56 protein-coding genes, 1 tRNA gene and 1 pseudogene (1 of these 58 running past the window's edge) are annotated in these 57671 nt (G+C 34.1%); 33 read left to right on the top strand and 25 right to left on the bottom strand.

The annotated features are described in order from the left end of the window. The 4 genes from EOD40_RS15945 to EOD40_RS15930 all read left to right on the top strand — a co-directional run. On the top strand, positions 1 to 673 hold the 3' end of the coding sequence (locus EOD40_RS15945) for an alpha/beta hydrolase family protein (protein WP_128197224.1). Its footprint begins 737 nt before the window's first position; the window shows 673 of its 1410 coding nt (coding positions 738-1410); the start codon falls outside the window, past its left edge; its stop codon occupies positions 671 to 673. Positions 674 to 972: 299 nt separating this feature from the next. Beyond that, entirely contained in the window at positions 973 to 3309 is a 2337-nt protein-coding gene (locus tag EOD40_RS15940; protein ID WP_128197222.1) for a TonB-dependent siderophore receptor, read from the top strand. A 213-nt stretch (positions 3310 to 3522) separates the two neighbouring features. Then, a complete protein-coding gene (locus EOD40_RS15935) occupies positions 3523 to 4410 on the top strand; it encodes a dienelactone hydrolase family protein (RefSeq protein WP_128197220.1) in 888 nt (295 codons plus the stop codon). 246 nt (positions 4411 to 4656) lie between these two features. Then, complete coding sequence (locus EOD40_RS15930; RefSeq protein ID WP_128197218.1) at positions 4657 to 5871, top strand: RsmB/NOP family class I SAM-dependent RNA methyltransferase; 1215 nt, start codon at positions 4657 to 4659, stop codon at positions 5869 to 5871. A 147-nt stretch (positions 5872 to 6018) separates the two neighbouring features. Here EOD40_RS15930 and rho read toward each other — a convergent pair whose 3' ends face one another. Further along, on the bottom strand, positions 6019 to 7797 hold the full coding sequence (rho, locus tag EOD40_RS15925) for a transcription termination factor Rho (protein WP_128197216.1): 1779 nt from the start codon (positions 7795 to 7797) through the stop codon (positions 6019 to 6021). A gap of 181 nt (positions 7798 to 7978) precedes the next feature. On the opposite strand from rho, the gene EOD40_RS15920 reads away from it, so the two are divergent. The 3 genes from EOD40_RS15920 to EOD40_RS15910 all read left to right on the top strand — a co-directional run bounded on the left by EOD40_RS15920 (position 7979) and on the right by EOD40_RS15910 (position 10884). Next, positions 7979 to 8392, top strand: a complete 414-nt coding sequence (locus EOD40_RS15920) for a DUF4293 domain-containing protein (protein WP_128197215.1) — start codon at positions 7979 to 7981, stop codon at positions 8390 to 8392. A gap of 101 nt (positions 8393 to 8493) precedes the next feature. Further along, positions 8494 to 9156 carry a response regulator gene (locus tag EOD40_RS15915; RefSeq protein WP_128197213.1) on the top strand — a complete coding sequence of 221 codons (663 nt, stop codon included), beginning with the start codon at positions 8494 to 8496 and terminating at the stop codon, positions 9154 to 9156. Positions 9157 to 9198: 42 nt separating this feature from the next. Further along, positions 9199 to 10884 carry an ATP-binding protein gene (locus EOD40_RS15910; RefSeq protein ID WP_231129644.1) on the top strand — a complete coding sequence of 562 codons (1686 nt, stop codon included), beginning with the start codon at positions 9199 to 9201 and terminating at the stop codon, positions 10882 to 10884. Here EOD40_RS15910 and EOD40_RS15905 read toward each other — a convergent pair whose 3' ends face one another. Next, positions 10885 to 11382, bottom strand: coding sequence for a metallophosphoesterase family protein (locus tag EOD40_RS15905; RefSeq protein ID WP_128197209.1), 498 nt, complete (start codon positions 11380 to 11382; stop codon positions 10885 to 10887). It lies immediately after the preceding gene. Between the two features lie 214 nt (positions 11383 to 11596). On the opposite strand from EOD40_RS15905, the gene truA reads away from it, so the two are divergent. From truA to EOD40_RS15890, 3 genes are all read left to right on the top strand, one after another. Then, positions 11597 to 12367 (top strand): tRNA pseudouridine(38-40) synthase TruA, encoded by a 771-nt coding sequence (gene truA, locus EOD40_RS15900; RefSeq protein WP_128197207.1) that lies wholly within the window; start codon positions 11597 to 11599, stop codon positions 12365 to 12367. Between the two features lie 87 nt (positions 12368 to 12454). Next, positions 12455 to 14209, top strand: coding sequence for an ABC transporter ATP-binding protein (locus EOD40_RS15895; protein ID WP_128197205.1), 1755 nt, complete (start codon positions 12455 to 12457; stop codon positions 14207 to 14209). A gap of 6 nt (positions 14210 to 14215) precedes the next feature. Beyond that, on the top strand, positions 14216 to 15001 hold the full coding sequence (locus EOD40_RS15890) for an ABC transporter ATP-binding protein (RefSeq protein ID WP_128197203.1): 786 nt from the start codon (positions 14216 to 14218) through the stop codon (positions 14999 to 15001). Positions 15002 to 15086: 85 nt separating this feature from the next. Here the strand turns inward: EOD40_RS15890 and EOD40_RS15885 are convergent, their stop codons facing one another. From EOD40_RS15885 to EOD40_RS15865, 5 genes are all read right to left on the bottom strand, one after another. Then, the gene (locus EOD40_RS15885; protein WP_128197201.1) at positions 15087 to 15554 is read right to left on the bottom strand and encodes a tRNA (cytidine(34)-2'-O)-methyltransferase; all 468 of its coding nucleotides are present in this window, start codon (positions 15552 to 15554) and stop codon (positions 15087 to 15089) included. Positions 15555 to 15576: 22 nt separating this feature from the next. Further along, on the bottom strand, positions 15577 to 16167 hold the full coding sequence (locus EOD40_RS15880; protein ID WP_128197199.1) for a pseudouridine synthase: 591 nt from the start codon (positions 16165 to 16167) through the stop codon (positions 15577 to 15579). Between the two features lie 65 nt (positions 16168 to 16232). Next, positions 16233 to 17684, bottom strand: coding sequence for an outer membrane beta-barrel protein (locus EOD40_RS18180; RefSeq protein WP_128197197.1), 1452 nt, complete (start codon positions 17682 to 17684; stop codon positions 16233 to 16235). 9 nt (positions 17685 to 17693) lie between these two features. Next, positions 17694 to 18245 (bottom strand): RNA polymerase sigma factor, encoded by a 552-nt coding sequence (locus EOD40_RS15870; RefSeq protein WP_128197195.1) that lies wholly within the window; start codon positions 18243 to 18245, stop codon positions 17694 to 17696. A gap of 57 nt (positions 18246 to 18302) precedes the next feature. Further along, positions 18303 to 18713 carry a hypothetical protein gene (locus EOD40_RS15865; RefSeq protein WP_128197193.1) on the bottom strand — a complete coding sequence of 137 codons (411 nt, stop codon included), beginning with the start codon at positions 18711 to 18713 and terminating at the stop codon, positions 18303 to 18305. Between the two features lie 147 nt (positions 18714 to 18860). Between EOD40_RS15865 and rmuC the strand changes: the two genes are divergently transcribed. Both rmuC and EOD40_RS15855 read left to right on the top strand, forming a co-directional pair. Continuing rightward, a complete protein-coding gene (rmuC, locus tag EOD40_RS15860) occupies positions 18861 to 20234 on the top strand; it encodes a DNA recombination protein RmuC (protein ID WP_128197191.1) in 1374 nt (457 codons plus the stop codon). Between the two features lie 206 nt (positions 20235 to 20440). Further along, the gene (locus EOD40_RS15855) at positions 20441 to 20983 is read left to right on the top strand and encodes a YceI family protein (RefSeq protein WP_128197189.1); all 543 of its coding nucleotides are present in this window, start codon (positions 20441 to 20443) and stop codon (positions 20981 to 20983) included. A gap of 43 nt (positions 20984 to 21026) precedes the next feature. On the opposite strand, the gene EOD40_RS15850 is transcribed toward EOD40_RS15855, so the two are convergent. Both EOD40_RS15850 and EOD40_RS15845 read right to left on the bottom strand, forming a co-directional pair. Further along, entirely contained in the window at positions 21027 to 21908 is an 882-nt protein-coding gene (locus EOD40_RS15850; protein ID WP_164905496.1) for a DUF5777 family beta-barrel protein, read from the bottom strand. Between the two features lie 6 nt (positions 21909 to 21914). Beyond that, positions 21915 to 22298, bottom strand: a complete 384-nt coding sequence (locus tag EOD40_RS15845; protein ID WP_128197188.1) for an OB-fold protein — start codon at positions 22296 to 22298, stop codon at positions 21915 to 21917. 95 nt (positions 22299 to 22393) lie between these two features. Between EOD40_RS15845 and EOD40_RS15840 the strand changes: the two genes are divergently transcribed. Then, entirely contained in the window at positions 22394 to 22780 is a 387-nt protein-coding gene (locus tag EOD40_RS15840) for a hypothetical protein (RefSeq protein ID WP_128197186.1), read from the top strand. A 5-nt stretch (positions 22781 to 22785) separates the two neighbouring features. Beyond that, positions 22786 to 23331, top strand: a complete 546-nt coding sequence (locus EOD40_RS15835) for a YceI family protein (protein WP_128197184.1) — start codon at positions 22786 to 22788, stop codon at positions 23329 to 23331. A gap of 7 nt (positions 23332 to 23338) precedes the next feature. Here the strand turns inward: EOD40_RS15835 and EOD40_RS15830 are convergent, their stop codons facing one another. After that, positions 23339 to 24256, bottom strand: a complete 918-nt coding sequence (locus EOD40_RS15830) for a TIGR01777 family oxidoreductase (protein WP_128197183.1) — start codon at positions 24254 to 24256, stop codon at positions 23339 to 23341. A 109-nt stretch (positions 24257 to 24365) separates the two neighbouring features. On the opposite strand from EOD40_RS15830, the gene EOD40_RS15825 reads away from it, so the two are divergent. The 7 genes and pseudogenes from EOD40_RS15825 (at position 24366) to EOD40_RS15795 (ending at position 30394) form a co-directional block, all read left to right on the top strand. Continuing rightward, positions 24366 to 25025: a TetR family transcriptional regulator C-terminal domain-containing protein gene (locus EOD40_RS15825; RefSeq protein ID WP_128197181.1), complete on the top strand. Its 660-nt coding sequence runs from the start codon at positions 24366 to 24368 to the stop codon at positions 25023 to 25025. After that, a complete protein-coding gene (locus EOD40_RS15820; protein ID WP_128197179.1) occupies positions 25025 to 26326 on the top strand; it encodes an ABC1 kinase family protein in 1302 nt (433 codons plus the stop codon). The genes EOD40_RS15825 and EOD40_RS15820 overlap by 1 nt, the downstream gene beginning before the upstream one ends. Continuing rightward, on the top strand, positions 26326 to 26454 hold the full coding sequence (locus tag EOD40_RS15815) for a DUF2256 domain-containing protein (RefSeq protein ID WP_071183626.1): 129 nt from the start codon (positions 26326 to 26328) through the stop codon (positions 26452 to 26454). The genes EOD40_RS15820 and EOD40_RS15815 overlap by 1 nt, the downstream gene beginning before the upstream one ends. Continuing rightward, positions 26436 to 27827: a cryptochrome/deoxyribodipyrimidine photo-lyase family protein gene (locus tag EOD40_RS15810; RefSeq protein WP_317127916.1), complete on the top strand. Its 1392-nt coding sequence runs from the start codon at positions 26436 to 26438 to the stop codon at positions 27825 to 27827. The genes EOD40_RS15815 and EOD40_RS15810 overlap by 19 nt, the downstream gene beginning before the upstream one ends. A gap of 161 nt (positions 27828 to 27988) precedes the next feature. Continuing rightward, a pseudogene (locus EOD40_RS15805) lies at positions 27989 to 28267 on the top strand (TIGR03643 family protein). A 19-nt stretch (positions 28268 to 28286) separates the two neighbouring features. Further along, the gene (locus EOD40_RS15800) at positions 28287 to 28970 is read left to right on the top strand and encodes an SDR family NAD(P)-dependent oxidoreductase (protein WP_128197177.1); all 684 of its coding nucleotides are present in this window, start codon (positions 28287 to 28289) and stop codon (positions 28968 to 28970) included. A 5-nt stretch (positions 28971 to 28975) separates the two neighbouring features. Next, the gene (locus tag EOD40_RS15795; protein WP_128197175.1) at positions 28976 to 30394 is read left to right on the top strand and encodes an SDR family oxidoreductase; all 1419 of its coding nucleotides are present in this window, start codon (positions 28976 to 28978) and stop codon (positions 30392 to 30394) included. Between the two features lie 374 nt (positions 30395 to 30768). Here the strand turns inward: EOD40_RS15795 and EOD40_RS15790 are convergent, their stop codons facing one another. From EOD40_RS15790 to EOD40_RS15750, 9 genes are all read right to left on the bottom strand, one after another. After that, a complete protein-coding gene (locus EOD40_RS15790) occupies positions 30769 to 32064 on the bottom strand; it encodes a cryptochrome/photolyase family protein (protein WP_128197173.1) in 1296 nt (431 codons plus the stop codon). Further along, positions 32064 to 32525, bottom strand: a complete 462-nt coding sequence (locus tag EOD40_RS15785) for an SRPBCC family protein (RefSeq protein WP_128197172.1) — start codon at positions 32523 to 32525, stop codon at positions 32064 to 32066. The genes EOD40_RS15790 and EOD40_RS15785 overlap by 1 nt, the downstream gene beginning before the upstream one ends. Positions 32526 to 32686: 161 nt before the next feature. Continuing rightward, a complete protein-coding gene (locus EOD40_RS15780) occupies positions 32687 to 33127 on the bottom strand; it encodes a sterol desaturase family protein (protein ID WP_128197170.1) in 441 nt (146 codons plus the stop codon). Between the two features lie 23 nt (positions 33128 to 33150). Beyond that, the gene (locus EOD40_RS15775) at positions 33151 to 33993 is read right to left on the bottom strand and encodes a phytoene/squalene synthase family protein (RefSeq protein WP_128197168.1); all 843 of its coding nucleotides are present in this window, start codon (positions 33991 to 33993) and stop codon (positions 33151 to 33153) included. A gap of 2 nt (positions 33994 to 33995) precedes the next feature. Beyond that, the gene (locus EOD40_RS15770; protein ID WP_128197166.1) at positions 33996 to 35465 is read right to left on the bottom strand and encodes a phytoene desaturase family protein; all 1470 of its coding nucleotides are present in this window, start codon (positions 35463 to 35465) and stop codon (positions 33996 to 33998) included. A 36-nt stretch (positions 35466 to 35501) separates the two neighbouring features. Further along, positions 35502 to 36398 carry a MerR family transcriptional regulator gene (locus EOD40_RS15765; protein ID WP_128197165.1) on the bottom strand — a complete coding sequence of 299 codons (897 nt, stop codon included), beginning with the start codon at positions 36396 to 36398 and terminating at the stop codon, positions 35502 to 35504. A gap of 69 nt (positions 36399 to 36467) precedes the next feature. Continuing rightward, positions 36468 to 37427 carry an ion channel gene (locus tag EOD40_RS15760; RefSeq protein WP_128197163.1) on the bottom strand — a complete coding sequence of 320 codons (960 nt, stop codon included), beginning with the start codon at positions 37425 to 37427 and terminating at the stop codon, positions 36468 to 36470. 361 nt (positions 37428 to 37788) lie between these two features. Continuing rightward, positions 37789 to 41220 carry a methylmalonyl-CoA mutase family protein gene (locus EOD40_RS15755; RefSeq protein WP_128197161.1) on the bottom strand — a complete coding sequence of 1144 codons (3432 nt, stop codon included), beginning with the start codon at positions 41218 to 41220 and terminating at the stop codon, positions 37789 to 37791. A gap of 11 nt (positions 41221 to 41231) precedes the next feature. Further along, positions 41232 to 41885, bottom strand: coding sequence for a VOC family protein (locus tag EOD40_RS15750; RefSeq protein WP_128197160.1), 654 nt, complete (start codon positions 41883 to 41885; stop codon positions 41232 to 41234). 132 nt (positions 41886 to 42017) lie between these two features. Between EOD40_RS15750 and EOD40_RS15745 the strand changes: the two genes are divergently transcribed. The 3 genes from EOD40_RS15745 (at position 42018) to EOD40_RS17995 (ending at position 44302) form a co-directional block, all read left to right on the top strand. Continuing rightward, the gene (locus EOD40_RS15745; protein WP_128197158.1) at positions 42018 to 42725 is read left to right on the top strand and encodes a DUF4197 domain-containing protein; all 708 of its coding nucleotides are present in this window, start codon (positions 42018 to 42020) and stop codon (positions 42723 to 42725) included. A gap of 167 nt (positions 42726 to 42892) precedes the next feature. Then, entirely contained in the window at positions 42893 to 43747 is an 855-nt protein-coding gene (gene purU / locus EOD40_RS15740) for a formyltetrahydrofolate deformylase (protein ID WP_128197156.1), read from the top strand. Between the two features lie 414 nt (positions 43748 to 44161). Further along, positions 44162 to 44302 carry a hypothetical protein gene (locus EOD40_RS17995; RefSeq protein WP_164905495.1) on the top strand — a complete coding sequence of 47 codons (141 nt, stop codon included), beginning with the start codon at positions 44162 to 44164 and terminating at the stop codon, positions 44300 to 44302. Here the strand turns inward: EOD40_RS17995 and EOD40_RS15735 are convergent. Both EOD40_RS15735 and pyrF read right to left on the bottom strand, forming a co-directional pair. Further along, positions 44297 to 45097, bottom strand: coding sequence for a helical backbone metal receptor (locus tag EOD40_RS15735; protein WP_128197154.1), 801 nt, complete (start codon positions 45095 to 45097; stop codon positions 44297 to 44299). The genes EOD40_RS17995 and EOD40_RS15735 overlap by 6 nt on opposite strands. 86 nt (positions 45098 to 45183) lie before the next feature. Beyond that, complete coding sequence (gene pyrF, locus EOD40_RS15730; protein ID WP_128197153.1) at positions 45184 to 46002, bottom strand: orotidine-5'-phosphate decarboxylase; 819 nt, start codon at positions 46000 to 46002, stop codon at positions 45184 to 45186. 175 nt (positions 46003 to 46177) lie between these two features. Between pyrF and EOD40_RS15725 the strand changes: the two genes are divergently transcribed. The 7 genes from EOD40_RS15725 (at position 46178) to EOD40_RS15695 (ending at position 50845) form a co-directional block, all read left to right on the top strand. Beyond that, positions 46178 to 46741, top strand: a complete 564-nt coding sequence (locus tag EOD40_RS15725; RefSeq protein ID WP_128197151.1) for a helix-turn-helix domain-containing protein — start codon at positions 46178 to 46180, stop codon at positions 46739 to 46741. A gap of 15 nt (positions 46742 to 46756) precedes the next feature. After that, entirely contained in the window at positions 46757 to 47203 is a 447-nt protein-coding gene (locus EOD40_RS15720; RefSeq protein WP_128197149.1) for a response regulator, read from the top strand. A 137-nt stretch (positions 47204 to 47340) separates the two neighbouring features. Then, entirely contained in the window at positions 47341 to 48972 is a 1632-nt protein-coding gene (locus EOD40_RS15715; RefSeq protein WP_164905494.1) for a sensor histidine kinase, read from the top strand. Between the two features lie 84 nt (positions 48973 to 49056). Continuing rightward, the gene (locus tag EOD40_RS15710; protein WP_128197145.1) at positions 49057 to 49587 is read left to right on the top strand and encodes a hypothetical protein; all 531 of its coding nucleotides are present in this window, start codon (positions 49057 to 49059) and stop codon (positions 49585 to 49587) included. Between the two features lie 214 nt (positions 49588 to 49801). Then, positions 49802 to 49954, top strand: coding sequence for a lmo0937 family membrane protein (locus EOD40_RS15705; protein ID WP_128197143.1), 153 nt, complete (start codon positions 49802 to 49804; stop codon positions 49952 to 49954). 26 nt (positions 49955 to 49980) lie between these two features. Then, positions 49981 to 50247, top strand: a complete 267-nt coding sequence (locus EOD40_RS15700; protein WP_128197142.1) for a YtxH domain-containing protein — start codon at positions 49981 to 49983, stop codon at positions 50245 to 50247. Positions 50248 to 50308: 61 nt separating this feature from the next. Beyond that, a complete protein-coding gene (locus tag EOD40_RS15695) occupies positions 50309 to 50845 on the top strand; it encodes a hypothetical protein (protein WP_128197140.1) in 537 nt (178 codons plus the stop codon). 108 nt (positions 50846 to 50953) lie between these two features. Here EOD40_RS15695 and EOD40_RS15690 read toward each other — a convergent pair whose 3' ends face one another. The 3 genes from EOD40_RS15690 to EOD40_RS15680 all read right to left on the bottom strand — a co-directional run bounded on the left by EOD40_RS15690 (position 50954) and on the right by EOD40_RS15680 (position 55631). After that, positions 50954 to 53107 (bottom strand): DUF5723 family protein, encoded by a 2154-nt coding sequence (locus tag EOD40_RS15690; RefSeq protein ID WP_128197138.1) that lies wholly within the window; start codon positions 53105 to 53107, stop codon positions 50954 to 50956. Between the two features lie 135 nt (positions 53108 to 53242). Further along, on the bottom strand, positions 53243 to 54319 hold the full coding sequence (gene prfA / locus EOD40_RS15685) for a peptide chain release factor 1 (RefSeq protein ID WP_128197136.1): 1077 nt from the start codon (positions 54317 to 54319) through the stop codon (positions 53243 to 53245). Positions 54320 to 54470: 151 nt separating this feature from the next. Beyond that, positions 54471 to 55631, bottom strand: a complete 1161-nt coding sequence (locus EOD40_RS15680) for an MFS transporter (protein WP_128197134.1) — start codon at positions 55629 to 55631, stop codon at positions 54471 to 54473. A 149-nt stretch (positions 55632 to 55780) separates the two neighbouring features. Here EOD40_RS15680 and EOD40_RS15675 point away from each other — a divergent pair, with 149 nt between their 5' ends. Continuing rightward, positions 55781 to 56260, top strand: a complete 480-nt coding sequence (locus tag EOD40_RS15675; RefSeq protein ID WP_231129643.1) for a DUF6265 family protein — start codon at positions 55781 to 55783, stop codon at positions 56258 to 56260. 116 nt (positions 56261 to 56376) lie between these two features. Then, complete coding sequence (locus EOD40_RS15670; RefSeq protein ID WP_128197133.1) at positions 56377 to 57348, top strand: family 43 glycosylhydrolase; 972 nt, start codon at positions 56377 to 56379, stop codon at positions 57346 to 57348. 238 nt (positions 57349 to 57586) lie between these two features. On the opposite strand, the gene EOD40_RS15665 is transcribed toward EOD40_RS15670, so the two are convergent. After that, positions 57587 to 57671 (bottom strand) — tRNA-Leu (locus tag EOD40_RS15665).

Genomic DNA, 57671 nt, shown 5'->3' with positions numbered 1-57671 from the left:
TGCCGACCATCCTAAGTACTGTCCCTGGTCAAAAGGAAAACCTGTGAACGGCGCCAATGACGCCTATAAATCATTTCAAACCAATCCGGATGCTGCACAAAAAGTAAAATCAGCTATCCGAACCTTGCGTTTTTTGGGTAAGCAAATGGGCCTTTCGGGCAAAATAGGCATTTATGGATTTTCCAGAGGTTCAACCGCAGGCTCGATGGCTATTGGAGATAAAAAAGTTAATGCCTTGGAAAATGCCGGTTTCCATATTGGTATTTCTGATGATGTACAGGCTGCAACATTAGGCCCTGGCGTTTTTGATTACACACTTATATATAATACTCCAGATGATGGAGATAAAAATTTAGAATTGAGATGTCCTTGGGTTTGGGGTCCATTAGACGAAAACAGAGAATTATGGGAATCGATGGGTTCTTCTTATTTAGTTGAGACCAAAGCAACAGCTCCTACTCTATTCTTTTACAATACTGATGATGATCATTACTATCAAGATCAAATTACACATCTAAAAAGTAAATTGGACCATTTAGGAGTTCCAACCTCTACTTTAATCAATTATGGTAAAGGACATGCTATTCCGCAAACGGCTTCCAGCTTAAATACGCTTTATAGCTTCTTTAAAAACTACCTTAATCCGCCAAAAGCAAATAAACCTAAAAAATAATTTACTTCTAAGATTAACTCTAAAGACACTAACTGGCTTTACTTCTCATAAAACGAAAAAACACATCGAAAACAACTTTGATTTCATAAAAAACTAATAAACAGTAAATTAAAAACAAAACAAGTCATTTTATAAGTTTTTATATCCAATTAAAAAAATCCTGTTAAATAAATTTCAAACAACTTACAAGTAATTTGTTAATATTTGTTTTTATTTATTCTAAATAACCCTTTGTAAAATCAATTTCAGGTTATACATTTGCATTGTTATTTTAAATAAATCCAAATAAGCAAAACAAAATGAAACGCATTTTACTACCCTCAATAGCATTATTATTTTCTCTTGCCTCTCAAGCTCAGGAAGTAGCTTCAGTATCTAATTATAATAATTCAAAAGAAATCAACGAAAATCCTTTTGACACTATCAAAAATAAAAAAGGACAAATTCTTAAAGAAATTGTTGTTACCGGAAACAAACCACAAAAACCAGTTTCGGCTTCAAGATCAGGTATCAAACCTATGGATTTACCACAAAGCGTTCAAGTAATAGGTAATGAAATTATCAGTCAACAACAAGCGATTCGTTTAAGTGAAGTTATTAAAAACGCTAATGGTGTTTATGTAGGTTCGGCTCGTGGTGGTGCGCAGGAATCATTTTTCTCAAGAGGATACGATATGTCTGCCAATAATATGTTCAAAAACGGATTTCGTTATAACGCAGGTTCAATTCCAGAAGTTTCCGGTTTAGAAAGAGTAGAATTCTTAAAAGGAGGCTCAGCCTTATTATTCGGAAACGTTGCACCGGGAGGAATTTTAAATTTAGTAACTAAAACCCCTCAATTTGCTAAAGGCGGAGAAATTACAATGCAAGCCGGAAGTTATGATTATTACAAGCCATCTGTTGACTTCTATGGTCCTTTAAACAAGTCAATAGCCTACCGTTTTACAGGATCTTATGAAAACTCAAAAAGTTTTAGAGATGTAGTTAAAAACGAGCGTCTTTATGTAAATCCCTCATTCCTTTTTAATGTAACCGACAAAACTCACATCACTGTTCAGGGAGATTACTTAACAGCCAATTGGACTCCTGATTTTGGTACCGGAATTATTGGTAAAACCATTTTAGATATTCCTCGTAATACTTATTTTGGCTCACTTTGGTCTAATGGAAATACAAAATCAGCTAGTGCTTCGGTATTAGTAAACCATGATTTTAACAAAAACTGGAAATTAAGTTTCAATAGTTCATTCCAAAATTACAAAAGAACTCAATTATCAACTGCTCAACTTTCAGATTTAGATAACGCAGCAACATACCCAATTCCAGGTTTCTGGAACAGAGGATTAGTTCAAAATAAAAACTTAGAACAAATATTTGGAGACCAATTGAGTTTACAAGGGACTTTTAATACTGGATCTGTAAAACACCAAATCTTTACAGGTGTAGATTGGGAAAATTCATTAGCTACAGCATATACTTATACATTTAATGAAAAATATGTTCAAACAGGTACCAAAGATGGTAAACCTGTTTACGGGCCAACACTATATGACACAATAAACCTATTCGCTTTTGATCCTACAACACAAAGAAATGATATTCCTACAACAGGCAGAGCAACACAAATTGCAAAAACAGAAACGAATCGTTTTGGAGTTTATTTTCAGGATTTAATATCGATTACCGAACAATTTAAAGTCCTTGCCGGTATTCGTTGGTCTTGGCAGGAATCTGAGCTTTCTACATACAAAGAAACAGCTACAGGCGCTGGAAATCCAGAAAAAGCGACTCCAACTGTAGATCCAAAACGTTTAGACAATGCATTTTCTCCAAAAATTGGTTTAATATTCCAGCCAACAAAAGATATGTCTTTATTTGCAAGTTATTCTAGCTCATTTACACCAAACACAGGACTTACTGTTGATGGAAAAACAATAGAAGCATCTATCATAGACCAATATGAAGCAGGTATCAAAAAAGATTTCTGGAGAGGAATTTTAAGTACAAATGTAACTGTTTACCAAATCAAAAACAGTAATTTAGCACAAACTGCTCCATATTTAGCAGATGGTGTTACTGTTAACGCAAACTCAAATATAAAACTTCTGGGTGGAGCAACAAAAAGTAAAGGTGTTGAAGTAGACGTTACAGCAAAACCTCTTGAAGGATTAAGCATTAATGCAGGTTACAGTTATAACGATATGCGTTATACTAAAACGTCAGGAACTCACGGAAGCTTCATTGTAGGAGATCGTGTAGCAAGAACACCTGCAACAACTGCTAACCTTAGCTTTTTCTACAAATTACCTAGTGGAGCATTAAAAGGACTTTCTTTTGGAGCTATTGGAAATTACATTGGAAAACGAATTGGTGGATGGAACGATGACTACCAATGGGCTGCTATCACAACTACTACTGATCCAAATGATTACAAAATAACTATTAGAGACCGTGATATTCCAATTGATGGCTATACTACAGTTGATGCATCTGTTGGTTACGAATGGAAGAAATTCTCAATCTTGTGTAAAGTATCAAATATCACTAACGAGTTGAATTACACCGTACACGAAAACTACAGTGTGAACCCAATTGCTCCTCGTCAAGTAATGGCAAGTTTAAAATACAAATTATAAGAACCTTTCCGGTTTTTTCTAAAAGCTCCTTCGGGAGCTTTTTTTTGTTTTAAAACTTTCAAAAAAATAATTACATTTAATACCAAATATAAATACCATTTATTTTGATCGTTATGGTATAATGCCGTTGTATATTTCATTTAGGCCAATTTTTATTGGACTATTTTGAAATAACAAACGGTATAAGCTATCTTGAAATTAATTCAACCAAACATGAAAAAAATAACCAAAGAAGACATTAGTCAAGAAATATTTGACCTGTACGATGATTATGCTCATAACAAAATTGAAAGAAGACAGTTTATTGAAAAACTTTCAGTATTTGCAGTAGGAACTTTAACCCTGCCTTCTTTACTGAGTTTTATCACTCCCGATTATGTCAATTCAATCACCATTCAGCCTGATGATCCAAGAATAGAATCAAATTATATTACTTATGATTCCCCAAAAGGAGGAGGGAAAATTAAAGGATTACTTTCTAAACCCAACCAAAGCAATAAAAAACTACCCGGAGTAATTGTAGTTCACGAAAACCGCGGTTTAAACCCCTATATAGAAGATGTAGGACGAAGAACTGCAATTGAAGGTTTTATCAGCTTGGCGCCAGACGCTTTGACTCCATTAGGTGGTTATCCCGGAAATGATGATGATGGTAGAGAAATGCAGAAAAAAAGAGACCGATACGAAATGCTGGAAGATTTTATTGCTGCTTACTATTATTTAAAAACACATCCTGATTGCAACGGTCACATTGGAGTGGTTGGTTTTTGTTTTGGTGGATGGATTACTAATTTGATGGCGGTTAAAATCCCAACATTAAATGCTGCTGTTCCTTTTTATGGTGGACAACCCACAGCAGAAGAAGCCGCTCAAATAAAAACGCCTTTGTTATTACAATACGCTGGTTTAGATACCAGAGTAAACGAAGGCTGGCCAGCCTTTGAAGCTATTTTAAACAAAAACAAAGTTCCGAACGTGGCTTATATTTACCCAAATGTCAATCATGGATTTCACAATAATACAACGCCACGCTATGATGAAAAAGCCGCTACTTTAGCCTGGACAAGAACAATTGACTTTTTTAAAGAAAAACTAAAATGACAACTACGCTTTAAAAATAAAACATCTACCATTTTTACCACAAATTCGCAAATTTCAAAGGACAGTTAATATTAAAAGAATTTGCGAATTTGCGGTATTTTTTTTTCAAAATAATCTCAGTAAACTAGTCTTCTTAAAACTACTTTACAACAACCTTAAATAAGATTAAAATCATTTTTACAGAATTGAAATTTTAATTTAACTTTCAAATCATTTAGTAGTACCTTTGCAGCTCAAATAATTAAAATGAGATTACACAGAAACTTAGTATATACTACCATCGATTCTCTAAATGCAATATTCAACGAAGGAGAATACGCCGATAAAGTAGTAGCAAGAGCACTAAAAAAAGACAAGCGTTGGGGAAGTTCTGATAGGAAATTTGTCGCTGAAACCATATACGAAATTGTTCGTTGGAAAAGATTATACGCAGAGATTGCCGAAGTAAGAGAACCTTTTGGCAGGGATAATATTTGGAGAATGTTTGCTGTTTGGGCTGTTTTAAGAGGATACCCAATTCCTGATTGGCGTCAACTGGAAGGAACTCCTGAGCGAAAAATCAAAGGACGTTTTGATGAACTTTCTAAAACCAGAGCCATCAAGGAATCTATTCCAGATTGGATGGACGAATTAGGAGTAAAAGAATTAGGCGAAAAAGTTTGGGCTAAAGAAATCACAGCTCAAAACCAACCTGCTAAAGTAATTCTAAGAACCAATACACTTAAAACTACTAAAGAAAATCTAAGGGCTATTTTAATGGATTTAGATATCGAAACCGAATATCTAAAAGACCAGCCAGATGCCCTGGTTTTAAAAGAACGCGCTAATGTTTTCATGACCGATGCTTTTAAACAAGGTTTATTTGAAGTTCAGGATGCCAATTCGCAATTAGTAGCCGCTTTTCTGGACGTAAAACCAGGAATGCGCGTGGTGGATACTTGCGCTGGAGCAGGTGGAAAAACTTTACATATTGCTTCTTTAATGCAAAATAAAGGGCAATTGATTGCTATGGATTTATACGAAAGTAAACTAAAGCAATTAAAACTAAGAGCAAAAAGAAACAGTGCTTTCAATATCGAATACCGAATTATCGATACAACCAAAGTCATCAAAAAACTACATGAAAAAGCCGATCGCGTTTTGATTGACGCTCCTTGTAGCGGATTAGGTGTTTTGAAAAGAAATCCTGATGCTAAGTGGAAATTAAAGCCTGAGTTTATTGATAATATTCGTAAAGTACAATCGGAAGTTTTAGAAAGCTATTCTAAAATTGTAAAACCGGGTGGAAAACTGGTTTATGCAACCTGCTCTATTCTTCCATCAGAAAACCAGGAACAAGTGGAGCGCTTTTTAACCACTGATATTGGAAAACAATTCACTTTTATAAAAGACCATAAAATTTTGGCCTCAGAGTCTGGTTTTGATGGATTTTATATGGCTTTGTTGGAAAGAAAAGTTTAGATTTCAGTCAGCAGAAGGCAATCTTCAGAAAGCAGTATTTAGATTGCAAACAGACATAAAAAAAGGGATTTTCAGTTTAAAAATCCCTTTTTTTATGTAAATATTTCGAAAACTGCCTTCTGTTTTCTGAGAACTGCAATCTAAAAACTAGTCGTTCATAGAAATCAAGAACTCTTCATTATTTCTGGTTTTCTTGAAACGATCATTGATAAATTCCATAGCTTCAATTGGATTCATATCAGCAAGGTATTTTCTCATAATCCACATTCTTTGCAGTGTATCTTTATCCAGAAGCAAGTCGTCTCTTCTGGTGCTTGAAGAAGTCAAATCAATAGCCGGGAAGATACGTTTGTTGGCAATTTTTCTATCTAATTGCAATTCCATATTACCTGTTCCTTTGAACTCTTCGAAAATTACCTCATCCATTTTTGAACCTGTTTCAGTCAAAGCTGTAGCAATAATACTCAAAGAACCTCCTTTTTCTACATTACGGGCAGCTCCAAAGAAACGTTTTGGTTTTTGCAAAGCATTCGCATCTACACCTCCACTCAATACTTTTCCTGAAGCAGGTTGTACTGTATTGTAAGCTCTTGCCAAACGCGTGATAGAGTCTAACAAAATCACTACATCATGACCACATTCTACTAAACGTTTTGATTTTTCAAGAACAATATTAGCAATTTTAACGTGCTCTTGTGGCTCTCTGTCAAATGTTGAAGCAATTACTTCTCCACGTACAGAACGTTGCATATCAGTCACCTCTTCCGGACGTTCGTCAATCAATAAAACAATAAGATATACTTCGGGATGATTTGCTGCAATAGCATTGGCTATTTCCTTCAACAACATGGTTTTACCCGTTTTAGGCTGGGCTACAATCATACCACGTTGTCCTTTCCCTATTGGAGAAAACAGATCGATAATTCGTGTAGAAATAGTACTTTGTCTTTCGGCTAGTTTGAATTTTTCTGATGGAAAAACCGGAGTTAAATGCTCAAATGAAATTCGATCTCTAACTACTTGCGGATCGTGTCCGTTTATTTTAAGAACGCGAACCAAAGGAAAAAATTTCTCTCCTTCTTTTGGAGGTCTTACCACTCCTTTTACCGTATCTCCTGTTTTTAAACCAAATAATCTAATTTGTGAAGTAGATAAATAAATATCATCCGGTGAAGCTAAATAATTATAATCAGAAGAACGCAAGAATCCGTAACCATCAGGCATCATTTCTAATACACCTTCACTTTCTATGATTCCATCAAATTCAAAATCAGAGTCTCTAAAATTATTTTTCTTGTTTTTAAAATTAGGATTCTGGTTCTGTTGATTTGGATTCTGATTAGGATTTTGGTTTTGCTTATTTTGATTCGGATTTATTTTTTTTTGAGGAGCAGCAGGAGCAATAACCTCAGTTTCAGTAGCTGAATCTTCTTGTTTTGTTTCAACAACAGGATTTTCATTTACTGTTTCTTTTTGCTCTTTATTCTTTTTTAAAGCAATTTTCTTTTCGTAAGTGGCTTTATTAAATTTTACCACCTTAGCTTTTTCAGCAGCAACAACTTCTTGTTCCGCCTCCCCTTTTGGTTCATTTACCTCAGCTTCTGCTACTTCTTCTACCGGAAAATCAAGTTTTTCAGTATTATTTTCAATTGATGGTTCTTGACTTTTTGAAGAAGCCTCAACTGTCTTTTTGGGAGCAGCCTGTTTTTTTACCGGAGCAATACGCACTCTTTTAGGTTTATCGTCAGCATCCTCAGATTTTACTGGTTCTTTAACTTCAGTTGCTGCCAAAGTTGTTTGATAATCCAAAATACTCGTGATTAAGGCTTCTTTTTTTACACCGTTTATTTTTATTGTTTTAGCAGCTTTAGCTATTTGTTGAAGCTCAGAAAGCTTCATTTCTTTTAATGCCGAAATATCAAACATGAATGTTCTATGAGTTTAATTAATGGGGATTCCTTAAAAAAGATAGGTAGTTTTTTTATTTTGAATTCACCGCAGTATGAAGTGCTTACGGTATTGTATTGCAATAATACGAATAAAATTTAATCATACAATAGTATTTTATAAAAAGAAAATATATTTTTGTAGAACAATATCGATACTAATGATACAACGAATTCAAACAATATATTTGCTTATAGCCTTTGTTATCACAGGTGTTTTGCCTTTTGTTTTCCCATTATGGATATTAAGTAATGGCAAATCATTTTTGTTTATGCAAAGTCAGGTTTATATCATTTTGTTTGGACTAAGTACAACACTTTCGGTACTGAGTATTTTATCCTATAAGAAAAGACAAAATCAATTTGTTATTAACAGATTGAATATAATATTAAATTTGATTTTATTAGGATTGTTTTTATATCGTTCACTAAATTTATCTGGAGAAACGCCTGCCGTTTCTGAGAAAGGTATTGGGATGTTCCTGCCTATTGTAGCTATCGTAGCATTAGTTTTAGCTAATAAAGCGATCAAAAAGGATGAAGATCTTGTAAAATCTGTGGACAGATTGAGGTAAACCTATAAATTTTAATTTATTAGTGCGAAGGAAACCCGAATGTAAAATTCGGGTTTTTTTGTGCTCTTTTTTTAATACATTTGATTCATTAGAAATACAACATGGAAACTCCAATAAGAATTCATTTAGCCGACGATCATCAGGTGTTAATTAATGGCATGCGCACATTATTAAATACTATTGAAAACTTTCAAGTAATTGGATCTTCATTAAAAGGGACAACTCTTTATGAGGAAGTGACTAACAATTCTACCGATATTTTAGTCCTGGACATCAGTATGCCTGAAAAAGACGGTATCGAAGTGCTTAAAGAATTTGCTAAAAAAGGATATCCTTGCAAGGTGATTATACTTTCGGCTTATGACGATGTTAAAATAGTTCAGGAAGTCATGAAATTAGGTGCCAGTGGCTATTTGACTAAACAATGTGCCTGTGAAAACATTGTCGAAGCCATACAGGCTGTTAATAAAGGCGAAGAGTATTTCTGCAATCAGGTGAGGGAAAAAATATTTTCTACGGTTACAAAAAACCATTCTAAATTAAGCAAAAGTAAACTCGATCCCGAATACCAATTAACAGAACGTGAAATAGAAATCATTACTTTAATTGCCTTAGAATATAGTGGAAAAGAAATTTCAGATCAATTGTTTATCAGTACAAACACAGTAGAAACCCATCGAAAGAATATCATGAAGAAACTGAAGGCAAAAAACATGATTAGTCTAGTTAAGTTTGCCTTGAAAAACAACCTAATAAAACCTTAAGCCATCTCAACTCCCATTATGCCTTACAAACGCATTTATAGCTTGTTATTTATACTTTTTTTAGGCACAACAAATCTTTTATTTTCACAAACAAAAGATTCACTAAAAAAGCAAACTAGCATTCTAACTCAGGAAGCAACGCAATTAATGAAGGCTGAGAATTTCGAGAAATCATTAATCCTTTCTCGTCAGGCTCTAAGCCAGGCCTTAATTTTAAAAGATGACAATCTTATTGCAATGTGCTACAATACTATTGCGGCTAATTTTGATCAATTAGCCGAGTTTGAAAAGGCATTATTTTATTATAAAAAAGGAGTTATTTACGCTAACAGAACCAATAACAACCACCTTAAAAACTGGCTAAACAACAATCTGGGAAACATTTATTGTTTTGACAAAAAAGAATACGCAAAAGGAATTTATTATTATAAAAAATCGCTTGAATACAGCACAAAAATTGCCGATTCTTCCGAAATCCTCCTTACCAAACTCAACATTACCTGGGCGTATTTTGACATAAGCAAATACGATTTAGGCTCACCCTATTTAAACTACATCAATAAATACCATAAAAAACATGGAGATGAAACAACTGCCGTAGCACTAAATATGCTCAACGGCATGTATTATTCTCATATTAACAACAACAGAAAAGCCAATTCTTACTTTGAAAAAGCCATTAAATTAGGCCAAAAAGGAAGTGAAGAATCTGATTTATCATTTGCTCATCAGGAATATTCTAAATTTTTATTCAAGACAAAAAGCTTTAAAAAAGCCTATCAGCATCTGAACACTTACAACGAACTGACAGCTAAAATCAACAATGAAGAAAAATTAAAAAAAATCAACGTTGTAGGTATCAACCTTGAAATTGACGAATACAAAAGAGAAATTGACAACATCAAAACAGAATACAAAACAAGTCATCAGCTCTTATTAGAAAAACAATCTAAAAACAAGATTATCAGTATCATCATTATATCCATATTGATTCTAATTATTGTTTTTTCGTATTTGTATTTTCAAAATAACCAATTAAAACAGACAAACAAACTCAAAGACATCGAGAGTAAAATTCAGGAAAATATAATTACGGCTTCGATAAACGGCCAGGAAATGGAACGCAAAAAAATTGCTTCCTTTTTACACGATAACATCAGTGCCTTACTTTCTTCGGCAGCAATGCACCTGACTATTTTTTCTACAAAAAACCAAACTAACAATGAAGAAATAACAAAAACCAAAGCCATTTTAATACAAACACATTATAAAATACGGGACTTATCGCATCAACTTTTACCTTCATTATTAGCTCGTTTTGGATTATTTTATGCCCTAAACGATTTATGCGAAATAAATTCCAATTCCAACATTCATTTTGATTATTCCAGTAATGTTACCTCCGAAACCCGTTACAATGAAGATTACGAAATGAAAATGTATTTTATTATCAGCGAATTATTAAACAACATAACCAAACATAGCGATGCCAGCGAAGCTAAACTAAGCTTAAAAGAAATAGACAATCAACTACATATTCTTGTAAAAGACAACGGAAAAGGATTTGAAATCAAACAATATAATACCATAGAAGGTTTTGGTTTAAACCAAATCAAAGCCCGAATCAATACGATGGACGGAAAAATAAAAATCATTTCGAAACCCAATGAAGGAACCTCCGTTAAAATTATAGCTCCAATTGAATACAAAGCAAAACCAACGGTTTAATCAGACTCTTTTTTCAATTTCTATAATTTCCAAATCTTTGATTTTATCGCCTTCAATTACAAATCGCAACATGGTGCGAACCTGATGAAAACCACTTTTCCCACAAGCACCGGGATTCATGTGTAAAAGATTATGCTTTTTATCAAACATCACTTTTAAAATATGCGAATGTCCACAAATGAATAATTTTGGAGGATTAGCCGTCATTTCAGCTTTTATATTAGGATTGTATTTTCCGGGATAACCGCCAATATGGGTAATCCAAACCGAAACCTCTTCGCACATAAACCGATTGTGCAACGGAAATTCTAAACGCGCCTGAGCGTCATCGATATTACCATAAACGGCGCGTAAAGGTTTTAATTTTTTAATGGCATCTGTTACTTCCAAATCGCCGATATCTCCGGCATGCCAAACCTCATCGGCTTGTTTTACATATTTTAAAATAGCATCGTCAATATGGCTGTGCGTATCCGAAAGTAAAAGGATGTTTTTCATTTTTTTTTTTAGAGTCTAAGATTCCAGGATGCTAAGATACTAAGTTTTTGAAAGCTTCAAATAGATACAATTTCAACGCTTTTTTTAATGATTCAAAACATCATTATCAAATGCGTCATCAGGAATCTCTTAACAAAAACTTAGTATCTTAGCGACTCAGTACCTTAGTTACTTTTTTGTACCTTTGAAATTCTGAAACTTTGAGATTAAAAACTTGAGATATTTTATAAAATTAGCTTACAACGGTACTCCATATCATGGTTGGCAAATTCAGCCTAATGCCGCTTCAGTACAGGAAACGCTTAACAAAGCCTTCTCGGTCTTATTGAATTCTGACATTAATTTAATGGGCGCAGGACGCACTGATACTGGTGTTCATGCAAAGGAAATGTATGCTCATTTTGATTTCGAAAACACTTTTGATATTCCAAAATTAGTACACAAACTCAATTCCTATCTTCCTAAAGATATTGTAATTTATGAAATTTTCCCTGTTGCCGATGATGCGCATTGCCGTTTTGATGCCACTAAAAGAACCTATGAATACCATATCAATGTTTTTAAAGATGCTTTTTTACAGGAGCAAAGTTGGTATTTTCATCAAAGTTTAGATGTGGATTTAATGAATGAAGCCGCAAAACTGTTATTCAACCATACTGATTTTCAATGTTTCTCTAAGGTCAATACAGATGTAAATACATTTGATTGTACTATTTTTGAAGCGTATTGGACTCGAGGCGGAGCCGAACAGAGCGGAGCTAAACAGCAAGGAAACAAACTTATTTTTACCATTTCGGCCAATCGATTTTTGAGAAATATGGTGCGCTCTATTGTAGGAACGCTGGTAAATATTGGCTTAGGCAAAATAACATTAGCCGATTTTAACACTATTATCGAAAGTAAAAGTAGGGACAAAGCCGGTTTTTCGGTACCGGCACACGGATTGTATTTGACTAAAATTGAATATCCTTATTTAGATAATTAGTACTTAGTACCTAGTCCTTAGTTTTTTAGAATTTAAAACTAAGGACTAGGTACTAAAAACTAAGGACTAAAGGACTAAAATAAAAAAATGAAAGCAAAAGCATTTGATACCCGATTATTCAAACGAATATTACAATATACGAAGCCGTACCAATGGCGCTTTAATGGCGTAGTAATTTTTGCCATTTCATTATCCATTTTTGCAGCCTTACGCCCGTATTTACTAAAACAAACGGTAGATGGCTACATTAAAACCCATGATGCTCAAGGACTTTTGTTTTACATCAGTTTGATGGGAATCGTGCTTTTACTGGAGGTTTTTTCTCAGTTTTATTTTGTGTATTGGGCAAACTGGCTCGGTCAGGATATTGTAAAAGACATTCGTCTTAAATTATTCAAACACATTTTGAGTTTCCGAATGAAATATTTTGATTTAGTTCCTGTGGGACAACTCGTAACCCGCTCGGTATCTGATATTGAGTCGATTGCGCGTATTTTCAGCCAGGGTTTATTCATGATTATCAGTGACTTGATGAAAATGGTGGTGGTTCTTCTTTTTATGTTTTACATGAACTGGAAACTGACTTGGATTGTGATTGTTGCCATGCCAATACTGGTTTTTATTACCCGAATTTTCCAACGCAAAATGCAGGTTGCCTTTGAAGAAGTACGAACGCAAATTGCCAACATGAACACTTTTGTTCAGGAACGAGTTACCGGAATGAAGATTGTGCAATTGTTCAACAGAGAGGAAATTGAATCGGAGAAATTTAAAGTTATTAACGAAAAGCATCAAAATGCCTGGATAAAAACCATTCTTTACAACTCCATCTTTTTCCCTATTGCCGATATTATTTCGTCGCTGACACTTGGATTTATTGTATTGTATGGAGGAATCAAAATCCTGAATGGCGATAACTTCACCACTTTTGGAGATTTATTTTCATACACCATGTTCATCGGAATGTTATTTAACCCTTTACGCCAAATTGCGGATAAATTCAACGAGATGCAACTGGGGATGATTGCCGCCAATCGTGTTTTTGAAATTATTGATACCCAGGATCAAATTCAGGATACCGGAAAAATTGAAGCGCCAGTTTTTGACGGAAACATTCAATTTAAAGACGTTCGTTTCAGTTATATCGAAAATGAAGAAGTAATTAAAGGTATTGATTTAAGCGTAAAATCAGGCGAAACCATAGCTATTGTAGGTTCAACAGGAGCAGGAAAATCAACCATTATCAACTTATTGAATCGTTTTTACGAAATAAAAAGTGGTACCATTTGTATTGATAACGAGAATATAGAAAACTACACCTTGAGTTCGCTTAGAAAGCAAATTGCAATTGTGTTGCAGGATGTATTCTTATTTGCCGATACCATTTATAATAATATCACACTCAACAATCCTGAGATTAGCAGAGAAGATGTTTATGCTGCTGCCAAAAAAATAGGGGTTCATAATTTTATTATGAGCTTACCCGATAATTATGATTTTGACGTAAAAGAACGCGGTGTGATGTTGTCTTCTGGACAACGCCAACTGATTGCTTTTTTAAGAGCCTATGTGAGTAATCCGAGTATTCTTATCCTTGACGAAGCGACCTCATCAATCGATACGTATTCAGAAGAATTGATTCAGCGCGCTACCGAAACCATTACTAAAGGAAGAACTTCGATTGTTATTGCCCATCGACTGGCAACTATTGTCAATGCTGATAAAATTGTGGTTATGGACAAAGGATTAATTGTAGAAGAAGGAACACATCAAGAATTGATTAACAAAGAATCCGGTTATTATAAAAATTTATACGATTCTCAATTTTCATTAGCCGAATAGTAAAAAATGAACAATACCGAAACCATCTTACAAGCATCTAAAATAAGCATTGGCTATACTCATAAAAAAGAGCAGACTATTGTTGCTTCTAATATTGATTTGACCTTAGAAAAGGGAAAACTCATAGCTTTGGTTGGTGCAAATGGTATTGGAAAATCGACTTTATTACGCACCATTACAGGAATTCAAAAAACGATTAGCGGAACTGTTTTCTTGAACGGAAAAAACATTCACGAAATGAATGCTTTGGCTTTAGCCAAAAATTTAAGCGTTGTCTTAACCGAAAAATTACCCCCAAGCAACTTAACGGTTTTTGAATTGGTCGCTTTAGGCAGACAACCTTATACCAACTGGATTGGCACCTTAGCTGATGAAGACATTGAAAAAGTTGACCACGCTTTAAAGCTTACGCAAATTGAACATTTGGCTTCCAAAAGGCATTACGAAATCAGTGATGGACAATTACAAAAAGTATTGGTAGCAAGAGCATTGGCACAGGATACACCACTCATTATTTTGGATGAACCTACCACACATTTGGATTTACTACATAAAGTAGCCTTATTTAAACTCTTGAAAAAACTCACTCAGGAAACCCAAAAATGTATTCTGTTTTCTACCCACGATATTGATATGGCCATTCAATTGAGTGACGAAATGATTATTATGACCCCAGAAACTGTGGTTCAAGATGAACCTTGTAATTTAATTTCAAAAGGAAGTTTCAATACGTTGTTCAAAGACGAACATATTGTTTTTGATGCTACAAAAGGAAAGTTTGTGATTAGTTAAGTTTAACCACAAAGAACACAAAGTTTTTCGCAAAGAGTCCTCAGTTGTTAGTCCTTAGTATTGAAAACTGATCACTAAAAACTGATTACTGAACACTATTTACTGCAATCTGTCGCTTCGCTTCTCCCACCACAAAAGCCACCGAATTAGCAATATTAAAACTTCTTATTAAAGACGACATCGGGATTGTTAATTGATTCTTTTTATCGAATAATTCAAGAAATTCTGAACTCAAACCAACACTTTCCTTACCAAAAACCAACCAATCTCCATCCTGAAATTCATTTTCCAAATAAGATCTCTCGGCATGGGAACTCATCAGGAAAACACGCGATTTATCTGGAATCTGAGCCATCCATTCATCTACATTTTGATATTCGGTAACATCAAGATGCACCCAATAATCCAAACCGGAACGTTTCAAATTTTTATCGTTGATTACAAATCCAAACGGATGAATCAGGTGCAAACGGCTTTCGGTGCCTACACACAAACGACCAATATTTCCAGTATTATTAGGGATTTCAGGTTCTACTAAAACGATGTTGAGCATTATATTTTAAAATTTGATATTGTTATTGACTTTTGACATTGCCTTTTCCCTCGAAATTTCCAACCTCAATTACTTCTCCTGATTGTAAGTCATTCAAATGTACATTTCCTATTCGAACACGCACCAATCGTAAAGTAGGGAAACCAACAGCTGCGGTCATTTTTCGCACTTGGCGAAACTTTCCTTCATTGACCGTTATCGAAGCCCAGGAAGTAGGCCCATGACGTTCGTCCCGGATTTTTTTCCCTCTCGCTCCAAAGTTAGGAATTTCAGTAATCAATCGGGCTTCACAAGGTTTGGTAATGTATTTGGTTCCGTTAAAACCTATTTCGACTCCTTTTTTTATGCTGTCAATGGCTTCTTGAGTAATGATTCCATCCACCTGAACATAATATTCTTTGTCGACTTTTCTGGAACGAATTTCCTCACTCACTTTTCCATCGGTGGTAAGCAACAATAAGCCTTCTGAATCTTCGTCTAAACGCCCTATAGCCATTGTTCCTTCCGGGAAAGCATACAATTCACCCAACAGCTTCTTTTTGCGTTTCAATTCGTAAATAAACTGACTCAAATACCCATAAGGTTTATAAAGAATAAAATGCTGATGCGACATACTAAAAGGTGAAATTTGCGCAAAAATACACAAATAGAAGCTGTATTAAAGCATTTCGATTCGAATTAAAAAGACACATTCAAACCAAAATTAAAAATCAGCTGAAATTGATTGAAATTTTGATTCTGAACGGGCTGCGTGTAATAATTCATTCCCGGTTCTACAAAAACCTTCGTTTTTTTAAACAATTCGTATTGTAAAGTACTGCTCAATACCGTTCCAAAAACCACCTCATTAACATCCTGATTTTTTCCTATCGAACTGTCGTCAAGCAAAACTTCATTCGAAATCGCTCTTCCCACAAATCCTCCGGTATTCATGTTAATACGTGCTTTTCCTTTATTTAAAACGGCATAAGAAACCTCCATAGGCATTTCCAAATACTGTACTTTTTGAGACAAATTTCCTTTTTGATAAAAAGTATTGGCCATCGCCATCGCATACTTCTCTCTATTATTAGGCATGAATAAATAATCTGAATTAGTAGTAATCGCTCCTTTTACCTGAGGTTGTGCCAAAGGAAATTTAGAAATGTTAACCAAATTTTTAGCCGAATTAATATAAGAAACATTAGCGACTTGCTGCCCCAGTTCACTTATTTTCAAACCAGTACTTACTGCCCATCGGCGATTGAGTTTATAATTTGCTTTTACACCATAATTATATCCTTTTTGGGATTCAATAGTATTCCCCAGGGATTTTTGTTTTTTTACATTCTGTGAATTATTAATTCCTGCAAACACTTGCATCGACCATTTATCTTCTACTAAAGCAATTTTCTCTTTCTTGTTCTGTTCTTTTTCTATCGCAGCCAGAGCATTTTCTTTCAAATCAGCTGCAGCCGAATTCTCTTTTAATTTATCATCATCAACTGTTTTTTCTGCTGCGGTTTTATTCTGTTCAGCAATTGGATTCTTTTGTAAAAAAGCTCCGTTTTCTTCATTTTTAATTTCTCTTGATTGTGCTACACTTTCATTTTTAGCAATTAAAACCGGAATGTTTTTGTTTGCAATTACTGCTACAGCTTCTTTTTTTGAATGGGATACTTTTTGATTATTCGAATTAAAAATTGTAGGTTTTGTTGTTGTTGTTGTTGTTGTTGTTGTTGTTGTTGTTGTTGTTGTTGTTGTTGTTGTTGTTCTATTCTTATCTTCTTTTTGATTTTCATCAGCAGCATTTGAATTTGAAAGCCTACTGTCTAAAACTTTTTTCTCTGTTCCAATTTTACTTTTAGCACTTTCATTTTCTAAACTATCACCAGATCTTGATTCGTTAACCAATCCGTTTTCATTCTCCACAGGAACTTTTATCGAATGAACATCGGGATTAGAGTTAAAAGTAGCCAAAAGTCCTAATCCAACAACGAAACTTGCTGCAATAGCCCACCACAAAGGGAATCCTTTTTTCGATTTCGGATTATCTAATTTTTCCTCAATCCCTTTCCATAAATCATCAGGAGGGATTTTAGAAAAATCTTCCAAAGAAGAAATTAGTTTTTCTATATCATCTTTTTTCATAGTCTATTTTTAAACATCTTTCGAAGCCATTAATGTCAATATCTTCTTTTGTAAATTACTTTTTGCCCTGTTCAAATTGGACTTAGAAGTTCCCTCTGAAATATTCAACAAACTGGCAATTTCTTTGTGTTTCATTTTTTCGAAAAAATACAAGTTAAAAACCAGACGGTATTGATCGGGCAGATGCTGAATGAATTCTAACAATTTTTCCTGAGGTATCGAAAAAGAATCTATTTCCTGGTCTTCATCAACAAAATCTTCCTGATAAAGCACATCTAAAAAAGGAGTTTCTCTTTTTCTTTTATTCAATGTTTCTATCAACTTATTAATAAAAATACGTTTCAACCAGCCTTCAAAACTGCCTTCAAATCGATATTGACTCATTTTTTGAAAAGCAATCACAAATGCCTCCTGAAAAACATCTTGAGCATCAGCTTCATTCTTCATGTATTTAATGCAAAGACCATATAATACAGGAGCAAACAACTGATAAATATACTGTTGCCCTCCTCTATCATTTTCGATACACTTCCGGATGTAATGGTCTATTGGTTCTTTCAAAAAATAACTCTTAAAAACAGTTTAACGTTAACAAATTTAAACATTCACAACTTAAAATTACTTTGTATAAGTTAAAACATAACCATCGGCAAAATTATCCTGAATGCTCAAATGCTGGCTGTCTATATACTGAATCACATAACACATCTCATTAAAAGTCAGCAAATAATGTTGTTTATTATCAAAAATACTGTTTCCCATTTTTATTGTATAAGTATAACTTCCTGTTTCAACATCATTCGTAAAAACAGTGACTTTTTTATTGGTATTAAAAACTAATTTTTTATTCACTCCTGTACTTTCGGGAGTTACAATATCGTTTCCGCTAATTCCTCCACTGGATTGCTGCCAATTCCAGGTACCAACAATGGCATCCACATTTTGAGTATTCTTTCCGTCATTGACCAAAGAACAGAAAGTAAGAAAGAGTGCAAAAACGCCCCAAAAAAGAATCTTAACTTTTCTCATAATAGCAGTTGCTTAATAGTAACTAGAGTTGTCATACAGAAAAAGGTTGCGTGAAAAAACTAAAAAAAATAATTCCGTTCGAATAAAAAACACTTAAAATCGGCATTAATCTCTATTTTTGCTTACTCTACATCATAAACTTTAGCTATGTTAAATTTGCTTCCTTTTTTATTGTCATTTATTATTGCACTTGCCATTGGTATTTTCATTGGAAAATTGATTTTTTCTGCCCGTTTTCAGTCCGAAAAGACAAGTTTAGAAGAAAAATTAATTGCACTTACTTCGCAAATCAATCAATTGAAAGAACAATTTTCGAATGACAAAATGCAATTCGAAAAACAATTGGAAAACAGCAATCAGGAAAAAGAAGCCATCAGAAACGAAAAAGACAGTCTGGCAATCCAACTTTCGAAAAAAGAAGTAGATTTTGAAAATCTTTGGGAACGCAACAAAGAGCAAAAAGACGAGGTGGAGAAATTACAGGAAAAATTCACCAAGGAATTCGAAAATCTGGCCAATAAAATTTTAGACGAAAAATCAAATAAGTTTACCGAGCAGAATAAGGAAAACATGAAAAACATCTTGTCTCCTTTGCAAGATAAAATTCAGTTATTCGAAAAGAAAGTTGAAGACACCCACAAAGAAAGTATTGATTATCATGCGGCTTTACGTCAACAAATTCTGGGCTTACGCGAAATGAATATTCAAATGAGCAAGGAAACCCTAAACCTGACTAAAGCTTTAAAAGGCGACAGTAAAATGCAGGGGAACTGGGGCGAATTAGTGCTGGAACGCGTTTTAGAAAAATCAGGATTAGAAAAAGGACGCGAATACGAAGTACAGCAAAGTTTCACTACCGAAGATGGAAATCGTGTTTTTCCTGATGTTGTAATTAATCTGCCTGACGGCAAAAAAATGATTGTAGATTCTAAAGTTTCTTTGACAGCTTACGAGAAATACATCAATGAAGACGATGAGGATTTAAAAAACAGCTATTTAAAAGAACATGTCAATTCTATCAAACGCCATGTGGAGCAATTAGGGAACAAGAATTATCAGGATTTGTACCAAATAGAAAGCCCTGATTTTGTATTGCTTTTTATCCCTATCGAACCCGCATTTGCAATAGCGCTTAACGAAGATACCGGATTGTACAACAAAGCATTCGAAAAAAACATTGTTATTGTAACTCCGGCAACCTTATTAGCCACTTTGCGAACCATTGACAGCATGTGGACCAACCAAAAGCAACAGGAAAACGCTTTTGAAATTGCGCGTCAGGCAGGAGCCTTATATGACAAATTTGAAGGTTTTGTGGCCGATTTAATCAGAATAGGAAAGAAAATAGATGAAACTAAAATAGAATACAGCGGTGCCATGAATAAACTGGTGGACGGAAGCGGAAACCTGATTACCAGAGTTGAAAAGCTGAAAAAAATGGGAGCCAAAGCAAAAAAAGCACTTCCTGAAAGCATTTTAGCCCGGGCTGCTAAAAAAGACGATAACCACCTAATTAATTGATAAAATCAACAGCTGTTTTCATTAAATCATGGATTATGAAAACGGCTTTTTTCTTGTTTTTTACAATTATAAAATCAATTCCTGAACAAATGCTTTTATCCTAGACAAAAAGCATTAAAAACCGTTATTCTACCTAATCTTAGCAGCTGTTTTATTAGGATTTTTTTACTTTTTTTTCTAACTTTAAGTAGAAAAATGATGCTGCCATGAAAAATTTTCTACTCTCATTTTTATTGTTTTTCAGTATTCCAATAGTTGCCCAGGATAAATTAATAGCAACTAATGGCAATATTTCTTTTGAAGCTTCTGTACCTTTTTATGAGGCTGTTGAAGCTAAAAACAACCAACTCTTTTCCTTATTAAATACCAAAAAAGGCCATATTACTTTTATAGTTATAATCAAGGATTTTCATTTTGAAAGAAGTCTAATGGAAGATCATTTTAATGCCAACTATATGGAAAGCAAAAAATATCCAAAAGCAACATTCAAAGGTGAAATTGAAAAATTTTCGATTAAAAAACTCAATTCCACTCCTGACGAATATTACCTCAAAGGAAAAATTAATATTCATGGCGTAACCAGAAACATCCGGGTACTTGCCACAATATCTAAAACACCGACAAATGCAATTGCAATTCAGTCTGGTTTTTCCCTAAACACTGATGATTTTAAAATTGATATTCCGTTTATAGTCCGTAGTAAAATATCTAAAAATGTCAATGTCAAATTGGACGCTTTACTCCAATAATTTTATCTAAACAAAACTTCTGTCAATTTCACAATAGACAATTCTAAAACACACGCACCAGATTGAATCCAAAGGATATTTCGCTTTTACTCCAATCGCCCGTAGTTTGTCCCAAAAAGCCGGATTCATGCATTGCCCTTGCATTTGTAAAGTGTAATTGAAACACATGTCCGCCTGTTTCTATATCAACTCCTATTGACAACGGATTTTTATAAATGGACTGACTGGCTCTATTAAGATGAGCCCCATAATCCATATTTAAAGACCATCTCTTACCTAATTTATACCTTCCACCTACTCCAATTACAAACTGGCTTTTATCTTGCGGATTAGGCACAATAGCCACATTATTCTCATCCAATATATCACTAACTGTATTTTCATGAAAAAAAGTAGGCATCAGTTCTAATGATAATCTGTCACTGACTTTCCTTGAAATCAACAATTGGGTTACAAAACTCAAACGGTCAGCAAATTGCAACGATGGAAAATTCACTTTTTTCATCTCAGAATTTATGGCAACACTCCCAAATCCTGCTATTGTCACAGGAAAACCATCTGTTTTTTGATTGATAAACAAGTATTTCACTCCCACATCATAGGTTTTCTGAAATCCGCTTCTTGCCGCCTGAACAGTAATTCTATCACTCAGCCCGTAAGCAAACTTAATTTGGGTAACCGCATCGTCCATTCCAAAAAAATCATCAAAGCCATGTTTTATATAATCAAATCGATGAGAGACTATGAAATACAAATCTCTTTTACCAACTAACTTAGTCGATTCAAAATTTACAATTTTGATGGACTTGAACGCAGCTGAAACCTCTCCATCGTTTTTTTTAGCATCGATTTCCTTTAACAAATCATCTTGTGCAAAAAGGCACAACGGAAAAAATAAAGCAATAAATAGTTTGTTTATACTCATAGCAAATTAATTTAGTATTATACATTGATCCATTTTTATTTCTTCCAAAAGGGAATCATAGCCTATAAGACGTCCTTTTATTTTTATCTGGGAATTGGGTTTTATTGTACTAGGTATTTTATCCAAGAATGTAGCGAAAAGTTTTTCATCCAGCACTATTGATTTGGTTTCCATATTTAAGGAACTCACTTTCCCACTAACCTCAATGGTCTTATCCAGATATTTTGTATTGGCTGCTGATTCGTTGGATTGGTATTCTGAAAATAAAACCGGCACAGCAATATCATAACTCACTTCTTCTTTAGCAATATCCCGATGTTCTTTATATACGTAAAAATAACCTCCAACAAGAAGCAGTAAAAACAAAACCACCAAAATTATTTTTTTCATAATAAAACGTGTTTATAGAGAAATTTCATCTAAATTTAACATATTTATTTTATTATTTCGTAAATTTATGTGTAATTTTTTAAATTCAAGACAAAATGAAAACACTACAATTTTTCTCCCTAATAGCTTTAGCATTGTTCCTGAACAGTTGCTCCAGTGGTGGCGATTCTGACAGCAATCCGAATCCAAACCCCAACCCAAATCCGAATCCAAACCCAACAACAATTACTTATACCAACACAATTAGTTCTGTAATATTAAACAATTGTATTTCCTGCCATGGTAGCACACCTACAAATGGGGCTCCTATTTCATTAGACACCTATGCAAGGGTAAAAGCTGCTGTACAAAACAATGGGTTAATCAGTAGGATTTCACAAGCTCAAGGTACTTCTGGTATGATGCCAAAAGATGGAACCCGTTTACCACAAGCCACAATTGATAAGTTTACCACCTGGCAAAATAATGGTTTTTTAGAGTAATACAAATGAGACTTATATTCCTTTTTACCGCAGTCCTTTTTTTAGGAAAAACAGCTGTTTTTTCACAAGACAAAAAAATCACCAAAACAGGACAAATCGTTTTTGAAGCTTCAGTTCCTTCTTTTGAAGAAGTGAAAGCTGTCAATGAATCGGTCAGTTGTATTTTGAATATTAAAACCGGAGAAATTGCCAGTCTTGCGCTGATGAAAGGATTTCGATTCAAAGTAGCTCTGATGGAAGAGCATTTCAATGAAAATTACATTGAAAGCAGTAAATACCCGAAAGCCATTTTTAAAGGGATTATAAAGAATTTCAATTTAAACAATATTAATAAAAACGGCACAAAACTAGAGCTAAACGGTAAACTCGAATTACACGGAGTTTCAAAAGACATATCCGTTTTTGCAATTGTTAAAAAAAGCGGAGAAGACATTGAATTAGTTTCTGATTTTGATCTCACACCAGCTGATTTCAATATCCAAATTCCTAAAATAGTCCGTCAAAAAATTGCAGAAACCGTTCATGTGAAAGCAACATTTTTATTGAAATAAAAAAGCATTATTCACCTGAAAAACAATCTTTAAGTGCTTCTTCTAATTTTTGAAATTGAAATCGAAAACCCAGTTTTGTTATTTTTTCCGAAGAAACCCTTCTGCCTGTTAGCGCTAACTTAGCCATTTCACCCAATGCTATTTTTATCAGGAACGAAGGTACATTAGGTAACCACACAGTATAACCATACAACTTAGCCAATCTTTTAGAAAACAACTCATTGGTTGTGTCATCAGTAATCGCGGCATTATAAGCTCCCGTCATCAAAGGGTTTTTCAATGCTTCCAGATAAATTCGACACAAATCGTCAATATGAATCCAAGGCATATATTGTTTTCCCGAACCCAAAGCAGAACCTAGTCTTAATTTGAAAATTGGAACTAATTTTTTCAAAAAACCATCCTCTTTCCCTAAAACCAGACCGGTACGGATTTTAACCGTGCGGATTCCCAGTTTTTCAAATTGATTCGCTGCGGCTTCCCATTTTTGACAAGTCAGTCCTAAAAAATCATTTGCCGGTTGCATTTCTTCATTGCAAATTGCACGACCGTTCATTGCTCCATAAATACCCACAGCCGAAGCCGAAACAAAAGCTTCTAAATTCTTATTGTATTTTACTAATGAATTATATATTAATTGGGCTGAAAGTTCCCTACTGGATAGAATTTCTGTTTTGCGTTTATTAGTCCAACGTTTTTCTCCAATGTTAGCCCCGGCCAAATGAATCACATAATCGGCCTTTTGAATGGCTTCTTCCTCAATAAACTGCTTTTCTACATCCCAGATATAATAAAAGATATTTTCAGTGTTGGCTCTTTTACTTCTGCTCAAAATAGAAACCGAAAAACCATTTGCCACCAACAAATCTGTTAAATGTCTTCCCACAAATCCCGTTCCTCCCGTTATCAAAACATTTTTTTTCATTACCATACATTTTACATCTCATTCAAAGATACGAAGATATTTTGTTTAACATTAACATATAATCGTTAAACAATTCAGTATCTTTATATTCTAATAAAAAAATGGAAACATGGCAACTAAGAAAACTAAAATAACAAAAGAATCTATTGTCTCAATGTATATGAATTTTGTCTTAGAACATAGTGAGAAACCTAAATCAGTATATCTATTCGCAAAATTAAATGGCTTTGAAGAGACCGAATTTTATAATTTCTTTGGAAATCTTGAATCCATTGAAAAAGAAATCTACAATCAGTTTTTTGAAAAAACCATCGAATTATTGCAAAAAGACAATAATTACGAGTCATACGATATGAAAAGTAAACTGCTGAGTTTTTATTTTACTTTTTTCGAATTATTGGCTGCCAATAGAAGTTATGTAAGCATGAGTTTGAATGAAGGCAAAAATCAGTTAAAAAGCTTGTTACTACTTTCGGGATTGCGAACCAATTTCAAAAACTTCATTGGAGATATAACTACAGATGAATTCAGAATTCAACAAGAAAAAATTCAAAACTTTCAAGATAAAGCGATTCAAGAAAGTGCCTGGATTCAGTTTTTATTCACCTTAAAATTTTGGTTGGAAGACGGCTCTGCTTCTTTTGAGAAAACAGACATTTTTATCGAAAAATCAGTGAAATTAAGTTTCGAATTACTGAATGTTGCTCCTATCAACAGTTTAATCGATTTTGGGAAATTTATTTTTAAAGAAAAAATACAAGCTAAATAATGAAAACAATAGACTATATCCCAACATCAAAAATTGAACGAGCAACAAAACTAGTACAAACTGGAGCTAAAGTTGGCGTGAATTACCTGAAATATTACGGAGAAAAAATGGTGAATTCTGATTTGAGTCGTGATAAACTCAATGAAGACAATGCGGAAGATATTTATGACGGACTGAAAAGTTTGAAAGGAAGTGCACTCAAAGTAGCCCAAATGCTAAGTATGGATAAGAATTTCTTACCACAGGCTTATGTAGAGAAATTTTCTTTGTCTCAATTTTCAGTTCCTCCCCTTTCGGCTCCTTTGGTATTGAAAACCTTCAAGAATAATTTTGGAAAAACGCCTTATGAAATTTTTGACGAGTTCAATCCTAATTCGGTGAATGCGGCGAGTATTGGTCAGGTGCATTTGGCGGTAAAAAACAACAAAAAACTAGCAGTAAAAATCCAATATCCCGGTGTTGCCAATAGCATTTCATCTGATTTGGCTTTGGTAAAACCCATTGCAATTCGAATGTTTAATCTGCAAGGAAAAGATTCTGATAAATATTTCAAAGAAGTCGAAGACAAACTAATTGAGGAAACCAATTATTTATTGGAACTCAAACAAAGCCAGGAAGTAGTGGATGCTTGCAAAAAGATTGACAATCTGGTTTTTCCTGAGTATTATCCTGAATATTCTTCAGAGAAAATCATCACGATGGATTGGATGACTGGCGTTCATTTATCGGAATTCAAAAATTCAGGTTCTGAAATTACCAATAAAATAGGTCAGGCTTTATGGGACTTTTACATGTATCAAATTCACATTTTGAAAAAAGTCCATGCCGATCCACATCCCGGGAATTTCCTGATTAATGATAGAAACGAATTGGTTGCCCTTGATTTTGGATGCATGAAACAAATTCCAAATGCTTTCTACATTCCGTATTTTGAGTTAGTCAACAAAGAAGTGATTGATAACCAGAAACTTTTTAGAGAAAAATTATTCGAATTGGAAATTCTTAGAACCGACGACAGCAAAGAAGAAATTGCCTATTTCACGCAAATGTTCTATGATTTGTTATCGCTTTTTACAAAACCTTTTCAAACGGAAACCTTCGATTTTTCGGATGAAGTATTCTTTGAAAACATAGCACAATTGGGCGAACGTTTTTCTAAAGACACCAATCTCAAAAAAATGAATGGCAATCGAGGTTCCAAACATTTTATCTACATGAACCGAACGTTTTTTGGCTTGTACAATTTAATGTTTGATTTGAAAGCAAAAATTGTGGTGAACGCTTTTGAAAAATACAACTAGTGAAAAAAGAAAATCTTCCGTCAAAAATATGTTTGGTTTGCAAGCGACCTTTTAATTGGCGGAAAAAATGGGAAAAAGTTTGGGATGAAGTCAAATATTGTAGTGAAAAATGCAAAAGAAACAAATAAATGTGGTTTGGTTGAAAAGAGACCTTCGTTTACAGGATAACGAAGCGATTTTTAATGCTACGCAAACAGGCACACCAACGTTGTTGCTCTACGTATTTGAAAAATCTTTAGAAAATGATCCGCATTATAGCCAGAGACACTGGGATTTTATCAAACAATCGCTCATTGACATCAACAAACAACTGAAGAAATCAAATACTCATGTTTTAGCGGTATATTCAGAAGTAGCTGCTGTTTTCAATACACTTCAAGAAATTTATAAAATAGACAGTCTTTTTTCGCATCAGGAAACTGGTTTAAAAATCACTTATGAAAGAGACAAAACCTTCAAACGCTTTTGTAAAAACAATCAAATCAATTGGGTCGAAAACATCAATAACGGTATTTTCAGAGGATTAAAGAACAGAGCAGACTGGGTTGCAAAATGGGAAAAATACATGAATGAGCCTCAATTTATTTTTGATTCGAAAGCAAACCATTTTCTCCCTTCAGCAGCAATAATCGAACTCGAAAAAGGATTAGAAAAGATCATTTTAGAAACTATTTCGGATACTGTTTTCCAAAAAGGTGGCAGCACGATGGCTGGCAAATATTTACAAAACTTTTTTGACGAACGCTATCACAATTATAGTTCGCATATTTCTAAACCTTTATTGGCTCGAAGAAGTTGCAGCAGATTATCACCTTACATTACCTGGGGGAATCTATCATCCAGGCAGGTTTTGCAAAAAGCAGCAACATTCAGATTGACGTGTAACCATAAAAAACAAATCGATTCTTTTGTATCCAGACTGACTTGGCAGGCACATTTTATCCAAAAATTTGAAATGGAAGAAATCATGGAATTTGAAAGCATCAATAAAGGCTTTCATTCGTTGAAAAAGAAAATCAATCCAGCTTATATAGAAGCTTGGAAAACGGGACAAACAGGCTTTCCATTAATCGATGCTTCAATGCGCTGCCTGAATGAAACTGGGTATTTAAACTTTAGGATGCGTGCCATGTTAGTTTCCTTTTTTACACATAATTTATGGCAGCCCTGGCAGGAAGCAACACAACATTTATCACAAATGTTCTTGGATTTTGAACCCGGAATTCATTTTCCGCAGTTGCAAATGCAGGCCGGCGAAACCGGAATCAATATGTTACGCATTTACAATCCTATAAAAAACAGTTACGAGCACGATCCTGATGGTGAATTTATAAAAAAATGGGTGCCTGAATTACGCCATTTGCCAACAGCATTGGTTCACGAACCCTATAAAATGACCTATTTAGACCAAAAATTTAATGAATTCGAAATAGGAGTCAACTATCCTAAACCAATTGTAGATATGGAACGAACTCGAAAATTTGCCAGTGATTTTTTATGAAAAATGAAAAAGGATCCATTGGTAAAAGAGGAAAGTGCCCGCATACTAAGATTACACACTATGGCTGATATTGGCGACAGCGAATAATGATTCAATGTCAATTGGAATTGCAATGTCAAAAATCAATTTTAATTTAAAATAAAACAAAAAATATCGTGACTATTAAAAAAGAACTTACTGATTTAGACAAAGACCGCATCATAGAAATGGCCTGGGAAGACCGAACGACTTTTGATGCGATTCGATTACAATTTGGAATAAAAGAACAAGAAGTCATTGACCTGATGCGTAACGAAATGAAACCTTCAAGTTTTAGAATGTAGCGCGAAAGAGTACAAGGCCGCAAAACAAAACATGAAAAACTGAGGATTTTTAGTGATGGCCGTTTTAAATGCAGCAGACAAAGACAAATTAACAATAATAAAATTTCGAAAAGATAATTCAAAAAAGATTTGAAACATGAAAAACATCGTCATCATTGGAGGTAGTAAAGGAATTGGAAGTGCTATTTTATTGCAGCAATTGGAAACTAATTGTGTTTATAATATCAGCAGAACCGCGCCCGATGTTTCACATCCTAACCTTAAACATTTCGCGGTTGATGTATTAAATGATTCCCTTCCTGAAATCGAAAACATAGATTCGCTTATCTATTGTCCCGGTTCTATCAACTTGAAACCTATCGGGAATTTAAGCATTGACGATTTTAGAAATGATTTTGAAATAAATGTTATTGGTGCTGTAAAAGCCATTCAGAAATACTTACCTACTTTAAAAAAAGGAGATGAACCATCCATTGTGCTGTTTAGCACCGTGGCTGCCAAATTAGGAATGCCTTTTCATGCGAGTATTGCAACCGCAAAATCGGGTGTGGAAGGACTGGTGAAATCGTTGGGAGCAGAATTGGCTTCTGTAGTACGTATCAATGCCATTGCTCCCACGATTACCGAAACTTCGCTTTCAGCTAATATTCTGAGAAATGATCGAATGAAAGAAAACATGATAGAACGGCATCCCATGAAAGGCTATTTGAAACCGGAAGAAGTTGCCGACATGGCTGATTTTTTAATTTCAGAAAAGGCTAAATCTATATCGGGACAAATTTTTGAAATGGATTACGGAATAGTAACTTTTAAGATTTAATAAAAATGAAAGTTCTCTTAACAGGTGCAACAGGTTACATCGGAAAACGGCTCCTGCCTATTTTGGTAGCGCAGGGACACGAAATAATTTGTTGTGTAAGAGACAAAAACCGGTTTTATTGCCCGAAAGAATTTGAAAATAACGTCAGCGCTATAGAAATTGATTTCCTAAATATGGAAAGTTTAAACACTATACCGAACGACATCGATGCGGCTTATTATCTGATTCATTCCATGTCTAGCTCTTCGGATAATTATGACGAATTAGAAAGTATTTCTGCAGCCAATTTTGTAAAAAGAGTCAATCAAACCAATACAAAACAAGTTATTTATCTCACCGGAATTGTAAACGACAACACACTTTCCAAACATCTATCTTCCAGAAAAAATGTAGAAAATATTTTAGGCACAGGAACTTTTGCTTTAACAGCCTTAAGAGCCGGAATTATAGTAGGATCCGGTAGTGCTTCTTTTGAAATCATACGGGATTTAGTTACTAAACTGCCTTTAATGATTACCCCAAAATGGCTCAATACCAAATGCCAGCCCATTGCCATAACTGATGTTTTGGAATTCCTGACCAAATCCTTGTTGAATCCCCTAACTTATCATCAGAGTTTTGATATTGGTGGCCCTGATATTCTGACGTACAAAGAAATGTTACTGGGTTTTGCCAAAGCTAAAAACCTAAAACGATGGATTTTTACAATTCCTGTGATGACACCCAAATTATCTTCTTATTGGTTGTATTTTGTAACCTCAACTTCTTATAAACTCGCCACCGCTTTGGTGAGCAGTATGAAAGTGGAAGTAATTTGCAGGGATTCAAAAATCAATGAGTTGCTACAAGTTCAACCCATGACTTACGAGCAGGCTTTGTCAAGGGCTTTGATAAAAGTCGAGGAAGATCAGGTTGCATCGAGCTGGAAAGATTCCTTAGTCAGCGGACGGTTTAAAAACAATATTTCGGAATTCCTAAAAGTCCCTAAAAAGGATTGTTTCATCGATAGACGAAAAATGGAAATTGTGAATCGGGATTTTACCATTGAACGCATCTGGTCCATTGGTGGAGAAAGCGGTTGGTATTATGGCGACTGGTTGTGGAATATCAGAGGTTTTATTGATAAATTATTTGGTGGCGTAGGATTAAGACGAGGACGAACCAACAAACACAGCATTCATTCTGGCGATGTATTGGATTTTTGGAGGGTTTTATATGCCGATAAAGAAAATGGAAAATTAGTACTTTTTGCCGAAATGAAATTGCCCGGTGAAGCCTGGCTCGAATTCAAAATCATTGGAAACACTCTTTATCAATCGGCGACATTTAGACCAAGAGGGATTTGGGGAAAATTGTATTGGTATTCTGTTTTGCCATTTCATGGGTTTATTTTTAGTGGTATGTTGCGAAGATTGATAAAATAAACTCATTTTTGTCGTCCCTCCTTTGTTACCAATGACTTTTTTATTAAAAGTAAAATTCTGGTTTACAAATTTTCTTTTTTGCTTGATCAAAAAAGAAACAAAAAAATCAAGTCTTACGCTTTCTCGTCGGTCAAATTAGTTTTCGAATACTAAAAGAAAAGAACTCGCTACGCTCAAACAGCTTTTCTTTTTGCGTATTCTTCAAACATTTGACACTCGACTGCGAAAGCTAAGGTCAATTGAAACCTACAAAAAACAACAATTTGATTTACAATAAAATAAAAACAAAAAAATCATCTAAGTTTTAAGTATTAAAAAATTAAGTCACAAAAACTAAATGAAACTTAATTTCTTAATGGTTTTATATTTTTAAACTACTTCAAAATTCCTGCCTTATACGTTGCAATAGCTCTGTCTCTGGCAAAAGCATGATCGACCATTGGTTCTCCATAACCCAAATCGAATTCCGGAATCCACTTGCGGATGTAAATTCCTTTTTCGTCAAACTTTTTCAATTGAATATCGGGATTGAAAACACGGAAATAAGGTGCAGCATCACAGCCTGTTCCAGCCGCCCATTGCCAGTTTCCAACATTAGCTGACAAATCATAATCCAATAATTTTTCGGCAAAATAAGCTTCTCCCCATTGCCATTGAATTAATAAATGCTTGCACAAAAAACTTGCCACAACCATACGAACACGATTGTGCATATAACCCGTTTCATTCAGCTGACGCATTCCCGCATCAACCATCGGATAACCGGTTGTTCCGGTACACCAGCGTTTGAAATCTTCTTCGTTATTACGCCACTGGATTCCATCATAAGCCGATTTGAAATTCTGTGTCACTACTTTAGGAAAATGATAGAGAATTTGCATGAAAAACTCTCTCCAAATCAATTCGCTTAAAAAAACCGCATTTGTTTTTGCTGCAAAATGAATCATTTTTCGAATACTCACCGTTCCAAAACGCAAATGAGGTGAAAGATACGAAGTGGAATCTACCGCTGGAAAATCGCGGGTGTCATGATAATTTGCCAAAGCATCAAAAGTATAGGGCTTCACTTTTATACTACTTTCCACAAAACCAATTTGTTCCAATGAAGGAAAAACAAACTGACTTTTATAAAAATTAAAATATAATTCAGACGCATCAAATTCTAGAATTGGTAGATTTTGATAATACTTTTCAAGCCACTTATTTTTATAAGGCGTATAAACCGTATATGGCAAACCATCAGATTTTGTGATTTCGTTTTCTTCGAATAGAACTTGATCTTTAAAAGAATACGTAATGCTTTTATTGGTTTCTAATAATTGACAAATGGCTTCGTCGCGTTGGATTGCAAAAGGTTCGTAATCCTTATTGAAAAAGACTTCTTTAACATCAAATTCGGCAATAAGGTTTTTCCAAACTTCCAATGTTTGTCCCTTTTTAATTAATAAAGAACTGCCAATTCCATTTAATTGGGTATTTATTTTTGCTAAAGATTCGTGTATAAAAGTGACTCTGGCATCTTCTTTAGGCAAACTGTCCAGAATGGATTCATCAAAAATAAACAATGGAATTACGGGATAATCTGATTTTAAAGCATAGTATAAACCCACATTATCTTCGAGTCGTAAATCACGTCTGAACCAAAAAAAAGAAACTGCTGTTTTAGCCATTACTTTGAATTAAAAATTTCGTTTACTTTTTTCACTCTGTATTCAAATATTCCCTTGAGTTTGTTTTTCACAATTAAGGCATTCACAATGCGTCCAATAAACCCCAATGGCAACGCATAATGCACTAAATCGGTCATTTTTACACCGTTTTCTGTTGGTTCAAAAAAATGTTTGTGATGCCATAGGGCATAAGGACCGAAAAGCTGTATGTCTACAAAATAAGATTGCTCCTTTACCATAGTAATCTCAGTAACCCAAGGCAATTTGATTCCCAAAAAAGGAGACACTTTGTACTGAATAATCTGTCCGGCATACATGTTTTTACCATCAAAATCGGTGATTTGAAATCCCATCGTTTGTGGAGTTATTTTTTGCAAATTGCGTGGACTGGAGAAAAATTCCCAACATTCCTCGATACTGGCATTAACATGTTGAACGGTTTCTTTTTTATAGACTTTCATGATTTTGTTTTTTAGACAAAGTGTGTTTGCGTGAGGGATTGTAACGGAGCTCTTTAAAAACTAGACTTTTTTTGTCTAGTTTTTAAAAGCGGGAGTGAAAAGCCCGACCTCTTTGAAAAAACATTTTTCTTGTTTTTCAAAGAGGTCACGCCCAAATCATGCTACATTTTATAATATTTAAAAGGCACGAACAACATACCGAAACATTCGCCTTCTTCTTTTCCTAAGTGTTTGTGATGCACTTTATGCGCTTTGCGTAAACCTATCAGGTATTTATTTTTGGTGTTCTTGAACCACTTGAAACGCTGATGAATCAAGACATCGTGGATCATAAAATAACAAAAACCATAGATGGTGATTCCCAATCCAATGAAAAACAAATAATTGATTCCGCTCTCAGTTCCATAATAAAACAGGACGATGCTGGGAATGGCAAAAATGACAAAAAAGATGTCGTTGCGCTCAAAAACATGCTCGTATTTAGGCTGGTGATGATCGGCGTGAAAGTACCACATTAAACCGTGCATCACGTATTTATGCGTGAGCCAGGTAACACATTCCATCAGCATAAAAACTGCTATTGTAATTAAAAATGAAATCATTTTTTAGGGTTTAAATCATTTGTTTATTCCACCAATCGCAACTTATAGGTGACGAAAGACTGGGCTAAAAGTGTGGCTTTAGTATAATTAGAAACCCGAATTCTGGTGTTTCCAATTTCCTTGCAAGGTGTGTTTTCTAATTTTTTAAGCAACTTTTTGTAATATACATAAGCGGTGTAAACGCCAAATTTAGCTTCGATGGGTAATTTTACAATTCCTTGGTAGGCAATTTTAAAATCTTCGTTGATTTCGTTGATGATTATTTTTTTTGCGTTTTCATCAAAAGAATTCAAATCGACTCCGGGAAAATAATTTCGATTCAGAATCAAATTATCATCTCTTAAATCGCGAAGGAAATTTACTTTCTGGAAAGCAGAACCCAATCGCATGGCTTCGTCTTTCAACTGTTCATATTTTTGATTATTTCCTCTAACAAAAACTTTCAAACACATCAAACCTACTACATCAGCTGAGCCGTAAATGTATTCTTCGTATTCGGCTTTAGAATTGTAATCTAATTTGATTAAATCCATTTTCATGCTTTTCAGGAAAGCCTGAATCAAATCGTCTGAAATATTGTATTTCTTGACAGTTTGCTGGAACGAATTCAAAATAGGATTCAAACTGATTCCCGAATGGTATGCCTTGTAATAATCGGTTTCAAAATCATTGATTAGATTTTCTTTGTCATAACCATGAAAAGAATCCACAATTTCGTCAGCAAAACGCACAAAACCATAGATACTGTAAATGGCATCCCTGATACTTGGCGAAAGCATATATACCGCCAATGAAAATGAAGTACTGTAGTCCTTAGTAACTAACTTACTGCATTTGAAGGAAACATCGTCAAATAATTGCTTCATAACTATACTTTTAGAAATTGTTTGTCTATCAAATTGGATACTAACTTTCCAGAAATCAATGCCGGAGGAACTCCCGGTCCCGGAACGGTTAGTTGTCCTGTAAAATACAAATTACGAACTTTTTTGCTTTTTAGTTTCGGCCTTAAAAAAGCAGTTTGTAATAAAGTATTTGCCATTCCGTAAGCATTTCCTTTATATGAATTGTATTGTTCAACAAAATCGTTCTTGCAAAAGGATTGCTTAAATATAATATTCTCCTTGATATTTTGTTGCGTAATGGTTTCAAAACGCTGTATTATTTTCTCAAAATATGCTGAACGTAATGCTTCTGAATCATTGATTCCAGGCGCTAATGGCACTAAGAAAAACCCCGATTCCATTCCCTCCGGAGCTGCCGTTTTATCAGTCAGAGATGGAAAATTAGCATAAAACAAAGGTTCTGCAGGCCATTGTGGTTCGTCATAAATGTCCTTTGCGTGTTGGTAAAAATCGGTATCAAAAAACAAGGCGTGATGCGAAATGTTTTCGATTTTTTTATTGAACCCGACATAAAACAACAAGGATGAAGGTGCAAAAACACGAGACTCCCAATATTGCTCCGAATACATTCTCTGTTCTTTGTCTAATAAGGTTTCGGTATGATGATAATCGGCACCACTTAAAACCAAATCGGATTCGATTCTCTCCCCATTGACAACGATAGCTTTGGCGGTTTTATTTTCGACAATTATTTTTTCGATATTCGAATTGACAAAAAGCTGAACTCCTAATTCTCTCGCTAAACTTTCCATGGCACGAACCACATCAAACATTCCGGTTTTAGGATGCCAGGTTCCGAGTCCAAAGTCGGCATAATTCATAAAACTATAGAACGACGGCGTATCGGATGGTTTGGCTCCAAGGAACAAAACGGGAAATTCTAATATTTGAATTAATCGTTCATTCTTGAATTTCTTGCGAACATCCCGACTGATGTTACTAAAAAATTGCCCAATCTTCTTAGTCGTTTCTACGGTAACTAATTCTAACGGAGAAACTCCCGGGCGATACACCAAATCCTTAATAGCAATATCATAATTGCTTTTGGCTTCCGCTATAAATTCCCTAAGCACTTTGCCACTTCCTTTTTCGACAGCTTCAAATGTCGACACAATTTCGTCCAGATTATCGGCTATACCTATGAATTCGTTGATTCCAAAATAAACGCGATAAGCCGGTGACAATTTTATTAGCTCATAATAATCGGTAGTTTTCTTTCCAAAATCGGCAAAAAACCGCTCAAAAACATCGGGCATCCAATACCAACTCGGTCCCATATCAAATGTAAAACCGTCTTTTTTGAGTTGTCTCGCCCTGCCTCCTATGGTTTCGTTTTTTTCAAAAACCAAAACCTCGTGACCACTTTGGGCCAAATAGCAAGCCGCAGACAACGCTGAAAATCCTGAACCTATTATTGTAATTTTCTTTTTCATTTGTTTAACAAATATACAAAAATATTAAACAAAAAATTATAGCCGGGATGTTAATTCCGGGATTGAATTAAAAACAGCGACTTTACTTAAAAGTACCTCCGAATTAATCAAAGAGACTAATCTTCCTGTGAACCACAATTCAGTTGTTTCATCTAATAATTCATCTGCCATTTCCTGAACATATTCGTTCACTTCATCTCTGTCTGGCTTCACTGTCAAACAAGAAACATAAACAATGGAGCTAAAATGTTTTTTTAAATCTTTTAAATTATGGATAGGCATGCTTTCGCCTAAATAAATACTTTTATAACCACTTAAAAGGATTTCATAATGCAAATACATTAATCCTAATTCATGAATTTCGTTCAACGGAAGAGATAAAACAAAAACCTTATCTTTTTTAACAGGCTTTACATACTGAAGCTTTTCCGAATTTAAAATGATTTTTTGCCTTATCAAATAACTGATAAAATGCTCGTGAGCCGGGGAAATTGTGTCGGTTTGCCACAACAAACCAATTTCATCCAAAAGCGGTAAAAACACCTGATGAAAGATTTCTTTAAATGATTTCTCCTCTTCTAGCCAATTATAAGTATTGAGAAATAATTCCTGATCAAAATTCATCATCGCCATTTTAAAAGCATTAATCGCGTGATTTTTTGAATTTTTAGAAGATACAATTTGCTTTACAAGTGTTTGAATTTCACTCTCGGAATAAGTAGCTATTTTAGAAATTTTATAACCATACTCATGCAAAAAAGTAATGTTTAGCAATTTTTGTAAACTGACTAAATCATACAATCTTATATTGGTATCGGTACGCATGGGTTCAAGAACCTGATATCTTTTTTCCCAAATACGAATGGTATGAGCCTTAATTCCCGAAAGATTTTCAAGGTCTTTGATACTAAAAACACTTTTTACACTGTTCATTTATTCAAACATAAAGTTAAACAAATATACGTTTTTATAACAAAAACCAATCAAGAAGCTTATAACATATTAAAGATCAAATTCCTCGTAATGATTTAGTTTGTCTAAATCCAAAATAGTTTTAGTATTATCGTCACTTCTTTGATACATTGGTTTAAACCTGGCTCCATAAACCACCTCATCAAAAGTATAAGAAGTACGGGTGGCTACGGTATTTGAAAACATATCATCGAATGTTTTTACGTATACAAAAATCTCTCCTGTTATAGTATTAAAATCCTCTTTCACAAACTGATATAAAGGACTATTTTCGGTTATAGGATGCACTAAAGTCCAACTTAAGGTTAAAGCATTGATTCTTTCCAGTTCCAACTCTAAAGAATAAAACTTATTTACTTTCACCCCATCCTCTTCAACACTCATCCCTAAAGTCATTTTGGCTTCTGCATCGGTAAAATTGGTATTTTTAAAAGGACTCAAACGGATCATCAATCCTGTATTTTCTCCATAAGGAGCAATAAGTGCATTGTGAGAAAATTTCAAAAAAGCAGTAGGCTTACTGAATCGCCCAAAAAACAATCCCGTGGCAATAGCAAAACTCAACAATCCTATCAAAGCTTCGGCAGCAGCCAACAAACTCGTTAAAAACCCCACAGGACTTATATGACCATAACCCACAGTGGTAAAAGTTTGCGCACTAAAAAAATATGCCTGACCAAACTTAGCCCAATAACTATCAGTCATTGGAATACCGTCAAGGTGTTCTATTCCAATTCCGAAATAAATCATCGCAAAAACCAAATTTATTCCAATATAAAAAGAAAGAATAACTAACATGAATTTCCAAGCTGGCATATCAATCATGGTGTGATACCAACTAATACGGTGCAAAAAGTGCATTCCTCTTTTTTCAATATTTGCCGTACCGTCTTTATTTACAAAACGCCCTCCATAACTATTTGCATTGGTTCCAAATCCCGTATTTCTATCCAATACGGCATGCAAGTTGATTTTATTTAAAAAAGCCATTTAGTTCTCTGATTAATTTTCAAAGTAAATTTAGGTAAAAGACAATCAAAAAAGAATGCGATTGCATATTTAAATCCTATTAAAAAACAAAGCAAAATTAAGAGATTATTAATTTTCTTTTTTGCTTGATCAAAAAAGAAACAAAAAAATATTCATGCGTTCTTATTGTTTTTCGGTATTCATGAATCTTCGATTTCAAGTCTTTCGCTTCCTCGTCGGTCAAATTAGTTTTCGAATACTGAAAGAAAAGAACTCGCTGCGCTCAAACAGCTTTTCTTTCTACGTATTCTTCAAACATTTGACTCTCGATTGCGGAAGCTAAGGACAATTAAATATTGGGAATTTACAATTTTAACTAGTATTACATATTCCGTCTGTATTCTCCTCCTATCTCAAACAAAGCCGAGGTAATTTGTCCTAAAGAGCATATTTTAGTAGCTTCCATCAAATAGCCAAATAAATTCTCATTATTGATAGCTGCCTTTTTAATTGCCTGCAGCTGCTCTTTTACTTTGTCTTGATTTACTTGCTGTAAATTGTTCAACATTTTAATTTGGTATTGCTTTTCTTCCTCAGTAGCCCTAATAACTTCTGCCGGAATAATTGTTGGTGAACCTTTAGTATTTAAAAAAGTATTTACTCCCATTATAGGCAGTTCTCCTGTATGTTTCAAATTTTCATAATACAGGCTTTCTTCCTGAATTTTAGATCGCTGATACATGGTTTCCATTGCCCCCAAAACTCCTCCCCGCTCAGAAATTTTATCGAATTCCTCCATAACTGCAGCTTCTACCCAATCAGTCAAGGCTTCGATTAAAAACGAACCCTGTATTGGATTTTCATTTTTAGTTAATCCAAATTCTTTATTAATAATGAGTTGTATTGCCATTGCCCTGCGTACCGATTCTTCGGTAGGTGTAGTGATGGCTTCATCGTAAGCATTGGTGTGCAAAGAATTGCAATTGTCATAAATGGCATATAAAGCCTGCAAAGTAGTTCGAATATCATTAAAATCAACTTCCTGAGCATGAAGAGAACGACCTGATGTTTGAATGTGGTATTTCAACATCTGAACCCGTTCATTGGCATGGTATTTATTTTTCATGGCTTTCGCCCAAATTCTGCGCGCCACCCTGCCAATTACAGCATATTCGGGATCCAATCCATTGGAAAAGAAAAAAGACAAATTAGGACCAAAGTCATTGATATCCATTCCGCGATTCAAAAAGTATTCTACATAGGTAAATCCATTGGCTAAGGTGAAAGCCAATTGGGTAATGGGGTTGGCTCCGGCTTCGGCAATATGATAACCTGAAATTGAAACCGAATAAAAATTTCGGATATCATGAGTTATAAAATACTCCTGTACGTCACCCATCAATCGCAAGGCAAATTCAGTTGAAAAAATACAGGTATTTTGCGCCTGATCTTCTTTCAAAATATCAGCCTGAACAGTTCCACGCACTTGTGACAAAGTCCTTGCTTTTATTTCGTTATACACTTCCAAAGGCAAAACAGCATCTCCCGTTACTCCCAAAAGCATCAGTCCCAATCCATTATTCCCTTCCGGCAAATCACCCTGATAACGCGGTCTTTCAATCCCTTGTTGTTCAAAAATGCGATTGATTTTCTCTTCAACCTCTTCCTCTAATTTATTGGCTTTAATATAAATTTCGCACTGTTGATCGATTGCTGCGTTCATAAAAAAACCTAATAAAATGGGAGCCGGCCCATTAATAGTCATGCTTACAGAAGTCATAGGATGAAGCAAATCAAAACCGGAATATAATTTTTTAGCATCGTCCAAACTGCAAACTGCAACTCCTGCATTTCCTATTTTCCCATAAATATCGGGACGTATATCAGGATCGTTACCATATAAGGTCACACTGTCAAAAGCAGTAGATAAGCGTTTAGCTGAAAATCCCGAACTCAAATAATGAAAACGCCTATTCGTTCTTTCAGGCCCACCCTCTCCGGCAAACATTCGGGACGGATCTTCACCTTCTCTTTTAAAAGGATACAATCCGGCTGTAAAAGGAAATTCTCCCGGTACATTTTCCTGTAAAGACCACTTTAAAATATCTCCCCAAGCCTCGTATTTAGGCAACACAACTTTGGGGATTTGAATATGAGATAAGGACTCTGTGTGGGTTGTCCTGCTTATTTCTTTATCCCTAACCTTAAAAGTGTACAGTAGATTTTTGTATTTATTTACTTTTTCATTCCAGCCGGAAATAATTTCCCAATTCTGTAGCTCTAAATCCTTTTTAAGTTTATCAAACTGATTCAATAAAAGATTTATAAAAATTCGTTGGTCATTGTGTTCCACTAAAGCAGACGGAAAAACAGAATCATCATCGATTCCCGATTTATTGATAAGCGGTACCTTACCACAAACGCTCTCCAATGTTTTAAAAATCCCATATAATTTTTGAGCAATTTCCTGTTGGCTTTTTGTGTTTTGATCATAATCCCGAATCGTTTCGACAATTTCAGAAAGATAACGTGTTCTTTGAGAGGGAATCACATAAACTTTCTCACTAATCTCAGATTTAGCTTCAAAAGTCGAATGTAAATTGGCTTTTGTTTTTTCGGCTATTGTATGCATAACCGCCTGATACAATCTATTCATCCCCGAATCATTAAACTGTGATGCGATGGTACCAAAAACAGGAAGATTATCTGCATTAGCATCCCAAAGATTATGATTGCGCTGAAATTGTTTTTTCACATCCCGCAGCGCATCGAGAGCTCCACGTTTGTCAAATTTATTGATCGCCACCACATCGGCAAAATCAAGCATATCGATTTTTTCAAGTTGGCTAGCAGCACCAAATTCCGGTGTCATCACATACAAAGTCACATCGGCATAATCCACAATCTCAGTATCAGACTGGCCAATTCCTGAAGTTTCCACAATAATAATATCATATTGTGCCGCTTTTAAAACCTGAATAGCATCCTGAATGAATTTTGACACAGCCCTATTGGATTCCCGGGTAGCCAATGAGCGCATGTAAACCCTGGAATTATTAATCGCATTCATCCGGATTCTATCACCCAGTAAGGCTCCTCCAGTTTTCCGTTTGGATGGATCTATGGAAATTATCCCTATGGTTTTGTCCGGAAAATCAATCAAAAAACGACGAACAAACTCATCCATCAAAGAAGATTTCCCGGCACCGCCCGTTCCTGTAATTCCAAGAACAGGCATCCCTCCCTCCTTCAAAAGAGGAGTAAATACTTTATGAAATTCATCAGGATTATTTTCTGCTAACGAAATTAATCCAGCTATTGTATTTACATCTTTTTCTAATAGTCTATCCTTAATATGTAAAGCTTCCCCTTCGGGGACTGGGGAAATAACATCACAACGTTCGAGCAAATCATTAATCATTCCCTGCAATCCCATCTTTCTGCCATCATCAGGAGAATAAATCGCTGTAATTCCATAAGCCTGCAATTCGGCAATTTCCGAAGGTAAAATAACGCCTCCACCACCGCCAAATATCTTAATATGAGTTGCCCCTTTTTGCTGAAGCAAATCAAAAATGTATTTAAAAAACTCAATATGTCCTCCTTGATAAGAGGTAATTGCAATGGCATTAACATCTTCCTGGATGGCCGTATTTACTATTTCAGCTGCACTTCTATTATGTCCCAAATGAATTACTTCCACCCCACTAGCCTGCATAATTCTGCGCATAATATTAATTGCTGCATCGTGACCGTCAAAAAGAGCCGCTGCAGTTACAATTCTTACCTTATGTTTAGGACGATAGATTTTCATTAGTACAAATATTAAATTACTTCCAATTCTTTAATTAATCCATTATTCTCAAAAACCACTTTTGTCCCGAACGATTGGCATTTTGTATCAGTAGGATACCAATTACGGTTTTCGGCCGAAAGAATAAAAAGCCCAGTATCAGTTCCTAAAACAACAAACTTCTCGAGTTTGGGTTGTTTCGAAAATACCGAAAGAGTATACTTTGCAAACAATTCCTCGCTGAAAACGGAAACATCTTTAGCGACAAAACCTATTTCGCTTACCGAGACTATCGAAGCACCATCAAATGCTGCATCAGATTCATTATTTAAACAATAACGCGCTATGAATTCTACAACATTTCCATTATTATCATAGAAATAAAAAGATTTGGCGTCCCAATTATAAAAATCGGCAATTTTTTCGGGAGGAATTACATCTAATATTGCTACTTCTTTTTCCATGTAATCAAATGCCTCAAAGAGCTTATTATTAGGGATATCAAAAGCAAAATGATAAACTGCCCGGGTATTTTTTGAATATCTGAAAGTAAGTTTTGTTGAACCGGCGGCAAATGAAACACTTGATTTATTGGTCGAAAGAATAGCTAACCCCATTTTTTTATGATAAAAAGCAGTTGTTCCTTCGATATCGGCAGTTAATAATTCAAGTGCTATTATTTTCATTTTTCCTACTATGAATCACAAATTAGTATAACAATTTAGAACTTTCGCAGTAGCCATTAAGGATTGCTCCATTTTTTCAAAACAAAACTATGTTTGTGTATCTTTGGTCAAAAATCAAACACACATAAAGTTATGAAAAAAATCGTTCTATTCTTTGTCTGCTTCTGTCTATTTAGTTGTGCCGAAATGCAACAGGTTTTAAGTCAAATGCCACAAACCGGAACTACCGGAATGATTGATATTTCGGGAGGATTAAAAGAAGCCTTGAATAACGGAATCTCAAAACAAGTAAGCAAATTGACTGCTACAGATGGTTTTTATAAAAATGAAGCTGTAAAAATCCTATTACCTGAAGAATTAAGAAAGGTTGACACCGGATTGAGAAGAGTTGGACTAAGTTCCTTAGCCGATGAAGGATTAAAAGTATTGAATCGCGCTGCCGAAGATGCGGTAAAAGAAGCCACGCCTATTTTTGTTGATGCGGTAAGAAACATGTCTTTTTCCGATGCAAGAGGGATTTTGATGGGAAATGAAAGTTCAGCAACAACCTACCTGCAAAACAGCACAACCACTTCTTTATATGGAAAATTCAATCCTGTTATAAAAAGCTCTTTTTCTAAAGTTGGTACCGACAAAGTTTGGCAAAACATTATCACTAAATACAACAGTATTCCGTTAGTAAGCAAGGTAAATCCTGACCTGACTGACTATGTTACCAATCAAGCCATGAAGGGTGTTTTTAAAATGGTAGCCGTTGAAGAAAAAAACATTCGAACTAATATCAGTGCCAGAACATCGCCATTGTTACTAAAAGTTTTTGCGCTACAGGACAAAAAATAAAAAGTGTTAAGCACCTAAACAAACTGGTGAAACCGCATTTGTTTTATTAAAAAATAAGTTTAGTTTTGAATCCTTAAGAACTACAATAAAAAATTGATTTCAATACACTTTCCGGGATACAATTATAAAATCCTGACAAGTAATTGAAAACATGAAACAATTATAAAATGCAAAAAATAACAATACTCATCCATTGTGAGGATCAAAAAGGAATTATCGCTTCGGTGACCAATTATATTGCAGGAATCGAAGGAAACATCATTTATCTGGATCAGCATGTAGACGAAAATGAAAATGTATTTTTCATGCGTTTAGAATGTGAATTTAATACGCAAAACTGGGATTTAGAATTGATAAAAAGAGATTTTCAAACCAATCTGGCCGATAAATTCAATATGTCCTGGGAAATTTACACCCAGGAATACAAACCCAGAATGGCGCTTTTTATTTCTAAATATGACCACTGCCTTTATGACCTTTTAGGACGTTACAGTGCCGGAGAATTGCCTCTGGAAATTCCGCTAATTATTAGTAATCATGAAGATTTAAAAGGAGTAGCCGAACGCTTTGACATTCCTTTTCATTATGTTCCTTTTACTAAAAACATCAAAGAAGAAGGCGAAAAACAACAAATAGCCTTATTGAAAGAATACGACATCAATTTTATTGTATTGGCCCGATACATGCAAATTATCACTCCAAAACTTATTGAGTTGTATAAAAACAGAATCATCAATATCCATCACTCGTTTTTACCGGCATTTCCCGGAGCAAAACCGTATCATTCGGCTTTTGCCCGTGGAGTAAAAATTATTGGTGCTACCAGTCATTATGTAACCGAAGAGCTAGACGAAGGACCAATTATTGAACAAGACATCACCAGAGTTTCGCACAGTCACTCCATAGAAGATTTTATTGTTAAAGGTCGCGACTTAGAGCGCAGTGTATTGGCAAGAGCCGTAAAACTGCATGCCGAACGTAAAACTATGGTTTACAATAACAAAACAGTTATTTTCTCTTAAACGGCTGTTAATTTTATTAAACAAGCGTTTAAAACTTAACTTATAACCAACAAAGTAATAACAAAACCTTAACAACAATTTCCTTTGTTATGTAGCATCTTTGCAGTGTAATAAACTGGTTATTTATTATATTTGGTTTTGGTTAGTTAAACAAGTGCTAGTATTTTTTGAATACTAGCACTTCTTTATTTAAGGCCTTTCTTATTTTTATTTATTAGCAATAAAAGTAAAAGCATTTTTTTTAAACTTCTAAAAAAACAAGCTAAACTTCCTGAAACCAGCGTTTTTACTGATGTATTTCAGCTATTATTCTTTTAAATCCCAACCTATATTGATAGGCAAAATGCTAAACTTAACATAAAAAACTAGGAATTTAATGTTCTGTTAATGTAACTTTGCGAAAAATTTACTGCTATGAATGGACTTTTGAAAGAGACGAGTGAAATTGAAAAATTACAAGAAGAATTTAAAATTCTTACTGAGATAAAACAAAATAAAACAGCTTCAACTAAAAATCAAGAAGAAGAGTTAGTTTTAGAAGAATGTGAATTATAACTTTTGATGTAATTCTTTAAAATAATCGAAAGCCTTTAACAATCGGCTGCCGTACCAGGAAAACATTTCGCCATCTACTAAAATACATTTTGCGGAATTAGTAAAACATGTCATTTCTAAAGCATCTTTTTCTTTAAAAGGATAAGGCTCTGAGGACAGAAATACAAAATCCAAATCGTCATTTACATTTAGGTTCTGAAGTTCAATTTCAGGATATCTTTGTTGGTTTGCAAACGCATTTTCAAAATGATTTAATTGCAGCAATTCATTTATAAAATTACCTGAACCAGCCACCATATAAGGATTTTTCCAAATAAAATAAGCTACTTTTTTTACGGTTTTGTTTTGGATAAAATTTTTAAAATCGCTCAAGGCAAAAGCCAATTTCCTATTCCAATTTTCGGCTTCAGCCACACAATCAAAGAGATTTCCAAAATCACTTATCATCTTAAAATTATCCTCGACTGTAACAATATCAGTTACCCAAACCGTACATATTGTGTGAAGCGTTTCCACCATTTCCAAGGTGTTTTCTTCTTTATTACAAATAATGATATCGGGAGCTAAGGTTCTAATCTTATCATAATCTACCTTTTTTGTCCCACCAACAATTTGCTTTTCAGATCGCAAATCCTTTGGATGCACACAAAATTTAGTAATTCCAACAATATAGGATTCCAATCCTAAACCGACTAACAATTCGGTTTGCGAAGGCACTAAGGAAATAATGCGCTGTGGCACTTTATCAAAAGTATGCAAAGTTCCAATATCGTCGATTAATGATAATTGTTTCAACTGATTCGATTTAAAATTTGAATTAAAAAAACCATTAAAAAGTGAGACTCTTTAATGGTTCTATATATAACTTAGAAACTAATTTATTATTTAGATTGCAGTATTTCTGCCATTTCCTCCTGCATTTTCAAAGCTTCTGCTCTTGCTTTTTCGGCAAAATCAGTCTCTTTAGAAGCATAAATAATTCCTCTTGATGAATTGATTAACAATCCTACATTGTCATTCATTCCGTATTTACAAACTTCTGATAAACTTCCTCCTTGCGCACCAACACCTGGAACTAATAGGAAACTATCGGGAACAATTTTCCTGATTTCGGTAAAATACTCCGCTTTTGTAGCTCCTACCACATACATTAGATTCTCACTGTTTTTCCATGTTTTAGAAGTTTCTAAAACGCGTTTGTACAATTCTTTTCCGTCAACATCAAGAGTTTGAAAATCAAAAGCACCTTCGTTAGATGTAAGTGCTAACATAATGGTATGCTTATCTTCGAAAGCTAAAAAAGGTTCTACAGAATCTTTACCCATATATGGCGCAACGGTAATACTATCAAAGTTTAAATCTTCAAAAAATGCTTTGGCATACATTGAAGAAGTATTCCCAATATCGCCACGTTTAGCATCGGCAATGGTAAAAATTACTGGATAATTTTCGTTGATATAGTTAATTGTTTTTTGCAAAGAAATCCATCCTTTAATACCATAAGCTTCGAAAAAAGCTGTATTGGGTTTATAAGCAACAGCCAAATCGTGGGTTGCATCGATTATTGCTTTATTGAATTCAAAAATAGGATCTTCCTGTTCTAAAAAGTATTCTGGAATTTTATTTAAATCTACGTCCAATCCCACACATAAGAAGGATTTTTTTAACTTGATTTGTTCAATTAACTGCTGTGTAGTCATTTATTTTTATTTACAAAGCGCAAAGTTACAAAGCCAATTGTAATTAATATAAGAATTGTATAAGTTTCTCTGAAAATTCTATAATTGAGTGCGCATTAAAGTAAACTAACTTTAAAATTTATTACAATTAATAAAGCTATTTATTACTTTTACTAAAACCCTAAAATTGTCCACCTTGAAATTATTTTTAAAAATAGACAGTCTCTTTCTTGCTAAAAAAATTTTAGAGGAAAAATTAGATGCATTCAACATCAAATACAATCTGATTAATACGAATGAAATTCTATTTTTAGAGAATATTGATGCCGATACTTATCAAAAAATAACTTCTATTTTAAACGAATATGGATTTGAGATTATCGAAAATCAAAAAAACATCATCGTTGAAAAAATCAAAGAAACTATCATAGAAATGATTTTTAATGACGAAGTTCCTTCGGTTAAAAGTTCGGTTTATTTAGCCGAAAAACTCGATCTTAGTTATGGTTATCTTTCCAATTTGTTTTCTGAAGTAACCTATACTTCGATTGAAAATTTTATCATTATTCAAAAAATCGAATACGTAAAAAAACTCATCACCCATCATAATTTAACCTTGACCGAAATTGCTTTTAAACTCAATTATTCGAGTGTGGCGCATTTGAGTTCCCAATTTAAAAATATAACGGGGATTACACCTTCGGCATTTCAAAGAATACTAAAAAAACGCAACGAGATTGCGAATCAAAATATAAACTAAATTCAGGAAACAACTATGCAAAAAGATTTCATCTTAATTACCCTTGCGGATGATGACGAAGACGACAGAATGTTTTTTACCGATGCTTTTGAGGAATTAAAAATTAACACGGTTGTCAATACCGTAAATGATGGTGTTGCCCTGATGAATTTCCTTAACGCAGCCGAAACTGTTTTGCCCAATATTATTTTCTTAGATTTAAATATGCCTCTAAAATCGGGTATAGAATGTTTAAAAGAAATTAAAGCCGATTCTAAGTTTAAAGATATTGTAATTGCAATTTATTCCACTTCTTCTTCCGAGGAAGATATCGAAAATACCTTTGTTTTAGGAGCTAATATTTATATTAAAAAACCAAACAATTTTGGAAAACTTAAAGAAATTTTATCCGAAGTGGTGACTCTAAACTGGCAGTATATCACTTCAGGACTGAATAAAGATAATTTTTTATTACGCATGTAATTATGTTTAAATCTAAGTTATTCGATTCAATAGGATTTATAAGATCTGTCTTTCTAATTGCTTTTTTTATCTTAATTTTTTTAGCGTCTATAACCTACAGACACATTAAAGAATTAGATGAAATAAGTGATTCGATAATGAACACCTATGAAATTTCTATAGAATTAGGCCAACTTATTTCATACATAAAAGATGCCGAAACCGGACACCGGGGCTACGTTATTACAAATGATTCACTTTATTTAGAGCCTTTTATCAACGCACGAAAAAACGTAAACAACACCTTTCAGGCATTAAATACTACCATAAAATCGGATTCCACAAAACAGGAACAGCTAAAAAAAGTTTATGATTTGGTAGACAAACGTTTTTCATATTTCAAAAACAATTTCTCCAGCAAAAAAGAATTTAATGATGATTTCAGAAATGGAAAAATTATCATGGATTCCCTGAGAACTGAGGTCAATAATATGCTCAGTACCGAAAACAAATTATTGAGTTCCAAAGACAAACTCTATAAATACAATAATTCCAATACACCTTTAATTGTATTTTCAACCTTCTTAATTTCAATTTTGATTTTAGGCTTAGGCTACACGCGAATTATTAAAAACTACAACGATCTGATCAATCAAAATATCCGATTAAAAATATTTGACGAATCGAGTAAACAGGCGGAAATACTTGGAAAATACGGCAGTTGGTTATTAAATATCAAAGACAAAAGCTTTAGTTATTCTGATAATAAATTTCGTTTACTGGGATGCAAACCACAATCATTCCATCCTACTTTAGAAAATTTATTAGATAACATTCACCCTGACGACAAAGAAATTCTTACTGATGCTTTTCAGCAAATAGAAGAAAAAGAAAGCTTTCCACTGATACGTTATCGAATAATTAAAAAAGATACGCTCGAAATACGCCATTTCAGGACTACTGCTAAAGTTTTTGTCGATAAACTGGGTAATAAAAACATGATTGGTACCACTCAGGATATTACCGAAGATTACAATAAAACCCAGTTAATTGAACTAAGAAACAAAGAATTAGAACAAAACAATAAAGAATTGATGGAGTTCAATCATGTAGCCAGTCATGATTTACAGGAGCCACTTCGAAAAATTCAAACATTTATCTCCCGAATTGAAGACAAAGAAAAAGACACCTTATCTGAATCAGCAAAAGGCTATTTCGAAAAAATTCAGGAAGCTTCTAACCGAATGCGTATTTTAATTGATGATTTATTACAATATTCCAGAACAAATCGTTCTGAAAAAGCATTCGAAAATATCGATTTAAACCATGTTGCCTCAAATGCCATAAGTGAACTTTCGGAAAATATAGCCGAGAAGAAAGCAGTTATTAATTTTGAAAAATTACATCACGTTCAGGGAATCCAGTTCCAGTTGGAGCAACTCTTTATTAATATCATAAGCAATTCATTAAAGTATTCAAAAACCGATGAAACGGCAATTGTCAACATCACTTCTAAAAAAGTAAAAGCATTTAAAGTACCTAAATTAAAAGACGATTCGAAAAAAGAATATGTAAAAATTAGTTTCAAAGACAACGGATTGGGATTTGAACAGCAATATGCCGAAAAAATATTTCAACTTTTCAACAGATTACACGGCAAAAAGGAATATCCCGGAACTGGAGTTGGTCTGGCTATTTGTAAAAAAATAGTCGAAAACCATAAAGGCTACATTTTTGCAAAAGGAAAACCAAACGAAGGAGCTGAATTTGAAATTTATTTACCCGTTTAGCCAATTGCAATTATATAATATTATTAAAAAATCATATAACCAAAACAGATGTTATTTTATTTAATTTCGCATAAAACAAACCTAATGAGCACTATAAAAAGATATAAAACTATTTTATTCTTTATACTGTTTTCCATCAGTTGCTTGATTTTAACATCCTGTGAGAAAAAAAATAAAGACAAAAAAAGTATTATTAATACTAAAGTAGATGCCCAAGTCTTGATTGAAATTGCCGAATCAAATCTTAAGGTAGTTGCCATTACGCAAAAAGCAAGAGAAAGAGAAATGGAAAACAGTACCAGAACTGTTTTTCAAAAAATCGAAAGCGATCATATTGAACTTAAAAATAAAATTAAAAAAATTGCAAAAGACAACTTCATCATCATCCCCAGTACATTATATGACACTAAACCTTTAAAGCTTTTTATAAGTGAAGCCAACACCTATTTGTATCTAAAAAAAACCACTGATTTACTCCTTGCCGAATTAGAATATTACAAAAACATAGCTATAACTACTCAAAATATTGCTTTGAAAGTATTAGCTACAGAAAGCATTACAAACATTCAAAATAACATATCCGTTATTCAAAAAGAACTAAAAACGCAAGGATAAACTTTCTTTTACATACAGCTTAAAAATTAGCAAAACACCTTTCTCAAGGTGTTTTTTTTTTGTATTCATAAGCTAAAATGGAAATTGTATAAAAGTATCAAATTATCATGTAACACATTTAATATAAACATGTTGCAACTTTGCAATATAGTCTAAAACTACTCCCAAATCTATTAGTTTCAAACTCTAAATATTTAATCTAAAAAATATAATCATGGGAAATATACTCTATCTAGCGGCCATATTATTAGTAATATTTTGGGCTTTAGGATTTTTCATTTACAGCATTGGAAGCCTGATACACATCTTATTGATAATTGCAATCATTGCTGTACTCATGCGAATTATTAGTGGAAAACAACTTTAATTAATAACCTTTAAATAAATACAATCATGAAAACGAACAAAGTAGTATTAGGATTAATTGGTGGATTAGTAACAGGAGCTGCCTTAGGCATCTTATTTGCACCACAAAGTGGAAGAAAAACCAGAAGAAAAATTAAAGACAAATCAAGAGAATTCAAAGACCACATGAAAGAAGACTTTGATAAGCTGATTCAAAAAATAGATAAGAAATACGAATCGGTTTCTCATAATGCCCATGAATTTTTTCACAATGGAAAAGCAAAAATAGAAAATGAAACAACTACGAGAAATTAGCTTGTTTCATTCTAAACGGTAATCATTTTCAAAAAAAAGTAGACCCCAAAATACGATAATTATGAAAAATGCAATCAAAATTTTAGCAATACTGGCTTTAGTAATTTTAGGTACAACAAAAGCTATGGCTCAAGATATCTCTGGTGATACCTACGAACAAAAATTTAAACTGGGAATTGGTGCATCAGTTGGATATCCTTTTGAAGACCCTTATAATTTAAATGTAGGAGGTGATGTTCGTTTACAATATGATTTATCAAAAAGATATTCTCTTACCGCAACCACTGGATTTAGTAATCTTTTTGCGAAAGGAGATGATAACGATTTAGGATATATCCCTGCCAAACTAGGTTTTAAAGCTTTTGTTTTAAAAGACAAATTCTATTTGATGGGAGAAGCCGGTGCCGCTTTCCCTGTAACTAATGGTTACAACAAAACCTCTTTATTATTAAGTCCCAGTATTGGTTATGCCACAAAATATATAGATGTAAGTGTACGCTACGAATACCTGCCTGATTTCCCAACATTGAGAAATAACACTCCCGATAACGGATTAGGTCAAGTTGCTTTGAGACTTGCTTACGGATTCAAACTTTAAAACAACAAAAAAGCTTCCTCTATTCATTTGAAAAAGGAAGCTTTTTTAAATAGTATTTTAACAAAAATGAGACCCGAAAGTCTCATTTTTTTATCTCAAATAACTGAACTATTTTACCAGAATAATTTCTACTCTACGGTTTTCAGTTCTTCCTGCTACTGTTTTATTAGAAGCAATTGGCTTAGTAATACCATAACCTTCTGATGAAAGTCTGTCAGCACTAATACCTTTAGCAATCAAATAATTTTTAACTGCTGCAGCTCTGTCTTTTGATAATTGAAGATTTTTAGCCGCACTACCTGTACTATCAGTATGACCTTCTAATTTAAAATTAGCATTATTGTATTCGTTCATCACTTTTACAATTTCTTCTAATTTACTGTTTGATTCCGCTTTAATTGTAGCTTTAGAAGAATCAAATAAAACAGATTTAGAATAATCGTTTAATTTTTTAATTACTTCTTTAGTTACTTCCGGACAACCTCCATTAGCAAGAGTTCCTTTTACTTTAGGACATTTATCATCCTTATCTAAAACACCATCTCCATCAGTATCTAACCAAGGACAACCTGCGTTTTCTTTTGGACCGGCAACAGTAGGACATTTGTCTTCTTTATCTAAAACACCATCGTTATCTTTGTCTCCCCATGGACAACCTGCGTTTTCAGCTGGACCAGCAACATCCGGACATTTATCATCCTTGTCTAAAACACCATCTTTGTCTTTATCTCCCCATGGACATCCTTTATTTGCAGCAGGACCTGCAACATCTGGACATTTATCGTCTTTATCTAATATACCATCATTGTCTTTATCTCCCCATGGACATCCTTTATTTTCAACAGGACCGGCAACTTCCGGACATGCATCATCTTTATCCAAGATACCGTCTCCGTCTTGATCTTTTGCCTTTTTTTGATAAAAAGGGATTTTCATTCCTAAATGAAAATCAGCAGCTCTTGAACTTTTTGAAACAACATTTGAAATGATTGAACCAGATCCAATAAAAAACACTCCTGTTCTTAGCCCCAAACCTACTTGAGCCTGTTTACTGTAATCCATATAAGACAATGGCACATATGCGCTAAACCATTTTGATTCGTAACGAGGAGTTATACTCACACGGTTAGCAATACTGTTTTGGTTTAATTTTGTTTTGCTTACTACACCTAAATCAACATTCGTATTCAAATAGAATTTATTATGGATATTCCAGTCTACATCAGCATGTAAAGCCGTTGGTAAATATGACTTTACATCACCATTTACTACAGTATTAGGGTAATTATTTTTCAAAAATTCATCAAAGTTGTCTGCACTATCATAATTAGCTTGAGTAATTGTCTTATTCAAATTATAATTATTTCGCACACCTTTATCATATTTCACAGAACCTAAATCGGTAAGAGACAAACCAAAACGCAGTTTGTATTTATTTACTTCTTTTAAATCATTAATATCCGCTCTATCAGCAGTATATTCAGGTCTCCATTCGTAAACTAATCCTAAATCTACTCCAAAACCTTTTGATTTTGAATCAATATCTAAATCTGAATTAGCTGCAAAATCCTGACTTGAACCATAAACAACTGAACCAGTAGTAGTATATGTACTATTTTGTGGTAAAATTAGATTTTCATTGTATGCCATTGTAACTCCAGTAGCTTGCAAATGGTAATTAGCAACTCCTTGTAAATACTTTGCTGTAATACCTCCTTTTAAGAAATGCTGCCCTTTTTGGTATAAAACTGCAGCATAAGAAATACCTAACTCACCCCATGAATTACCCACTGCGTTCGCACTTCCTACTGTAGCAGAAGGAAAACTTGTAGAATTATCTTTAGTTATATCATTAATTACTTTTCCGTTTACATCAATAACATTAAGAAAAGCTCTGGCTCTTGTAAATACTGCTAAGGTATGCTTTGGAGCAATATTAAACATAAACGATGGTCCCATAGCGTCTATATTGAATACAGCATTATTGGCATTGCTAAAATTCTTTTTAGCTTCTAAATCAAAATCATATCCGCTTTTAAAAACGTCAAAAATCTTTACTCCATACAAATCATTTCCTACAGAAGAACTTATGGAGAACAAATTAATATCTGCTTTAAAACGAGAATCAGCTATAGATGCAGGATTATACAAAACACCTTGAACTCCAGCATAATTATCAGGAATATATCCTAAATAAGACTGGGCATTTGCCGAGCAAAAACTTGCAAAAGCAAACAACGAAAGAAAAACTCTCTTTTTCATAATTAATATCATTTAGTTAATAAATTGGGGGCAAAAAAAAAAGCACTTAATTTGATAACGCAAATTAAGTGCTTTTTCTTATTAATATCATTAAAAAAATTATGTTTTTCTTAACAAATAATCTTAAGTTAACCATTAGAAAACTTCGCTGGCTTCTTTTAGTTTTTCTGTATTGTTAACTAGCTGTAACTCATCTACAATCTTCTGAATATCACCATTCATGATATTTCCTAAATCATACAAAGTCAATCCAATTCTATGATCAGTTACACGACCTTGGGCATAATTATAAGTTCTGATTTTTGCCGAACGGTCTCCGGAACTTACCTGAGAAGTTCTTTTAGTAGCATCTTCAGCTTCTTTTTTAGCTAATTCCATTTCATATAAACGAGAACGCAATACATTTAAAGCCTTATCTTTATTCTTGTGTTGTGATTTCTGATCCTGACATTGCGCCACTAATCCGGTAGGAATGTGTGTCAAACGCACCGCCGATTTAGTCGTATTTACCGATTGTCCTCCAGGTCCTGACGAACAGAAAAAATCCACACGTACATCATTCATATCAATTTGAACATCAAACTCCTCAGCCTCCGGTAAAACCATAACCGTCGCAGCCGATGTATGTACACGTCCTTGCGTTTCTGTTTGAGGAACACGTTGTACACGGTGAACTCCAGCTTCAAACTTCAAAGTTCCATAAACATCCTCACCTGTTACTTCAAAAATAATCTCTTTAAATCCACCTGAAGTACCCTCGTTCATATCCACAACCGATGTTCTCCAACCACGGCTTTCACAATATTTAGTATACATTCTAAACAAATCTCCTGCAAAAATACTCGCTTCATCTCCACCAGTTCCGGCACGAACTTCCACCATAACATTTTTAGCGTCTTCAGGATCTTTAGGAATCAACATAAATTTAATTTCTTCCTCAAGAATAGGCAATCTTTCTTTAGCTTCATCCAATTGCATTTTAGCCATTTCGGTCATGTCTGCATCACTTCCGTCAGCAATAATTTCGTTTGCTTCGTCAATATTAGCCATCAAAAGAACATATTCATCTCTTTTTTCAGCCAAAGCCTTAAGATCTTTATATTCTTTATTCAACTGCACATAACGTTTTTGATCGGCAATAACATCCGGTTGGATAATTAAATCCGAAATCTCGTCAAAACGTTGTTTTACTATTTGAAGTCTGTCTAACATAGTTGTAGTCCTTATAATTGGAGTGCAAAAATACAAAAAAGATTGCACATTTAAGAATCCATATTTCAGATTTTTTCAGGAGCTATCCCGATAGCTATCGGGACCTGCTGTCGACTGATAGCTCAGCGCTAAAAATCCATTTTAATAAAAATTAATTCTCTTCCGAAATTTTATTTACCATAAAAATCATAATTCCACCTAAAAAAGCCATAATTAAAAAAGCCCATTTCATACTCAAAGCTTCCGAAATAAACCCAACCATCGGCGGAACCACTAAAAAACCAAGATATCCAATAGTAGATATCGAAGTCAATGCCGAACCGCTACTCAAACTTTTAGACCTTCCTGCTATGCTAAATACTAATGGGACAGTACAAGAAACTCCGATTCCTATCAACACAAAACCTATAATAGTTGGAATAATAAAAGGTAAAAGAAAACAAATTAAAAATCCAACGCTAATCATTACGGCACTGTAAAACAATATCTTTTTGATTCCAAAACGCATCACTACATAATCCCCTAAAAAACGCCCCAGAGTAACTGCTGTCATAAAAAAGACAAAAGCCGCAGTTGTAATCTTCTGAGAAGCATGTAATACATTCTGAAAATAAATTCCACTCCAATCGTACATAGTGTTTTCGCAAGCCATCGATACAAAACAAATAATGGCAAACTTCAACAGATTCTTATCGGGCATCGAAAAAAACTTACTTTGCTCCTTTGAAGGTTCACTCTCTATAGTTAACGGATAAAAACAACTCACCACCGCTAGCATAGCCACACCAATGCCCAGTAAATGGTAGGATGGATCAATATGCTGTGTTACCATAACATAGCCCAAACCGGCACCTGCAAATCCGGCCAAACTCCAAATAGCATGAAAAGTGGTCATAATCGATTTAGGATACAATCGTTGCACTTCTAACGCTTGCGCATTCATCGATAAGTTCAAAATATTTCGTGAACCTCCAAAAATCAAAAGAATAAGAACCAACTGCCATACATATGCCGCAAAGCCAGGTAATGCTAAAACTATATTAAACAAAATAGCTCCCAGTAACATACAATAACGACTACTAAATAAGTTCAGAATCCTCCTTGTAAATGGCATCGTCAACATTAATCCAATTGGAAAAGCAAATAAAACAGCTCCAAATTCAGCTTCCGATAAATGCAATTGTGCCTTAATAGCAGGAATTCGAGATGCCCATGAGGAATATCCAAAACCGGAAATGAAGAAAAATACGGTTGTTGCCAATCGATACCCTTTAGGCGATTGACGTAAATTATTAAAATAATCTGAAATCATTAATTTGTGTCCCTTTCAATTTGGAGTGCAAAAATAAGCCTTTTAAACGGGTATAGAATGTTAAAAATAGCTAAATAACATTCTGAAATCCTATTGGTATTTTTACTAATTTTACTCTGAATTTGATACAAAATCACTTCAATTTAATTATGCAAAAAATAGCTTCATTACTGTCACTCCTCTTGATCGCTTCGGCCTGTCAAAAAAACGCTACTGCTGAAAAAGATTTAATAAAAAAAGCCGATTGGCTTATCGGAAATTGGGAAAACAAAACCAATCTTGGCACGCTTTCTGAAAACTGGGAAAAAGTAAACGACAGTACATTTAAAGCCAAATCACTTTTTATAAAAGATAAAGACACCATTCACAACGAATCTATTATTCTACAACAAAAAGGAGAAACACTAACTTACACTACAACTATACAGGGACAAAACGATGATAAACCCATTCGTTTTCAACTGAAAGAAGACGTTGAAAACGAATTGATTTTTGAAAACCTAAAAAACGATTATCCTCAAAAAATCAGTTATAAAAAAACAGCTAATAATAGTTTAATCACTCAAATTTCAGGGACACAATTTGCTAAACCTAGTTCAGAAAAATATACTTTGGTCAAAACCAAATAAATCAAAATAAGTTCATTTTCAAAACCTTGCTTAACCAAAGCAAGGTTTTTTTGTTCTAAATATTTTATATTTACAAATCCCTAAATTATTCTAGAAACAAAAACCAACCACAAACCATGAATAAAAAAACAGGATTATCAATTTTAGCACCACTACTATTTTCTATTTTAAGTACAAACTATAATTATTCTCAAAACCCACTCAACTTTGGCAGCAAAATACTCACTGCCGATCCTTCAGCCCACGTATGGAAAGATGGAAAAATATATGTTTACACCTCGCATGACGAAGAATGTCAAACCGATTTCTTTATGAAAGACTGGCATGCTTTTTCATCCAGTGATTTAGTCAATTGGACTGACCACGGAGCCATTTTTTCTATCAAAGACCTTAGCTGGGCTGACAATTTTGCCTGGGCACCGGACTGTGCTTATAAAAATGGTAAATATTATTTTTGCTTTCCTGTTGGAACAGGTTTTAAAGATCGGGTAAATCCAAAAAACAGTACCAAATGGATGGGAATTGGAATTGCAGTCAGCGATTCTCCCATAGGTCCTTTCAAAGACGCCATTGGCAAACCCTTATGGAAAACTCCTTATGCCAATGATCCTTGTCTTTTTATAGATGACGATGGTAAAGGCTATATCTATTTTAATGGCGGTGGAGATTATTTAGTTGCCGAAATGAATGACGATTTACTCAGCGTAAAAGGCGAAATGTATAAAATGGATATGGGCGGTTATAAACCTAAAAGAGAAGGACCTTGGATTTTCAAGAGAAACGGAATTTACTATTATACGATGCCTGAAGAAAACAGAATTCTAACTTATTATACTGCCAAATCTCCTAAAGGACCTTGGAAATACCAAGGAGTTATTATGAATGAAGAAGGCGAAAGTAATAATCATCATTCTATTGTAGAATACAAAGGAAAATGGGTGTTATTTTATCACAGATGGTTAGAAAACAACTCCGAATGTGGAGAAAAACAACGTCAGGTATGTGCTGAAAACCTATTTTTTAACGAAGACGGCACAATACAAAAAATCAACCGAACCGATTTAGGGGTTGGAAACACATTTAAATAAAAATTATATTTATTCTGGCGTTCCCTCGTTGCGGAACTTTTTGGTAAAACATTCGGTTTTCTTCAGCAACGAGGTCGGGCTGTGCGCTGTATCTTTTGTTCGGGTGCGTTTATTTTAGTCCACAATGTCTTTACACTCACAAAAGGATGCCGCTTCCATCCCTAACGCAAACACAAATCCTTAGTTAAATCAAAAAAAAAAAAAAGCTTCAATCAGCATAGCCAATTGAAGCTTTTAGTACTCAGAGCGGGACTTGAACCCGCACGAACATTGCTGTTCACTGGATTTTAAGTCCAGCGTGTCTACCAATTTCACCATCCGAG

The sequence above is a fragment of the Flavobacterium sufflavum genome, from assembly GCF_004016525.1.
Classification (GTDB): domain Bacteria; phylum Bacteroidota; class Bacteroidia; order Flavobacteriales; family Flavobacteriaceae; genus Flavobacterium; species Flavobacterium sufflavum.
The sequence above is the reverse complement of the archived record's forward strand: the minus strand, read 5'-3'. Positions and strand labels throughout refer to the sequence as shown.

Coding starts and splice junctions, on each gene's coding strand:
- EOD40_RS15940 (WP_128197222.1), top strand. CDS start 973: ATGAAACGCATTTTACTACCCTCAATAGCATTATTATTTTCTCTTGCC.
- EOD40_RS15935 (WP_128197220.1), top strand. CDS start 3,523: ATGAAAAAAATAACCAAAGAAGACATTAGTCAAGAAATATTTGACCTG.
- EOD40_RS15930 (WP_128197218.1), top strand. CDS start 4,657: ATGAGATTACACAGAAACTTAGTATATACTACCATCGATTCTCTAAAT.
- rho (WP_128197216.1), bottom strand. CDS start 7,797: ATGTTTGATATTTCGGCATTAAAAGAAATGAAGCTTTCTGAGCTTCAA.
- EOD40_RS15920 (WP_128197215.1), top strand. CDS start 7,979: ATGATACAACGAATTCAAACAATATATTTGCTTATAGCCTTTGTTATC.
- EOD40_RS15915 (WP_128197213.1), top strand. CDS start 8,494: ATGGAAACTCCAATAAGAATTCATTTAGCCGACGATCATCAGGTGTTA.
- EOD40_RS15905 (WP_128197209.1), bottom strand. CDS start 11,382: ATGAAAAACATCCTTTTACTTTCGGATACGCACAGCCATATTGACGAT.
- EOD40_RS15895 (WP_128197205.1), top strand. CDS start 12,455: ATGAAAGCAAAAGCATTTGATACCCGATTATTCAAACGAATATTACAA.
- EOD40_RS15890 (WP_128197203.1), top strand. CDS start 14,216: ATGAACAATACCGAAACCATCTTACAAGCATCTAAAATAAGCATTGGC.
- EOD40_RS15885 (WP_128197201.1), bottom strand. CDS start 15,554: ATGCTCAACATCGTTTTAGTAGAACCTGAAATCCCTAATAATACTGGA.
- EOD40_RS15880 (WP_128197199.1), bottom strand. CDS start 16,167: ATGTCGCATCAGCATTTTATTCTTTATAAACCTTATGGGTATTTGAGT.
- EOD40_RS18180 (WP_128197197.1), bottom strand. CDS start 17,684: ATGAAAAAAGATGATATAGAAAAACTAATTTCTTCTTTGGAAGATTTT.
- EOD40_RS15865 (WP_128197193.1), bottom strand. CDS start 18,713: ATGAGAAAAGTTAAGATTCTTTTTTGGGGCGTTTTTGCACTCTTTCTT.
- rmuC (WP_128197191.1), top strand. CDS start 18,861: ATGTTAAATTTGCTTCCTTTTTTATTGTCATTTATTATTGCACTTGCC.
- EOD40_RS15855 (WP_128197189.1), top strand. CDS start 20,441: ATGAAAAATTTTCTACTCTCATTTTTATTGTTTTTCAGTATTCCAATA.
- EOD40_RS15850 (WP_164905496.1), bottom strand. CDS start 21,908: ATGAGTATAAACAAACTATTTATTGCTTTATTTTTTCCGTTGTGCCTT.
- EOD40_RS15845 (WP_128197188.1), bottom strand. CDS start 22,298: ATGAAAAAAATAATTTTGGTGGTTTTGTTTTTACTGCTTCTTGTTGGA.
- EOD40_RS15840 (WP_128197186.1), top strand. CDS start 22,394: ATGAAAACACTACAATTTTTCTCCCTAATAGCTTTAGCATTGTTCCTG.
- EOD40_RS15835 (WP_128197184.1), top strand. CDS start 22,786: ATGAGACTTATATTCCTTTTTACCGCAGTCCTTTTTTTAGGAAAAACA.
- EOD40_RS15830 (WP_128197183.1), bottom strand. CDS start 24,256: ATGAAAAAAAATGTTTTGATAACGGGAGGAACGGGATTTGTGGGAAGA.
- EOD40_RS15825 (WP_128197181.1), top strand. CDS start 24,366: ATGGCAACTAAGAAAACTAAAATAACAAAAGAATCTATTGTCTCAATG.
- EOD40_RS15820 (WP_128197179.1), top strand. CDS start 25,025: ATGAAAACAATAGACTATATCCCAACATCAAAAATTGAACGAGCAACA.
- EOD40_RS15810 (WP_317127916.1), top strand. CDS start 26,436: ATGCAAAAGAAACAAATAAATGTGGTTTGGTTGAAAAGAGACCTTCGT.
- EOD40_RS15800 (WP_128197177.1), top strand. CDS start 28,287: ATGAAAAACATCGTCATCATTGGAGGTAGTAAAGGAATTGGAAGTGCT.
- EOD40_RS15795 (WP_128197175.1), top strand. CDS start 28,976: ATGAAAGTTCTCTTAACAGGTGCAACAGGTTACATCGGAAAACGGCTC.
- EOD40_RS15790 (WP_128197173.1), bottom strand. CDS start 32,064: ATGGCTAAAACAGCAGTTTCTTTTTTTTGGTTCAGACGTGATTTACGA.
- EOD40_RS15785 (WP_128197172.1), bottom strand. CDS start 32,525: ATGAAAGTCTATAAAAAAGAAACCGTTCAACATGTTAATGCCAGTATC.
- EOD40_RS15780 (WP_128197170.1), bottom strand. CDS start 33,127: ATGATTTCATTTTTAATTACAATAGCAGTTTTTATGCTGATGGAATGT.
- EOD40_RS15775 (WP_128197168.1), bottom strand. CDS start 33,993: ATGAAGCAATTATTTGACGATGTTTCCTTCAAATGCAGTAAGTTAGTT.
- EOD40_RS15770 (WP_128197166.1), bottom strand. CDS start 35,465: ATGAAAAAGAAAATTACAATAATAGGTTCAGGATTTTCAGCGTTGTCT.
- EOD40_RS15765 (WP_128197165.1), bottom strand. CDS start 36,398: ATGAACAGTGTAAAAAGTGTTTTTAGTATCAAAGACCTTGAAAATCTT.
- EOD40_RS15760 (WP_128197163.1), bottom strand. CDS start 37,427: ATGGCTTTTTTAAATAAAATCAACTTGCATGCCGTATTGGATAGAAAT.
- EOD40_RS15755 (WP_128197161.1), bottom strand. CDS start 41,220: ATGAAAATCTATCGTCCTAAACATAAGGTAAGAATTGTAACTGCAGCG.
- EOD40_RS15750 (WP_128197160.1), bottom strand. CDS start 41,885: ATGAAAATAATAGCACTTGAATTATTAACTGCCGATATCGAAGGAACA.
- EOD40_RS15745 (WP_128197158.1), top strand. CDS start 42,018: ATGAAAAAAATCGTTCTATTCTTTGTCTGCTTCTGTCTATTTAGTTGT.
- purU (WP_128197156.1), top strand. CDS start 42,893: ATGCAAAAAATAACAATACTCATCCATTGTGAGGATCAAAAAGGAATT.
- EOD40_RS17995 (WP_164905495.1), top strand. CDS start 44,162: ATGAATGGACTTTTGAAAGAGACGAGTGAAATTGAAAAATTACAAGAA.
- pyrF (WP_128197153.1), bottom strand. CDS start 46,002: ATGACTACACAGCAGTTAATTGAACAAATCAAGTTAAAAAAATCCTTC.
- EOD40_RS15720 (WP_128197149.1), top strand. CDS start 46,757: ATGCAAAAAGATTTCATCTTAATTACCCTTGCGGATGATGACGAAGAC.
- EOD40_RS15715 (WP_164905494.1), top strand. CDS start 47,341: ATGAACACCTATGAAATTTCTATAGAATTAGGCCAACTTATTTCATAC.
- EOD40_RS15710 (WP_128197145.1), top strand. CDS start 49,057: ATGAGCACTATAAAAAGATATAAAACTATTTTATTCTTTATACTGTTT.
- EOD40_RS15705 (WP_128197143.1), top strand. CDS start 49,802: ATGGGAAATATACTCTATCTAGCGGCCATATTATTAGTAATATTTTGG.
- EOD40_RS15700 (WP_128197142.1), top strand. CDS start 49,981: ATGAAAACGAACAAAGTAGTATTAGGATTAATTGGTGGATTAGTAACA.
- EOD40_RS15695 (WP_128197140.1), top strand. CDS start 50,309: ATGAAAAATGCAATCAAAATTTTAGCAATACTGGCTTTAGTAATTTTA.
- EOD40_RS15690 (WP_128197138.1), bottom strand. CDS start 53,107: ATGAAAAAGAGAGTTTTTCTTTCGTTGTTTGCTTTTGCAAGTTTTTGC.
- prfA (WP_128197136.1), bottom strand. CDS start 54,319: ATGTTAGACAGACTTCAAATAGTAAAACAACGTTTTGACGAGATTTCG.
- EOD40_RS15680 (WP_128197134.1), bottom strand. CDS start 55,631: ATGATTTCAGATTATTTTAATAATTTACGTCAATCGCCTAAAGGGTAT.
- EOD40_RS15675 (WP_231129643.1), top strand. CDS start 55,781: ATGCAAAAAATAGCTTCATTACTGTCACTCCTCTTGATCGCTTCGGCC.
- EOD40_RS15670 (WP_128197133.1), top strand. CDS start 56,377: ATGAATAAAAAAACAGGATTATCAATTTTAGCACCACTACTATTTTCT.